Source organism: Curtobacterium caseinilyticum (assembly GCF_030363035.1).
Lineage (GTDB): Bacteria > Actinomycetota > Actinomycetes > Actinomycetales > Microbacteriaceae > Curtobacterium > Curtobacterium caseinilyticum.
In genome coordinates this window covers 1-57671 of the sequence record NZ_JAUCMN010000006.1, presented here as the reverse complement: position 1 = coordinate 57671, position 57671 = coordinate 1, and the positions used below count along the sequence as shown (strand labels likewise).

Here is a 57671-nt window from a genome sequence, read left to right as displayed (position 1 = left end):
GCGGTAGTCGAGCTCCTGGATGGCCCGGAGGACGGCTTCGCGGCGCTGGTCGCTGACCTTCGGCGAGCGCTGCAGCACGAGGGAGACGAGGGACTTCGAGACCCCGGCGCGCGCGGCGACGTCGTAGATGGTCGCGGGCTTGCCGTCTGCGGTGGCGGGCGTGCCGTCTCCCATGATCTCCTTCGACCTGTCGTGGTGTGCCTCGATCGTAGTCGCCCCGGCGTGCGCGGTTGTCAGGACATGGTGCCGTTGCCCGGCCGGCCGGTGCCCGTCGGTCCGTCGGCCTGGTCGGCCCGTCCGCCGACAGCTTGCCCGCCCGCCCGCCAGTCCGCTGGTGGAGCAGAAATCGTCGAGTACCCGCACGCCACCCGACGTTTCCTGCTCCACCAACGGCGCGGGGATCCCTGCACAAGCGGACCCGCGCGTGTGGGTGTCCACGGATCGGGCACGGAGCGACCGGGGTGGCGCGGGGATCCGCGACGCTCGGGAGGTGCGACCGAGACCACTGCCGAAGGACCTCCGCGTCCGGAGCTTCGACGTCCGTGCGGCCGATCGCGCGGGGGCACACCGTGAACGCCTCCGCCGACGAGACCTGGTCCGACCGACGCGGTCGATCCGCTGGCACCGACACCGACCGTTGACCGGGATCGACCGGATCCGTGCGTTCCGACCGGTGCTCGGGCCCGGACAGTTCGTGAGCCACCTGTCCGCAGCGGTGCTGTGGGGCCTCCCGCTGCCGCACGGCTGCCAGGGCGACGATCCGGTGCACGTGACGAGCCTCCGCCCCGCGGCACAGATGCGGCGGACGGGCGTGGTCGGCCACCGCACGACGGAGGACCGCGCCCGGGTCGTCCAGCGGTGGGGGATGCCGACGAGCACACCCGCGACCGCCTGGGTGGAGTGTGGGTCGGTGCTCGGGCTCGACGACCTCGTCGTCCTCGGTGACGCGGTGCTCGCCGGCCGGGCCCATCCGACCACGGTCCAGGACCTCGCGACCGCACTCGCCGCCCGGAGCCGCTGTCCGGGAGCGGGCACACTCCGTGCCGCGCTGGCGCTGGTGAGACCGGGGAGCGGCTCGCCGCAGGAGACCCGCGCACGTCTGGGCATCGTGCGCGGGGGCCTGCCCGAACCCGAGCTGCAGGTCGAGATCCGCGACGAGCACGGGCGGTTCATCGGCCGCGCCGACCTCGCCTACCGCCGGGAGCGCATCGTCATCGAGTACGAGGGTGACCAGCACCGCACCGACCGGGCGCAGTGGGAGTCCGACCTCCGGCGGTACCGTGCCTTCGGACGGCTCGGTTGGGCCGTGCTGCGCTGGAGCCGGAGCGACGTGACCACGCACAACCGAGAGGCGCTGGCGGAGCTGGCGTCGCTGCTGCGTCGACGGGGGTAGCCTCCGCGGCATGGCGACGCTGCTGCTGACGGGTGCTGCTGGTCGGATCGGGACGGCGTTGCGTCCGCGGCTCCGTTCGGCCGGGCACGACCTGGTGTTGTTCGACGAGCGGGAACCGGACGGACCGGTGGGTGACGGTGAGCGGCTCGTGACCGGCTCCGTTGCGGACCCGGACGCACTCGACGTCGCGCTCGCCGGGGTCGACACGGTGGTCCACCTCGCGGGCATCCCGACCGAGGACGCGTGGGACGACCTGGTGGCGGCGAACCTCACCGGCACGAAGAACGTGCTGGAGCGAGCGGCCGCAGCGAAGGTGACGCGTGTCCTCCTCGCGAGTTCGATCCACGCGGTCGGTCGTGTTCCGGAGCCGGAGGGCGCGGCCGGCTCGATCCCGGGTGACCGACTGCCACGTCCCGACACCTACTACGGCGTGACGAAGGCCGCCATGGAGCTGCTCGGCAGCCTGTTCGCGGACCGGTTCGACATGTCGATCGTCTCCGCACGGATCGGCGCCTTCGGGGAGCGGCCGTCGAGCCGTCGGGCGCTGCGGATGTGGACGTCGGCGGACGACCTCGCGCGGCTGGTCGAGGCGACGGTGGCGCTCCGTGATCCCGGTCACCACGTCGTCTGGGCACTGTCGCGCAACCAGGAGAGCCCGGCGGACCTCGGTGCCGGAGAGCGGATCGGATTCGTGCCGGTCGACGATGCGACGGCAGTGCTCGACGCCGATGCGCGCGCGGCGCTGCCCGACGAGGACATGCGCTGGCTCGGGGGAGCGCTCGCCGACGTCCCGCTCGGACGCCGGGCACCCTGACGCTGCCGCCTCCCGGTCGCGCCGGCCGCTGCTCGTTCCCGGGCTCACGCGCGTCAACTATGCGCTCGGAGGTCGCCCGCGCTCCGGTCGGTGGAGCAGAAATCGTCGAGTGCGGAGGCGCGACTCGACGATTCCTGCTCCACGAGCGGCGCGGTGGGTGCTCGTGCCCACGCAGGCGGCCCGTACCCCAGACGCCGGTGCCCGTCGGTGGAGCAGAAGACGTCGAGTGCGTGGGCGCGACTCGACGTCTTCTGCTCCATGAACGGCGACAAAGAGCACCCCGCCCCGCGCCGCGCTACCCGATCAAGCTCGGCCGCAGGTCGCGCAGCGTCCGCGAGCGGGTCTGCCGCGCGGTGACGACGTACGACACGAGCAGCGCGCCGAGCAACCAGCACGCGAGCACCCCCGCGTCCGACCACACCGCCGCGAACGACCCGCCGTACATCGTCTGCCGGATCGCATCGACCGAGTACGTCATCGGCAGTGCGAAGTGCAGCGCCGCCAACGGCCCCGGCAGCGTCTGCCACGGGAAGGTCCCGCCCGCGGTGACGAGCTGCACGAGCATGAGCACCAGGCCGAGGAACTGCCCGACCGACCCGAGCAGCACGTTGAGCGCCATGATGATCGCCGCGAAGGTCGCCGACGCGAGCACCATCACCGCCACCGTCGCCCCGGCGTGCACGACGTCGAGGTCGAGCGCGAACCGCACGATCAGGAACAGCGCCGCCATCTGCACGACCCCGAGCAGCGCCGGCGTGAGCCAGCCGCCGAGCACCACACGCAGCGGCTTCCGCACCGCGGTGATGGCCCGCTTCGAGATCGGCTTCAGGATGAGGAACAGCGCGTACATGCCGATCCAGGCCGCCAACGAGATGAAGAACGGCGCGAGGCCGGCCCCGTAGTTGGAGGCTGCGGCGATGTTGTCGTCGCCGACCTTCACGGGATCCGAGATCACGTCGGCCTGCGAGGACCGCTGCGAGGCGGTCGACGCCGGGATCTTCGTGCGGCCCTGGTCGAGCTTCGCCGCGAGCTCCTTCGAGCCGTCCTCGAGCTGGTCGACGCCGGAGGACAGCGACGCCGCGCCAGACGCGGCCGAGGCCGAACCGCTGGCGAGCGAGGCCGCTCCGGAGGACAGCGTCGGCGCCGCGTCCGCGAGCTTCGACGTGCCCGCGGCGACCTGCGACGACCCCGACGCGAGCTGCGATGCGCCCGACGACGCCGAGGCGATGCCGTCCGCGAGCGTGGGCGACGCCGACGCGAGCGCGGACGTGCCGGCGGCGACCTGCGCGGAGCCGTCGCGGAGCTGGTCGACGGCGGACTTCGTCGTGGCGTAGGTCTGCTTGGCCGACGCCCCAGCGGTGTTGACGTCGCTGACGGCCTTCGTGATGGCGTCCTGCTGCGCCTGGGTCAGCGTGACGCCCTCGGGCAGGTTCGCCTCGATCTGCTGGAGCACCGCCGTGGCGTCGACGGGCTGCAGCGCGTCGACGTCCCCGCTGACCGCGTCCACCCGCTTCGCCAACTCGGCGTTGCCCGCTGCCACGCGCTGCGCGCCGTCGTTCAGCTGCGCGGTCTGCGCGGGCAGCGCTGCGGTCTGCTGCTGCGCCGACCGCAGGCCGGATGCCAGCTCCGACGCTCCGGACGCCACCTGCTGCGCGCCGCTGTCCAGTTGCGCGGTCTGGGACGGCAGCGAGGCCGTCCCGTCCGCCAGCTCCGACGCCCCCGCGGACAGCTTCGCCGTGCCGGAGGCGAGGGAGGCCGCCCCGTCCGCTGCCGTGGTCGCCCCCGATGCCAGCCTGCCGGCACCGTCGACGGCGTCGCCGAGGCTGTCGCGCACGTCGGCGAGCCCGACGAGCAGCGTCTTCGCGGCCTGCTTGCCGACCCGCTCGGCGACGGCCGTGCGCATGGTCTTGCCCGCCTGCTCCGCGATGGTCGACGCCAGGTACGAGTTCGTGTCCGCGGTCGTCATCACGAGTTCGGCCCGCTTCGGGTCGTCGCTCTGCGCCGACACCAGGGACTCGGAGAAGTCGTGCGGGATCGTCACGACGAAGTCGTAGGTGCCGTTCCGCACGCCCGAGCGCGCGTCGGCCGCGGTCGTCTCGGTCCACTTGAAGTCGCCGCCGTCGATCGCCTCCTTCGCGACGTCCTCGCCGTAGTCGACGCGGTCGCCGTCGAGCGTCGCACCGGCGTCCTGGTCGACGATCGCGGCCGGGATCTGGTCGAGCTTGGCGTACGGGTCGCGGTTCGCCCAGAGGTACGCGCCGCCGTAGAGCAGCGGCACCACCATGAGGGCGATGAACGCCAGCCGTGCGAGCGGCGTGGCGGTGAGGCGCGCGAGTTCGGCGCGGATGAGCGAGGGGATGGTCACGCGGGTGCCTCCGTCGGGACGGTTGCTGGTGCCTCGGGGTCGAGGCGGTCGGAGGGGCCGGACGGGAGGCCCTGGTCGCCTCCGTCGGTCCGGGTCGCGTCGTCGGGACCCTCGGTGTGGATGGTGTCGAGCAGCTGCTGGACGGTGTCGGCCGCCGCCTTCGACGTCACGAGGACGACGGTGACGCCACGTCGTGCGACGTCGCGCACCACCGCGAACCAGTCGGCCACGGCGCCGCCGTGCCGCTCGGGCGAGGTGAGCACGATGCCCGTCACCCCGTCGCGCAGCAGTGCGAGCTCCACGAGCAGCCGGACCCGCACCTCGGTCGGGACCCGCTGCACGGGCGTGTCGGCGTAGCCCAGCATCCCGAGCTCGTCGAGCACGGTCGTGACGTGCCCGCGCGAGGGGCGCTGCCCGGCGAACGCGAGCTCCTCGCGCACGACCTGCCCGAGCGTCAGCACGGGGAACGGCTCGGCGACCCCGGGGGTGTCCACGAGTGCGAACGCCCGGCGCACGGCGGCGGCGTCCTCGTGCCCGTCGAGCAGCACCCGTCCCGTGTCGGGGCGCATGCGGCCACCGGCGACGAGGGACGCGAGCACCGGTGCCTGCTCGGTCTCGACGGCGATGACCCCGGGGCGGCCGGGGGCGGCGACGGCGGAGACGATCGGCAGCGCGGCACCGGGTTCCTCGCCGATGCCGACGTGGTCGAGTTCGAGCGTCATGCGTGGGACTCCACAGGGTCAGCAGCAGCGGGTTCGGACAGCAGGGCGGTGCGCCAGTCGATGCCGGCGGTGCCGAGGGCCGACAACACCACCATGCGCCGTCCGACCTCGTCGCTCGTGCCGGAACGGGTGGCCTCGTCGAGGACGGCGATGCACGCGGCCTCCACCAGGCGGGCGAGGGTGTCCGCGTCGACGTCGTCGCGCATCGAGCCCTCGTCGATGCCGAGCGCGCACGCCGTGCGGACCTGCGCCCGCAGCGGCGCGAACACCTCGGCGACGGACTCGGCGAACGGGCTGCGCAGGGCGACGCGGGCCATCGAGCGCACGTGCGAGACCTCGGCCCAGAGCGTCACCGCGATCGCGGCGAGCCGGGCAGCGGGCGGCAGGTCGGCGAGCTCGGACGACGACGGCATCGCGCCGGCGATCCGGGCGGCGCCGCCGGTCACGACCTCGCGCACGAGGTCGTCGCGGGAGGGGAAGTGTCCGTAGACCGCACGGCGCGACAGGCCGGCGGCGGACGCGATGGTCTCGAGCGAGGCGTCAGGGTCCTGCTGCAGGACGCTCCGCGCTGCCTCGATCAGGGCGGCCCGGTTCGCGGTCGCGTCCCGTCGGGGCGCGCGCCCGGGCTGGTCGGTGGTGGTCACGACGCCCATCGTAATAACGTGCACACACCTGTGCAACTTAGGAGGTGCTGTACCCCCGTCCGAGGGACAGTCCCCCGAAGTGCGGACTGTTCCGCCTGTGAACGAACGCATAACTTCACAGGAATTCCCACCACGGACAGAGCCCGAGGAGTGCGCCCTGTGACACGTGCAACACCGAACCGCGCCACACCCCAACAACCACCGGTCGAGAAGGGCGCTGCGCGTGGTCGCGTGTCGCGCATCCTGACCGCAGGCATCGCCGCCGTCGCCCTGACGTGCGGTGGTCTCGCCGTCGGCGGCACCGCGAGCGCCGCCCCGAGCGGCCTGTCGGCGGCCGACCTGAAGCTCGCGCAGCCGCTGCGCGACGCGAAGCCCCAGAAGAAGGTCGCCGCGTTCGTGCGCACGACCGGCCAGGGTGCCCTCGAGGTCGACGCGAAGGCCAAGGGCGGCGACCTGGCGGGGTCGCGCACCCAGTCGACCGAGGCCAAGCAGCGCGTGAAGGCGATCACCTCGACGGTCGACGCCGTCCGCGCCGCCGTGAAGCGCTCGGACGCGAAGGCCACCGAGCTGTACTCGACCGAGTACACCGTACCCGGCGTCGCCGTGGTCGCCGACGTCGATGCCCTCCGTGACATCGCGACGCGCTCCGACGTCGAGAGCATCATCCCGCTCACCCCGAAGAAGATCGTCGACCCGACCCCGGGCGACGCGTCGAAGGCCCCGAGCGGCGTCGACCCCGACCTGGTGGAGCCCGGCGCGGACGGCGTCAGCCCGAAGAACGCGGCCAGTGACGTCTACACGCGGGCGCTCGACGCCTGGCAGCAGACGGGCCGCACCGGCAAGGGCGTCAACGTCGCCGTCCTCGACACCGGCCTCGACTACACGCAGGCCGACTTCGGCGGCCCCGGCACCACGGCGGCGTACCAGCAGGCCCTGGCGAGCACGAGCGCGCCGGACCCGAGCTGGTTCGACGCGAAGAAGTACCTGGGTGGCTACGACTTCGCCGGCCCGACGTACAACGCCGACTCCTCGAGCGCGGGCTACGACCCGACCCCGAAGCCGGACGCGAACCCGATCGACGGCAAGGGCGGCGACCACGGCACGCACGTGTCCGGCACCGCAGCCGGCTACGGCCTGACCGCCGACAAGAAGACGTTCCGCGGTGACTACAAGAAGCTGACCAACCAGACCGTCCAGGACATGTGGATCGGTCCGGGCACCGCGCCCGAGGCCGGCCTCTACGCCCTCAAGGTCTTCGGTGACGAGGGCGGCTCGACCGACCTGACCGGCGCCGCGCTCGACTGGGTCGGCCAGGCGCTGACCGAGGGCAAGGACATCAACGTCCTCAACCTGTCGCTCGGCTCCGACTACGGCGCACCGGACGACCCCGACAACGCGAAGATCGACGCGCTCACCGCCCGCGGTGTCCTGCCCGTCATCGCCTCGGGCAACGCCGACGACTTCACCGACATCGGTGGCTCGCCGGGCAACGCCGAGGGCGCCCTGACCGTCGCCGCGAGCGCCACCGGGCAGTCGCTGTTCGACGGCGTCGAGGCCACCGCACCGTCCGACGTCGCCGGCACCTACCGCGCGCAGTACTCGCAGAACTACCAGGGCTCGCTGCCGGTCGAGGGTGACGTCGTGGTCCCGACCACGAACATCGACGGCTGCGCGGCGTTCAGCGCCGACGAGGCCGCGAAGGTCAAGGGCAAGGTCGTCTGGCTGAAGTGGACGGACGGTGCGCTCGAGTGCGGTTCCGGTGTGCGCTTCAACAACGTGCAGGCAGCCGGCGGTGTCGGCGTCCTGCTGGCCGGCACGGTCACCAGCTTCGACTCGGGCATCGCGGGGAACGCGACCATCCCGGGTGCGGAGCTGACCTCGGACAGTGCTGCGAGCCTCCAGGCCGCCGCGAAGGCCGGGACCCTGCACGTGCGGTTCGCCCAGGAGCTCAAGGGCTTCCAGCTCGCGACCGACCAGGCGAACGTCAACACGCTCGCGCCGTTCACCAGCCGTGGTGTGCACGGCTCGTTCGACGACATCGTCAAGCCGGACGTCGCCGGCCCCGGGGTCAACGTGATCTCCGCGGCCAACGGCACCGGTGACGGGCGCATGTCGATGAGCGGCACCTCGATGGCGACGCCGCACGTGGCGGGCATCGTCGCGCTGACCTTCCAGTCGCACCCGTCCTGGACGGCGCCGCAGGTGAAGGCCGCCGTGATGAACACCGCGACCCACGACGTCCGACAGGGTGACCGCAACGCCACGCTGCTCCGCCAGGGCACCGGCCGCGTCGACGCGCTGCAGGCGGTCACCGCCGGCACCACGGTGCGCAGCATCGAGAACGACCAGCTCGTCACCGCCTCGTACGGTGTCGTCGAGGTCAGCGGGAAGACCAGCGAGTCCCGCACCCTGCAGATCCAGAACACCGACGGCCGCCCGCACACGTACGACGTGGCGTACCAGGCCCAGGTCGACCAGCCGGGTGTCGCGTTCTCGCTGAGCACCAAGCGGGTCACCGCTCCGGCGCACGGCACCGCGACCGTCAAGCTGACGTACACGATCGCCGACCCGACGCAGCTGCGTCGCGTCATCGACCCCACGCAGGAGTCGGTGCAGTCCGGCTACCAGCGTGAGTTCGTCGCGGCCGAGTCGGGCGTGGTGTCCTTCACGCCGACCGACGCGAAGCTGAACCCGATGCGCCTCGGTGCGTACGTCGCGCCGAAGCCGGTCAGTGCCGTGCACGGCAGGGACATCGCGTTCTCAGGCTCGACCACGACCGCGGAGCTCGCGCTCACCGGCCGCTCGGTCGACCAGGGCGACGCCGTCACCGGGTACCACTCGGTCGTCGCACCGTTCGTGCTCGGCGGGACCGACCCGCAGGAGCCGCTGCCCGCCGGTTCGGCGAAGCAGTCCCTGCAGGCCGCGGACATCCGTGCCTACGGCGCGAACTACGACAAGGCGTCGGACACGCTCGCCTTCGGTGTCCAGACCGCCGGCGCGGACGCGAACCCCGGTGCCGTCACCAACGTCGAGGTCCTCATCGACACCGACCGCGACGGCACGCCGGACTACCTGGTGTACGACGCGAAGTCGGCCACGGTCGACGCCACGTTCGCCACCACGGTGGACCTGGCAACGGGGAAGACGGTCGACTCGCAGCCGCTGAACGGCGGCACCGCGGGTCAGGACGTCAACACGTTCGACAGTGCCGTCAAGGTGCTGACGGTCTCGGCGTCCACCATCGGGGCGACGAAGCCGTTCACCTACTCGGTCCTGACCGAGTCGGCGTACGCACCGGCCCTCGCGACGAGCGGCTCCTACGTGGTCGACGAGACCGCCGAGGCGACGTTCGACCCGACGAAGCCGGCGCTCTCCTTCGCCCAGGGCAGCACCACCGGCGTGCTGTTCGCCGACCAGGGCTCGCTCCAGGTCACGCGGCAGGCCGACGTCACGAACGCCCGCATCCTGCTGCTCCACCTCGGCAACGCGGTGGGCGACCAGGCGGACGTGCTCGCCTCGGCGCAGACCGCGCCGACGCTCGCGCTCCGCGAGGGCAGCGCCGTCACGATCTCGGGCACCCCGAAGGTCGGCAAGACCCTCAAGGCGCAGCCCGGCTCGTGGGACGGCAAGAAGGTGTCGTACTCGTACCAGTGGCTCCGTGACGGCGTCGCCGTCGAGGGTGCGACCGGCAAGCAGTACACGCTCGGCACGACCGACCAGGGGCACCGCTTCCAGGTGCGGGTGACCGCGTCCGCGAAGGGGTACCAGGACGGCACCGCGACGTCCGCTGCGACGGCACCGGTGGCTCCGCGCCGCTGACCTGCCGCTGAGCACGACCGTGCGCCCCGTCACCATCCGGTGACGGGGCGCACGGCGTGCAGTGGCTGCCGCACCCCTCGCTCTGGGGGAGTGCGGCAAAGGGACATGTAGTTAGGCGAACTAGGCAGTTCGTGCGAGGGTTGCAGCATGCGAACGCACACCTCCCTGACCCAGCTCCGGTCGAACCCGATGGAGTGGCGACGCCGCGGACTCACCCCGCCCGACGCGATCCAGGCCATGGTCGAGGCGCGCCTCGCCGAGCCGGGGCACGCCCAGCCGGTGGGCGACCCGTCCTACCAGGACTTCTTCCGCGTCTGATCGCGGACCGTCACCACACGACGGACGGGAGGCACGGTGCCAGCTGGCACCGTGCCTCCCGTCCGTCGTGTGGCGGCTAGTTGCCGATCTTGTCGTCGGCTGCCTGCTCGGCCTTGTCGATCTGGTCGCCGTGGCCGCCGCCGGTCGCCTTGTCGGCTGCGTCGCCGGCCTTGTCGAGACCGGCGTCCGTGGCCTTCTCGCCCTTGTCGCTGTCCGCGAAGTCCTTGGCCTTGTCACCGAGGTCACTCATGTGGTGCTCCCTTGCTCATCGGATCTGACACGTCCGACGGTGCGCCGTGCCAGCCGAGCGGCTTCCCAGACCCGGTGGCTCGTCGACGTGTTCTCCACAGGCAGGTGGCGCGGAGGTGACCACTCGATAGACTCGGGTGGACCACCGGCCCAGCCCGCCGGTGCGGTCCTCCGCCAACGTGAGGAGAACCTCCATGCCCGCAGCAGTCATCATCGGTGCCCAGTGGGGTGACGAGGGCAAGGGGAAGGCAACCGACCTCCTCGGGTCCCGCATCGACTACGTCGTGAAGTTCAACGGCGGCAACAACGCCGGTCACACCGTCGTCGTCGGCGGCGAGAAGTACGCCCTGCACCTGCTGCCGTCCGGCATCCTCACCCCGGGCGTGACCCCGATCATCGGCAACGGCGTCGTCGTCGACCTCGAGGTCCTGTTCCAGGAGCTCGACGCGCTCCGCGCCCGCGGCGTCGACGTCTCGAAGCTGCTGGTGTCCGCGAACGCACACGTCATCACGCACTACCACCGCACGATCGACAAGGTGACCGAGCGCTTCCTCGGCAAGCGCCAGATCGGCACCACCGGTCGCGGCATCGGCCCGACCTACGCCGACAAGATCAACCGCGTCGGCATCCGCATCCAGGACATCTTCGACGAGAACATCCTGCGGCAGAAGGTCGAAGCGGCCCTCGACCAGAAGAACCACCTGCTCGTCAAGGTTTTCAACCGCCGCGCGATCGACGCGGACGAGGTCGTCGAGTCGCTGCTTTCCTTCGCGGACCGCCTGCGTCCGATGGTCGCCGACACCGCGCTCGAGATCCACCGTGCGCTCGAGCGGGGCGACACCGTCCTGTTCGAGGCCGGCCAGGCCACCATGCTCGATGTCGACCACGGCACCTACCCGTTCGTGACCTCGTCGTCGGCGACCGCCGGTGGCGCCGCGACCGGTTCCGGCATCGGCCCGGGCAAGCTCGAGCGCATCATCGGCATCGTCAAGGCGTACACGACCCGCGTCGGCGCCGGCCCGTTCCCGACCGAGCTGTTCGACGAGTCGGGGGAGTTCCTCCGCGCCAACGGCTTCGAGTTCGGCACCACGACCGGTCGTCCGCGTCGCTGCGGCTGGTACGACGCCCCGATCGCCCGGTACACGGCGCGCATCAACGGTGTGACCGACTTCGTGCTCACCAAGCTCGACGTGCTCACCGGCCTCGAGACGATCCCCGTCTGCGTGGCGTACGAGGTCGACGGCGTCCGCGTGGACGAGGTCCCCGTGAACCAGTCGGACTTCCACCACGCGAAGCCGGTCTACGAGGAGTTCCCCGGCTGGACCGAGGACATCACGGGCGCCCGCTCGTTCGAGGACCTGCCGGCGAACGCGCAGGCGTACGTCCTGGCGATCGAGGCGATGTCCGGTGCGCGGATCTCCGCGATCGGCGTCGGCCCGGGCCGTGACGCGATCGTCGTCCGCCACGACCTGCTCGGCGCTGCCGAGCCGGTCGCCTGAGCATGCGGATCCTGTTCGTCTGCAGCGGCAACATCTGCCGCTCGCCCCTCGGCGCCCAGGTGCTGACGGCGCGGCTCGGCCCGGACGCTCCGGCGTTCACGGTCGAGTCGGCCGGCACCATCGCTGACGACGGCGCCGTCATGGACGAGGCAGCGGCCGCACAGTCCGCGCGCCTCGGTGGGGACCCGACGACGCACCGGTCGCGCTACCTGACCGAGCAGATCGCAGCCTCCGCTGACCTCGTCCTGACGGCCGAGCGCTCGCACCGTGCGGCAGTCGTGTCGCTCGCACCGCGGGCTGCGAAGCGGGCGTTCACGATCAAGCAGTTCGCGCGGGTGCTCGACGGGCTCGAGCCCGGCGACCTGGCCGGCATCGAGACGGCACAGGACCTGGTCGACCGCGTCGCGCGGCTGCGGGGGACCGTGCCGCCACCCGCCGACCCCGCTGACGACGACGTGGACGACCCGTACCGCCGGTCCGAGTCGACGCACGTGCGGGTCGCGGACGAGATCGACGCGGCGCTGGCCCCGATCGCGGACGCGCTGCGCGCCCTGCGCTGATCCCTCACCGATGACGCTGCGGCCACCTGCTGGTGGTCGCGGCGTCGTCGTGCGTCGTGCCTCTGGTCGGTGGTGCGTGCGCTTCCGTCACGCCTCGGGCAGGCGGTACGTCCCGATCGTGATGGTGTGCGCGCCCTGACCGGCGAGCTGCCGGACGACGGCGTCGGTGCGTGACCGGTTCGGCACCGCGTGCTTGCGCGCCAGGTCGGTGACGAGCCCACGCAGCTCGTTGTCGTTCGTCACCACGGCCGTCGTCGCCGAGCGCCCCGTCGGGGTCGTGCTCGTGCTGCGGTCCTCGGCGTTCACGTAGGCGGCGGCGTCGCCCGAGTAGAACACGCACGAATCCACCCACTGCGGGCCGTTGCCGTCCTCGTCGGCCAGGAACCGCTGCAGCCGGCGGGCCTGCTGCCGGACCTGGCGGGTCGGAGCGGTGCCACCGGCCTGCACGCGGACCTGCCACCAGTGCTCGATCTCGTCGGCGGAGTCGAGCACCCGACGGCTCCGCACCTGGATCGCGAACGACCCCGTCAGCGCCGATTCGTCCAGTAGGTTCCGGAACGCGTGGTGCACCGAGCTCGGCTTGCGCCCGTCGAAGACGATGCCGTTCCAGCGCTTGTTCTCGATGACGAGTACGTGTCCGGACTCGAACACGAGCACGTGGTCGAGCTGCGCCGCGTAGCTGCGGTCGCGGTCCCGCTCGCCCTGCGCCACCGGCACGAACACGACGTTGGTCAGCAGGGCGCCGTTGATGCCCGCAGCCTTGCAGACATCGAGGATGGTGCGCTGCGAGGCCTCCTCCCACCGCATGCCCGTGCGGGCGAGGGTGCGTGCGTGCTCGGCCTCCGTGACGGCCTGCTGCCGGGCGGCATCCGCGCCGGCGAGCTGGCGCGCGTGCTCGGCCTCGGTGGCGGCGGTGCGCTCGCGGTGCTCGCGCTCGAGGGTGCCGGTGCGGTGTCCGAGCCGGACCTCGGCATCGGCGAGGGCGGAACGGCTGGTGGACTGGGTCCGCCGCAGGACGATCACCAGGACGACCACGACGACCGCGAGCCCCCCGGCGACCAACCACGGCACGAGGTCGCTGGTCATGGGATCACCCCATCACAGGGCGACCCGGAGCCACCGCCACACCCCGGCGCGTCCCGAGGACCGGGTCGCGATGTGTCCCTCGGTACACGGACGGGCCGGAGGCCGAGGCTGCTGGAGGCATCCCGCTACGGTGTCCGGATGCACGGGGGAGAGCGCAGCAGCGCGCAGCAGGTCGTCGTCGGACTCGGGGTGGGGATCGGTTCGGCGGTCGTCGGCCTGCTGCCGTGGATCGTCACCGGCATGCGGCTACCGCTCCAGAACACCTGGGCGACACCGACCACCGACCCGTCGGACATGCCGATCGCCCTGCTGCCCTTCAGCCAGTACGCCGTGACGACGATCGCCGCGGTGCTGCTCGTCGGCGGAGCGGTCACCGGCATCGTCGTCCGGGTGCTGCGCGATCGGGGAGTCCTCGGACGGAGCGGGTCGCTCGCCGCGCTCGGCGGACTGGTCGGGCTGCAGGTCGTCGCCGTCGTCGAGACCGCGGTCGTCACGGGGGCCGGGATGCGGATGGACGGGACGCCCGGCACGGGTGGGGACATCAGCGCGTCGCAGCTGTACGTCGTGGCGCTCGCCGTCGGGTCGCTCGTGTGCGTCGCGGTCGCCGCGGTGCTGGCGGTGCTGATCGGCCGAGCCGCACCTGGCGGCGCGCTCGTCGCTCTCGCGCTCGCCGCCGTCGCACTCGGCGTCTGGGCCGATGCACTCGTCGTGCCGCCGGTGGAATCGGTCGGTGACGGCGCTGGTGCGGCGCTCGCGGTGCTGCGGTGGCTCCCCGCGGTGGCGGTCGGCGCCGCGATCGCATGGACCGGGCTCCGGACGATCGGTCAGGGGGTCGGCGCGGTGGTCGCGCTCGGGGTCCTCTGGACGGGGACCGCGCTCATCACCGCCGTGTCCTACGCACTGGGCTCGCGCGTCTACCTGCCGTACCCGGTCGAGATGGTCTCAGCCGGTGCCACGGTCTTCGTCATGGCGTTGGGTCCGGCAGGGGCGAGCCTGGTGCCCGTGGTGGTCGCTGCCGTGGTCGGGGTGCTCGGAGCGGTCGCCGTGCGGTGGTGGGCGAGGCGCCGGCACCGACCCGAGGCCGTCTGACCCGCCGGGTCCGTCTGGTCCGTCCGGCCGTGGGCTCCGCCCGGTCCGCCTGGTCCCGCTGGCCCGTGTGGTCCGTTCGGTCCCTCGATCTCAGCGTGGCCAGGTCGCGACGACCGCCACGGCGTTGAAGAGCACGTGCGCGACGATCGCGCCGCCGACCCGGTTCGTCATCGCGACCAGTGTGCCGGTCAGCAGCCCGAGCACGAACGTCGTCAGGAACACCTGGAAGCCGCCGAGCGTCGTCGTGGCAGCGCCGAGGAACAGGTGCGCCAGGGCGAACAGGAACGCCGTCACGAGCACGGCCAGCCAGCGGGTGCGCGGCGTGAGCTCGGCCGCGAGCAGACGCTGGAAGAGCCCGCGGAAGAACAGCTCCTCGAGCACGGGGCTCACGAGCACGATGCCGATCGCCGACACGAGCAGCAACCCGACGTCCGGGGTGCCGAGGGACGGCGGCGGCACCAGGCCGGTCGTGCCGGTGAAGGTCAGCGCGAGCACGGCGTCGAACACCCGGGTCAGGATGACGATCCCCAGCGCGAACACCACGTCGCCGATCTCGATGCGGAACCGGCCGAACAGGTCGCGGCCGGTCCGCCGGACGACCCAGATGATGCCGAACACCAGCGGCACCCAGACCGCGACGTCGCCGACGATCACCTGCAGCACGGGGCCGGGGACCGCTCCGCGGAGCGTCAGCGTGCTCACGATCCGGGCGAGCACGACCGCGAGGACGAGTGCCACCAGCAGGGCCACCAGGTCCCGCTGCCGGGCGGTCGAGGGCTCGGTGGTCGCCACTTCCGGCTCGGAGGTCATGGGGCGAGCGTAGAGGACCGCCGACGCAGATCGGGCAGAACAGGCGAGCGAGGCTCATCCGTGTGGCACTATTTGAATGCCGTCTGCTGGGACAACCCCCGCGGAACCTGTGTCGGGACCACAGGAACGGCGAGGATCGGGGAAGGCGGGCCGCGTGGAACTGCGCGACTACATCACTGTGCTCCGGAAGGGGTGGGTGCTCATCGTGGTGCTCGCCCTGGTGGGCGTCGCGGCGGCTGCAGGGTTCTCCCTGCTCAAGAAGCCCGTGTACTCCGCCTCGGCACAGGTGTTCGTGTCCACCGAGACGTCGGGTAGCGCGAGCGACCTGGCGCAGGGCAACACGTTCACGCAGCAGCGGGTCCTGACCTACTCGAACCTGGTGACGACGCCGATCGTGCTCCTGCCGGTCATCTCGTCGCTGCAGCTCGACATGAACGCCGACCAGCTCGCGACGATGGTGTCCGCGACCGCGCCGACGAGCACGACCCTCATCTCGATCAGCGTGAACGACACGAACCCGGTCCGAGCGACCGAGATCGCGAACGCGACCTCGCAGAGCCTGACGAACGTCGTCGAGAAGATCGAGGCGACCGACGCGGACGGCACGAGCACCGTCAAGCTCACCCGGGTGAAGCAGGCCGACGTGCCGCTGAAGCCTGTCAGCCCCAACGTCCCGGTCAACATCGCGCTCGGCTTGCTCGTCGGCCTGGCCCTCGGCGTCGGCATCGCCGTGCTGCGCGAGACGCTCGACAACCGCGTCCGCGTCGAGACCGACGTCGAGAAGATCAGCGACAAGCCGGTCGTCGGGGGCATCGCGTTCGACAGCAAGGCTTCCGAGCGGCCCCTGATCGTGCAGGTCGACCCGCGCAGCCCGCGCGCCGAGTCCTTCCGCACGCTCCGCACGAACCTGCAGTTCCTCGACCTGGGCACCGGCTCGCGGACGTTCGTGATGACGTCGTCGATGCAGTCCGAGGGCAAGAGCACCACGGTCGCGAACCTGGCGATCGCACTCGACAGCGCCGGATTCAAGGTCATCCTGATCGACGCCGACCTCCGCCGCCCCCGCGTGGGCGAGTACATGGAAGTCGACAGCGCTGCCGGGCTGACCGACGTTCTCATCGGTCGCGCCACGCTCGAGGACGTCGCCCAGCCCTGGGGCCGCGGCAACCTCGTCGTCCTGCCCGCCGGCCAGATCCCGCCGAACCCGTCCGAGCTCCTCGGCTCGAAAGCGATGCAGGACCTCATCACGACGCTCGAGCAGCAGTTCGACTACGTGCTGTTCGACGCACCGCCGCTGCTGCCCGTCACCGACGCGGCCATCCTGTCGAAGAAGGCCTCTGGCGCGATCCTCGCCGTGGCGTCGGGCAAGACCCACAAGGGCCAGCTCGCCGCCGCCGTCGCCTCGCTCGAGAACGTCGGCGCCCCGATCGCCGGCTTCGTCATCACGATGATGCCGCTCAAGGGCCCGGGTGCCTACGGCTACGGCCGCTACGGGTACGGCTACGGGTACGGGCTCGACGAAGCGGAGCCAGCACAGCGGCCCGCGCAGTCGACCGGCAAGTCCCGCGGCAAGCTCGGCGTCGTCCGTCGCGCGGACCGCTGACGGAGGCCGGGGGATGAGTGAGCGCCGGGGGGCCCGAGGCCTCGGCACCAGCCTGCCGCGCACCACGTTGATCGGCGTCGCCGTCATCGTCGTCGCGCTCGTCGTCATCGACGTCGTGCTCGTCGCCCTCGCGCTCGCACGCACCGCGCCGGAAGCCAGCGGTCAACCTCGTCCCATCCCCACGTTCGGCGTGCAGCAGAGCGGTCCGGCGACGCCGGCCGCGTCGCCGTCCGCGTCAGCGACCGCCGACTCCTCGGACGCCGGCGTCGCGTCGGCCGACCACCTGCTGTCTGCCATCGACGGCCTGGAGGCGTGGCGCGCCTCCAGTACGACGTGTGCCGACCCGAAGGCGGTGCTGGAGCACACGACGGACGGTGGCAAGGAGTGGCAGGCGGTCGACCTCGACGCTGACGTCCGGACGATCGCGGCGCTGCGCGCCACGTCGTCCGGTGTGTCCGTGCTCGTCGGGACCGGCGACACGTGCGCGACCGAGGTGCGGACGACCACCGACGACGGCGCGACCTGGGCCGACGGCGAGGCCGGAGCAGCCGGCGCCGGGATCACCGAGCAGGGGCTCGTCCTCGGCGGCGACGTCGTCGACCCGCCGTGCGAGGACCCCGCCGACGCGTTCCGCGGTGACAGCACGACGCTCGTCGCCTGCGACGAGCAGCTCGACTGGCGCACGGGTGCGGGTGCCTGGGTCGACGTGCCCGTCGACGGCGTGCGGGCGATCGCGGTGGACGGCGGCGAGTACACCCTCGCCCGCGCCGGCACCGCGAGCTGCGACGGACTGCAGATCGAGACGATGCCCGCCGCCGGCGTGACGAACGCGACGACGACCACGCCCATCGGCTGCAACCACGTGCCGACCGAGCGACCGGTCGCGCTCGACCGGTCCGGTGACGACGTGTGGATGTGGTCCGGCGACAGCGTCGCGGTGTCGAAGGACGGCGGGGCGACGTGGTGACGGTGACCGAGCGGACCTCCGTGCGGACCGATGGCTGGGAGTCCATGTACTCCCGGCGCCTCGTCATCACGGACGTGCTTGCGCTGGTCTGGGTCGTGTTCGGCGTGCAGATCGCTTGGTTCGGCTTCGACAGCCGCGAGGTTGCAGGAAGCCCAGCAGACCTCGCACTCGGCTACACCTTCGTTTCCGTTATCTTGGTCGTCGCCTGGCTGTTCGTGCTCGCCCTCTACGACACCCGCGACCCCCGCTACGTCGGTAGTGGCGCAGGAGAGTACCGACGGATCGTTGACTCCGCGATCCGCCTATTCGCTTTTGTCGCAATCGTCGCCTACGCCTTCAAGCTCGACATCGCACGGGGTTACATCTTCATCGCCTTCCCCGTCGGCGTGCTCTTGTTGCTGCTCACGCGATGGATGTGGCGGCAGTGGCTCAACGCCCAGCGTCGATCGGGTCGCTTCTCGGCGCAGGTGGTGCTGGTCGGTTCGACTCCCTCAGTTGAGCACATCGCACGGGAACTCATACGGCACCCCGAGGAGGGCTACCGCGTCGTCGGCGCATGTGTGCCTTCGGGGGAGATCGGTTCGACGCTCGGGATGACGGTCGTTCCGATCCTCGGCCGCATACCCGATGCAGTCACCGCGCTCCGGAGCATCGGAGCCGACACCGTCGCCGTCACCAGCTCGGACGACCTCGGCGCACAGGCGGTCAGAGAGCTGAGCTGGGAGCTGGAAGGCGGTCGCGAGCACCTGATCGTGGCACCGAGCCTCACTGAGGTGAACGGACCGCGCATCCACACCCGGCCCGTCGCGGGTTTGCCACTGATCCACGTCGAGATGCCGCGGTACGACGGATCGGCGCTGTTCCTGAAGCGCGCGTTCGACATCGTGGGCTCCGCGGCGCTCATCGTCGCCCTCTCACCGCTGCTGATCGTCCTCGCCATCGTGGTGAAAATGACGAGCGCCGGACCGGTGCTCTACCGGCAGGAGCGCATCGGACTGAACGGCGTGCCCTTCGACATGCTCAAGTTCCGGTCGATGCGAGTGAACGCCGACGCCGAGCTGTCGGCGCTGCTCGCAGCTCAGGGGAAGGGGGACACCCCGCTCTTCAAGCTCGACAACGACCCGCGCATCACCCCGATCGGCCACTTCCTCCGGAAGCACTCGCTTGACGAGTTCCCGCAGCTGTTCAACGTGTTCTTCGGCACGATGAGCCTCGTCGGCCCGCGACCTCAGCGAGAGGGCGAGGTCGCGCTGTACGACGCCGCTGCCTCGCGTCGACTCCTGCTCAAACCGGGAATGAGCGGGCTCTGGCAAGTCGGAGGACGGTCGTCGCTCGGTTGGGAGGATGCGATCCGATTGGATCTGTACTACGTGGAGAACTGGTCGATCACGGGTGACCTGGTGATCCTGTGGCGCACGGTCCGCGCGGTGCTTGCGCCGGGAAGCGATGCGCACTGATGACGCGGTTAGGACAGTCCTCGGAACTCCCCGACACTCGCCGACTGGTCTGGCATTTCGTTACCGTAACGTTCAACAGCGCCCGGGACCTTCGCCGCCACTGGCCTGCCGTAAACCTTCCCCCGCACAGTCGTTGGACCGTCGTAGACAACGCCTCGACTGACGATTCCGTGGAGATCGCGAGACAGCTGGGGGCCACGGTCATTTCACTTCCTGCGAACGTCGGGTTCGGCGCTGCGAACAACATCGGGGCTCGGTCTGTTCAGAGTCAATTCATCGCTTTCGTGAACCCAGACATCGAGGTCGTCGGATCGGCACTCGACGAGCTCGCTCAGAACTTTGAAATTGATCCCGGGGCTGTCGTTGCGCCTCAACTCCTCAACGTGGACCGCACCCCTCAGCCTTCGGGACGCAACCTCCCGACGCTCTCGTCGAAAATCTTCAATCGTCTACCCGGCGCAGAGTCGCGTGACTACCAGATCACCGCGAACCCAGGGGAACGCCGGTACATCTCCTGGGCGATCGGGGCTGCGATTGCGATGACGGCCGAGACTTTCGACGAGATCCCTTGGGATGACCGCTTCTTCGTCTACTACGAGGATTCCGACTTGGGCCTCCGGGCCTGGCGCTCGGGCCACGCAGTCGTGCTCGATGGTCGTGTCCGATGGGTCCACGGGTGGGCGCGCGAAACGTTCCGCTTCAACCTTGCGGCCTGGCGGCTCGAGGTCGCGAGCATGACGAAGTTTTACCTCCGGTACCCGCATCTCCTGCTGCCAGTTGTCTTCGCTCGTCTCTTCCACCCGGAGCGGGCGCGAATCGGGCGTGTTGTTGCGAGCGAGGAGGCGCAGGCGTGACCGACCGACGCGAGCCCTCTTTGACGATCGTCTCGGTGCTCTACGGCGGAGCTGCGGTGCTCGAGTCGACGCTTCCCACTTGGCGTGACGCCGTCGAGGCATCGGTCGAGGTCGTGTTCGTCGACCACAGCCCAGAACCGCTGAAGGCCCACCTCGACCTCGAATCCTGGGCGCGTTACGTCTGGAATCCAGATAATCCCGGGTTCGCGGCTGGTGTGAACAACGGAGTAGCACTTGCAGAGAGCGAGCGCATCTTCCTGCTGAATCCCGACGTCTACTTGACTCGCTCTGCTGTCGAGTCAGTCATGTCGCTGCCTGATTCGGGCCCGTACTCGGTCGCACTCCGGACAGACGGGATCGATCACCTCGGCGTCGAGTACTCATGGTGGGGGTTCTGCCGTGACAGGGTGGACTCGGAGCGCTTCTTGATCGGCCCAAGCGGGGGCGCGGCGGTGTTCTCCACATCGCTCGTCCGCGACGAGGTGCCGTTCCCCGAGCACCTCTTCGCCTGGGGTGAAGACGCAGAATGGGGTCTTCTCCTGCAATCCCGAGGCATTGAGACGAGGGCTCTCGAGGAGATCACGCTCGACCACATCGGAGGTCACTCAGTGGCGAATCCGGCTGGACAGCGTCTCAAGGCACGCTTACTCGTGAGGAATCGAATCGCAACATTCCGCCGCATGCTCTCCGCTCCCGCAAAGTGCTTCATCGCCTTGCCGTTCTTCGCAGCGGTCGCGGCAAACGGCCTCCGGAAGGTGAGGCAGGGTACGTCCGCTGCGTACTTCCGCGGGGTGATGCAGGGGCTCAGCATGGAAGTGCCAGCGCCGGCAACCGACCGAATCAGCGTCCGCCAATGGCGCAGGATCACCGGGCGTCGGGTGAAGTGACGTTGAGGATCGTTGATGTTCAGCCAGTTCGAAGAGTCCGGATCACGAACATGAACCGCCAAGTCATCGTCCTGATCGCTTCGCGCGGCGTCGCGGCCGTTCTCCAATCGATCTCGTTTATGCTCCTCAGCCGCGTGGTAGACGTGCGGACGTTCGGCGCAATCGGTGTGCTGACGGCGCTGGCCGGCTTCGCGCTCCTCGTGACCGACCTCGGCATCACGGCTACTCTCTCGCGTGCCCGTGCACGAGCGGACCAGGGGATGGTCGCAGGAGCTCTTCGCCTCAATGACGTCGTGACCGTGGTGACTGCTGTGACGTTCGCGGTCATCGCCGGTTTCACGGCTTCGCCTCATCTTGCTCTCGGGCTGCTCGCGCTCTCGCTGACACTCGAACGGAACACCGAGACTCACCTCAGCGTCTTCTTCGCTGATGGCTCAAGGGCAGTGCCGGCCGCATCGATCCTCGGACGGAGGCTGCTCATGCTCGGGGCGTTCGGCGGGTTGCTCCTCGTACGCTTGGATGGCGCGATTGCTTTCGCCCTGGCTCAACTCGTTGGCGTCATCTTCAGTCAGCTCCTGCAACGACTCACGGTCATGAGGGTGCGCGGAGATGTCCGCGCCATAGGTCTTAGAGGGGTGCTCGCAGGGTCGTGGCGGTTCTGGGCCAGTTCTGTCCTCAACCAAGTTCGTATCCTCGATTCCGCGGTTGTAGGCGCGTTCGCCTCGGTGGCGAGCGCGGGCCTCTACTCAGCGGCGCAGAAGCTGGTCAACCCGATGCTTCTCTTACCGGCGTCCTTGTCCCAGGTCATTCTTCCGGCTGTCGCCAAGAGCGGAAGCGACGCTGTTCGGATTACGCGCAACGTCTGCCTCCTGCTGCTCTCTTCCTACGTCGTCCTCATCCCAGTCTGTTTCTTCGCGAGCGATCTGCTGAGGTTGTTGTTCGGTTCGCCGTACGCCGAGGCAGCGCCGATCCTGGTCTGGGCACTCATCGGATTCCCGATGCTCGCCTTGTCCGGCCCGCTCGCAGCGATCCTGCAGGGGCGTCACGATGAAGGCTTTGTCGCGGCGAATGGCGCCGCCTTCGCGGCCGTCGCCCTCGTGGGGATGGTGCTCGGCGCGATCTGGGAAGGTCCTGTCGGTGTTGCAGCGGCAATGACCATTTGTTATACGCTCCGCGCCCCCGTGCTCGTGCTGCGTATCGTTCGTAAGCACGGAGGGGCGGGGGCAGGACAATGACCACTGGGAACCCCGCTGATCGACGGTCCGCACAGGTCGCGATCATTGTCGTTCGGTTTAAGAAGCCGCTTCATGAAATCAGCCTGTTGCGGGCGCTTCCGATGATCGACCTGAGCGCCGTGCCCGAGGTCATCATTGTCGACAACTCGCCTGAACCCGCCCCGGCCGATGAGATCGCCACGCTCCCAAGCGTCATCAAGTACCGGTGGCTCGGGGGAAATGTCGGTCTTGCAAGGGCCTACAATTCGGCGGTCGAACAGCTCCAGTCGAGTTGGACGCACGTGGTGTTCCTCGATCAAGACACAGCGGGCTTACCTCGCCTCTTTGATCGACTCGCTGAGGGACTCGGCGCAGAAGTGACGCTCCCTGCTGTTCGAGCTGGCAATGCAATCATCTCACCGTGCCGACGGATAGGACCGTGGTATCTACCCCTCAGGAGGGTGGGAGAGGTTCCTGCGAACATCAGCTGGATCAACAGCGGTATGACTGTCGCGCGCGGCACTGTATCTTCGAATCCCTTCGACGAGGAACTCTTCCTCGACTACGTCGATCATCAGTTCGCTCGGTCGAGTCTTGCGGGTGGCGCGCATGTCGAGGTGTGCTGGGACGTCATGCTCGACCAGGACTACTCACGGGACACGGACAACGAGCAGCAGGCCCTGGCTCGTTTCCGCACCTTCAACAGGGATGTGAGGCAGTTTTACCGGGGGACGTTAGTAGGACAGCTTTGGGGCTGGGCCCTCACGCTCCGGCGAGCTCTCGGGGCGACAGTGCACTACCGAACGTCAGCTTTCATCTTCAGTTGGCTGCGCACAGGAAGGACGTCTCATGGCTGACGCAGGTCGCGGTCCTATTTGGAAGGCCGCTCGGCGGATCCTCCAACGCGCGAAACTCGCGCGGCACCGGTGGCTGTGGGACAAGCAGAACAGTCACAACGAGACGAGCGCCGTCAACCAGTTCGATCGAGCCAAGGTCGCGGTCGGTCGGTACAGCTACGGGCCGCTGCGTGTCATCGACGGTGCCAACACGAGCCGCCTCAAGATCGGTATGTTCTGCTCCATCGCCGAGGACGTGACGTTCATCCTGAACGGCGATCATCCAATCGATCGAGTGACAACCTTCCCGCTTCGCGCATTCGTCCTTCGGGAAGGCGAACAGGTCGGTTCTCGCGGCGACATCACGGTGGCGGATGACGTGTGGATTGGCCATGGGGCGATAGTCATGTCCGGTGTGACGCTTGGCCGCGGAAGTATCGTGGCCGCCGGAGCAATCGTGACTCGCGACGTCGCACCGTTCTCGGTCGTTGCCGGGGCCCCGGCCCGTCACCTGCGCAAGCGAGTCTCAGCAGAGGTGGAAAGGGTTCTTCGCTCGTTCAACTTAGAGGACCTTGACCCGCAGACCGTTCGCGCCCACCTCGAGCTACTGGAGTCGCCACTCGGTCCATCACGACTCGATGAGCTGTCGTCCTTTGCCCGGAGTAGCCCCGAGAAGGGTCATCGAGGCGCGTGACACGAACGAAGGGTAAGACGCGACGAACTCGCGGGGAGGCTCGAGCATGCGGGTGATAACCAACTACCACTTCTGGTACGCCGTGACCTGGCTTTGTTGCCTTTTGGTGTACAGCTGGGGCTGGTCCGAGCTCAACGCGCCGCTCCGTGCAGACCTGATCGCGTTCTTGCTCATCACCGCGATGACGTCAATCGTCATCCTCGTGCTCCAGGCCGCGAGAGGTACCGCGGCGACCGATCGATGGAGTCCAGCCCGCGAGGAGCCGGCGTCCGGCGGACGAAAGATGACTGCGTTTTTCATCCTGGGGTTCGCTGCAGACTTCGCCTACCAGGGTGGAGTGCCGTTCTTCCGAGGCGAGTACTCCGGGTTCGACATCACTGCGCAGCTGCAGTCGACAGTCGGGATCCCGATCATTCACGTGATCCTCATCGCTGGCGTTATTTTCTATGCGCTCGAGCGGGTGGATCGCCTCATTGTCACTCGATCAAAAACCTACGCCGTGCAGTTCGCGTTACTGATGCTTCTCCTGCTTCTCAATAATAGTCGTGGCTACATGACGTTCGTCCTGATCGGAAGCTTGCTCCTCCTTGTTGCACGGCGCTTCTCTAGCGGCGGCAAGATCCGTCCCGGCGTGCTGATTTCCGTCGCCATTGCGGGAATCGCGGTCCTCTATGGTGTGGGGGTCTTCGGCAACATTAGGTCCGGCTCGCCATGGTGGGACTCAAGTTACATCTCGCACCTAGGGCGGTACCAGGATCGCTATCCGGACTGGCTAAGTGAACAATTCCAGTGGGCCTATACCTACTTCACGAGCCCGCTCGGTAATCTCAACCTGAACCTCTCAGCGCCCGTTTCCGGGCACTGGTACCAGGTACTGCTGATGTTCGTTCCAGACACAGTCGGCAAATACCTGTTGTTGGGAAAGGTCAACGTTCTTTACCAGGTCTCGTACCTGAACGCGCCGACCGGCTATGTCGTGCCTTACTTCTTGGGTGGCGGGTTGAGTGGCCTCTACTTTGCCTATGCTGCCCAGGTCGCCCTTCTCGAGACTGGCGGAGTGATCGCGCGTCGGCTCGGCGGCGCTGTCGTGCTCTACCGCGTCTGCGCTTGCGTCGTCGTCATCGTCTTCGTGTTCTTCAATTCGTTCGCCGATGTCGCCACTTGCTTCCTGCTGCCGCTCGCGTTGATTCTTGGTGCGGTACGACGCCGTAGCATCCGCAAGCAGGAGTGCTCGCCGGGTCGCGCTCAGCTGCACTCGTTCAATGTGGGTTCGTCGCGCGACGCAGGGAGTAGAGATGTCCGCCGCTGAAAGATGTCCACGCTTGAGCGTCGTCATTCCGGCATTCAACTCGGAATTGACCATCGCAGGCACGGTCCGGTCGGTCCTTGAGCAAGCTAGCGGGGAGGTCGAAGTGCTTGTGGTCGATGACGGCAGTGAGATAGATCCGTCTACAGTCCTCGCTCAGCCAATCAGCAGCGGCCTTTGCCGAGTGCTTCGGCAGGAGAACCTCGGCGCTTCGGTGGCACGCAATCGCGGCTTCCATGCCGCCAAGGCGGCGCTGGTCATGTTCGTGGACGCCGATGACGAACTCGTTACTGGTGCTCTTGTTCCTTTCCTTCGGGCCGCGCATGAGTCCCAGGCGGACGTCACCATCTCAGACTTCTTTCTAAGCGACGGCGACTCGATGCAGTTGGTGCCCGCGGTCAATTCCAAGGAGACGGACTTTGACGAGTCTGCGCGCACGGTGTTGCAGCAACTGACTCTCGCTCGGGTCGGATTCGGTGGTAAAGCTAACATCGGACTGCTTGGCGCTCCGTGGGCTAAGATTTATCGAAAAGAATTCCTCGTTCGCGCCTTCGGCCGAGACGAAATATTCGCTCCTGGAGTGTTGCGCGGACAGGACGTGTTGTTCAACACCGAGGTGTTCGGTAAAGCACAAGCGGTGCACTATTTCCATCAGCCTTCGTACGTCTACTCAGTGAACTCCGACTCCGCGTCGCATCGGGTAGCCGTCGACTTTATTCCGCGCGTCATCACGCTGACGCTGGCGGTCGAATCGCTCATTCAGCGTCATGGGTGGGCGCCATTGACACCTGCGCTGGCGAAGATGACTGTCACGCTTCTGGAGGAGGCCATGCAGCGCCACGGGAAAACGCTCCGGATGAACGACGTCCGCGAACTGCTCGGCTGCGATATCTTGAGCCGTGCTGTGCGGCGCAGCCGCTTTCGGGACTTCAGCGTGCCGGGTCGCGTGAAGCTCGTTGCCTACCGGGCGGGCAGCGTCCCCACTTTCGCCCTCATGAAATCGCTCGGTTTTGTTCGACGGGCCGGGCGCTAGGTTGGTCCCAAATCTTCCTCAGGCTCTGCGCGGGGCGCTCGACCAGCCACCAACTCGCGGTCGCAGCGAGGACTGTGAGGGCGACGCCGCTGACCGCAAGTGGAGCGGTCAGGGGCTGCGGGCCGAGCCAAAGCACTATCGGCCAGTTCCAAAGGTATGCGGCGTAGGAAATTTTCCCAAGCCACTTTGATGGAGCGAGCCATATTCGCGGGAGTGACCTCCATTCGGCCGCCACTACAATAAGTGGAATGCTGGCCACCGACACTGACGGGCCCACCACGAGATAAAGGAGGGGTGAATCCTTCATTTCGGGTAGGAAAGAAACGACAAGTAGCAGCGCGAGCGCGATCGAGGCAATCCAGGTGGTTCTACGTGCTCCGACGGGCATCGCGCGGTTCAGCTTGCCTTTTGCATAGAACGCGGCGGCGCCGATGAGCATCGCCACGCACCAAGAGGTAGGCAAGCTGTAGATTCCCGTTACCCCCGGATAGGTCAGAGCAATAGTGCACACGAGAGCGGCGACGACCACGATGACGGAGGCGGTCAGCGCTGCCCGCTCTTTTCGAAAGCGAACGGCCAGCGCGAGGACTATTGGCCAGACGATGTAAAATTGTTCCTCGGTGGCCAACGTCCACAGGTGCTCGACAGTGGCGCTTCCATGGTCGAAGGGCAGGTTCGCCGTGTAAGTGATCCCGACGACGAGTGCGCGCACCAACCCGCTGCGATCATCGAGTGGGTTCCAAACGACAGTGACCACCGTGACGCCGACGAGTAAGAGCAGTAAAGCGGGAATGAGTCGAAGCGCACGATTTCGGTAGAAGCGCCCGTACCGGACGCGTCCAAAGCTGCGGACGTCGCGATCGAGAAGGCTCGTGATGAGATAACCGCTGAGCGTGAAGAAAATGACGACGCCGACCACGCCGCCGGTCCCGGCGACCTGCGGCCAAGAGTGCCTGAGTAAGACGAGCGCGATCGCGAGCCCGCGGAGCGCGTCGAGGCCATCTATCCTGAGCGACGTTCCCCCGCTTCGCATACGTAGGAGACTAAACTACAGAAGTCTGTCGGCCCCGCGAAGTTCATGATGTGCCGGCATCTTGCTCGTCGGCACGGGCGGGGAGTCGGTAGAGCCGTAGACTCTTCCTCATGTCCGATCAGCCCGAGTCGCGACGCGCCGCTGTACGCCGGGGGATCAGGGCCCGGACCGTGCTGTGGATCGTCCTCGCCGTCGTCCTTCTGCTGATCCTCGCCGTGGTGTGGGTCGGTGCCCGTGCCGCGCTCGCGAAGGGGCACCTGGAACGCGCGGTGTCCGACGTGAGCACCCTGCGGTCGCAGGTCGGGGACGGGGACACGAAGGCCGCCCAGGAGACGGCGAGGCAGCTCGAGGACGAAGCCTCTGCGGCGCGCTCGCTGACCGGTGATCCGGTGTGGGGCGCGGCGCAGTACGTCCCGTTCTTCGGGACCAACCTCCGCGCGGTGCGCGAGGTCTCGGTCGTCGTGGACGACGTGGCGACGGGAGCGGTCAGCCCGGTGGCCGACGTCATCGGTGGACTGAGCACCGACTCGTTTGCCCCGAAGGGCGGCAAGGTCGATCTCGAAGCGCTGGTGAAGGCGCAGCCGGCTGTCGAACGGGCCACAGCGACGCTGACGAAGGCTGACCGTGACGCGAGCGCCATCGACACGAGCGACACGCTGTCCCCGGTCACGTCCGCGGTGAACCAGCTGCGGAACGCGCTGCGCTCGGCGTCCGACCAGGTGGCCACCGCGAACCGCGTCGTGCAGCTCGCCCCCGCGATGCTGGGCAACGACGGGGAGCGGAACTACGTCCTGCTCTTCCAGAACAACGCCGAACTGCGCGCCGGTGGGGGCATTCCGGGCGCCGTGGCGCTGCTCAAGGTGCAGGACGGTGCGATCTCGCTCGGCGATCAGACGGCAGGGTCGTCGTTCGGGCCGTATCCCGAGTCGGTCCTGCCGCTCGAACCCGGCACCCGCAGCCTTTACGGCTCGATCACCGGGCGGTACATGCAGGACGTCACCCTCACGCCGCGCTTCGACGTGTCGGCGGAGCTGGCCCGCGAGATGTGGAAGCAGAAGTTCGGACAGCAGGTCGACGGTGTCCTCGCGATCGATCCGGTCACGCTGAGCTACATCCTGCGCGCGACCGGTCCGGTGCAGCTGCCGACGGGCGACACGCTCACGTCGGACAATGCGGTGCAGCTGCTCCTCAGCGACGTGTACGCCAAGTACCCGGACCCGGCAGTGCAGGACCTCTTCTTCGCCTCCGCCGCGAGCGCGGTGTTCGACAGGGTGTCGAGCGGCTCGTTCGACGCGAAGCAGTTCATCAGCGCGCTGACGCAGGGGACGCAGGAAGGGCGCCTCCGCCTGTGGAGTGCGACGAAGGCGGAACAGCAGCGTCTCGAGGGCACGCCGCTCGCGGGCGAGCTGCCCACCGTGACGAAGGCCACCCGTCAGTTCGGCGTCTACCTCAACGATGGCACCGCGTCGAAGATGGACTACTACCTCGAGAAGACCGTGTCCGTCGGCGCATCGGTCTGCCGCCCGGACGGCCGTCCGACCTCTGCGGTCGAGGTCACCATCAAGAACACCGCCCCCGCCGACGCGGCGACGAGCCTGCCCGAGTACGTGACCGGCGGCGGAGCATTCGGGACCGAGCCGGGCAAGATCAAGACGCTCGTGGCGGTGTACGCGCCGGAGAACGCGATCTACCTCGGGTCCTCGCAGGACGGCAAGCAGGTCGGCGTGCAGACGGTGATGGACGGGGATCACCCGGCCGTCCAACTCCAGACGCTGCTCGCGCCTGGGCAGAGCACGACCTTCCGCGTCGCGTTCCTCGGGGACACGAAGTACGCCAAGGCAGCCGTCGACGTCCTGTCGACCCCCGGTGTGCGGCAGAGCAAGGTCCTGCCGCTGCGGTTCGACTGCTCGGACCCGACGGCGGCGCGCTGAGCAGAGCGAACCATAGGGCGGCCTCCCTCGTCGGGACCGGAAGCTGAGGCGTGTTCATCCGCAGAGCGCAACGCCGAGTATCCCTACAACGGGGGTGCCACGACTTTCTGTACGCCGTGCTCATGTGGGCCTGCAGCTCGAACAGGACTCGCAGTTGGCAGCCCTGCGGCGCCGAGGGCTGCTCTGATCGGGGATTTGTCCCGGCGGAACCACCGCTGCCGCAAGGTGGCAGAGTGTTGCCGGCCCCGGTCAGGGGCGACCGCCAACGTGTCGTTCCGGAAAACTTTCGACCCAGGTGGCAACATCCTGAGGATCCCCGGTAGATTGAGGGAACTTCGCCATAGCGACCGCTTGCTCCTTCGCGGCACGTTCCAGGGGGAAGTGCCAACGGGCTCTGGGTGTCAGGGTCTGCAGGATCAGATCTTTAGGGGAAACACTTCATGAAGAAGCTCATCGCCGCTGCGCTCATCGCGGGCGCAGCCTTCGTTGCGGTCCCGACCGCCGCCAACGCAGCGACCTCCGGCTACGCGCCGGAGACCGCCGGCACCGTCTCGGGCAACTACGTTGCCGGTGGCACCGCCGTCGTCAACTTCAACGACAACGTCTTCGCGGCTGGCGAGACCGTCAACGTGCAGGTCACCGGTGCCGGTGCCGTCACGCTCGGCGCCCTGCCGACCACGACCGTCTCGAAGACCTACACGGCTGACGCCAACGGTGGTCTCACCATCCGCGTCACCTTCCCGGCCGGTGGCTCGGGCACCTACAACCTGACCGCGACCGGCGCCACCTCGGGCACCGTCGGCACGGCGTTCTTCAGCATCGCGCCGGCAGCCGGTGGCACCGGCACCACGGTCGGCTCGACCGGTGGCACCGGCACCCCCGGTGAGCTCGCCTTCACCGGTGGCACCATCTCCACCCTCGGCCTCTGGGCTGCCGGTGGCGCGCTCGTCCTCGGCGGTGGCCTCCTGGTCGTCCGCAAGTCGGTCCGTCGCCAGCGCGACGCCGCCTGAGTGCAGCTGAACTGAACCGAACGGAACCCCCGGCACCTCGGTGTCGGGGGTTCCGTCGTGTCCGGGGCTCCGTCACAAGCGGAGGCGGCGAGGTCCGCCCGGCGGGTCAGGTGACGACGAGGGCGATCGCGACGACGGCCACGACCGCGAGCGGCGCGGCGATCCAGAGCCACCACGGGAACATCGAGGGCGGACGGTAGCGGCGGCGTTCGGGTCGGGCCATGCGCTCGACCGTACGGGGGTGCGCTGTGCGGAGTCGGTCGAGTGCGGATCGAGTCCGTTCAGGAGCGCCGCGCGCGCCCCAGCACCACGATCCCCACCAGCATCCCGAGCACCGCCCCCGAGGTGTTCGCCAGCACGTCGTCCACGGACGCGAACCGCGCCGGCAGGAACAGCGCCTGGACCGTCTCGATCGCGCAGCTCACCACGAAGCCGCCGAGCATGCCTGCCCACCACGCCCGAGCGCCGAAGAGCAGCAGCACGAAGAACCCGAACGGCACGAAGAAGACCACGTTCGCCGTGAACTCCACCGCGTCGTACCCGAGCCAGCCCGGTGCGCCGAGGCGCTGCCCCGCCGCGATGGCCCGCACGAGGTGCGGGTACACCGCGCCGTCGACGGGGGAGCCCGCGGTCGCCACCAGGACCACCACGAGCCCGTAGGCAGCCGCCAGCGTCCACGCCACGCGCTGCGTCCGCCCGGATGCGTGCGCCGCTCGCTCCCGCGCGTGCCACGCCGCGTCGAGCAGCGAACCGAGGGCGACACCGACGAGTCCGGCCAGTGCCACGGAGCGGAACCGTTCGCCGGGCGCAGCTGCCTGGCTCGCGACGACGCCCGCGAGCACCAGCACGACACCGCCGCTGACGAGTGCACGGTGTCGCACGCCCTCCGAGAGTGGCCGGGAAGCCCTGGTCGCCCCCGCCAGCAGCACCGGCAACGGCATGGTCACCAGGGTCACGAGCATCGCCAGCACGAAGCCGTCACCGACCGCGAGCGTGCCGTGTCCGAGCGCGCGCAGCGCGCTCACGCCGGACACGAGACCCGACCGCAGCCGGTCCGGGGTGCCGGGCACGAGCACCAGGGCGACCACGAGCACGACCGCAGCGCACAGCACGCTCCGCACGATCGTGGTCCTCGTCGCGGTCCCCATGGGAACCGACGCTAGTGGGCCGAGCCTCCCGGCCGGGCCGGACGGGAGAGCGCCCGAACGAGCGCCGCAAGCAGTTCATCCACGAAACGAGTACCCCGATCCTGGTGCTGTACCCCTTTCCTGCGTGCCCCATCCCCGGAAATCCGGGGTTGTACCCCGATCGGAATGGACGGAAACCGTGAAAGGGCGGGCATCGCTGGCGGATCCGGGGGACGTTCTCGTACGGTTGTCACGTCAGCAGATGTACCCCGGATCGCGAAGGAGAGCGACATGAGCACCACGGTCACCACCGACACCCGCGAGGTCACCCTCGACACCGACACGGTCGACGTCATCGCGATCCTCGAGGCAGAGGCCGAGCACTCCGGCCGCGCCGCACGCGCCAAGACCACCTGGACGCAGGAGGACGACGGCGAGTGGATCGCCAACTACGGCGGCTACTTCGGCGGCAGCGTCGACAAGCGCGACGGCCGCTACGTCGCCTCGGACACCTTCGGCCTCGTGGTCGGCGACTTCGCCACCCTCGAAGAGGCCCAGGCCAAGCTCGCGGACCAGCTGCACGTGATGCTGCCGTCCGTCATCCGCCCGGTCGCCTGAGTGCCCGACGACCATCCCGGCCGAACGGCCACCAGCACCACCAGCACACTCCGCACGATCAGCAGGATCTGCACCACCAGCACCAGAGCAGCACGAGGAGTCACCATGAGCACCAGCGTCACCAGCAGCCACCAGGCCGAGGTGACCGTGGACACGGCGACCATCGAGGTCATCACCGGCATCGCTGCCGGTGTCGTGTCCCCCGACGCACCAGCCCGGGCGCACGTCGTCTGGTCGGAGGCCGACGCGGGGCTCTGGGCCGCGAACTACGGCGGCTACTACGGCGGCGTGATCGACCAGCAGGGCACGCACTTCTTCGTGTCCGACACCTACGGCCAGTACGTCGGCGACTTCCGCTCGCTGGACGAGGCGCAGGACCGCCTCGCCGAGCGCCTGCACGACCTGCTGCCGGACGTGCGTCGCACGCTCGACTGACACAGGGACATCCTGACGGGAGGCCCGGATCACCTCCGCCACGCGGCGGACGTGATCCGGGCCTCCCGTCTGTGCGGGGGTGGCAGCCCGGAGCCGCGTCCTGCGCCGTACCCCCAGAACGAGGAGGTCCCCCCTACTGGGGACCAGGAGTGACCCCCGGCGGGCTCAGGGTCCTGCCAGGATCGAGACGACGCCAGCGACCGTCCTTCTGCACGGACCGTCACCAGGCTCGGCGTCGGCATCGTCTCGACCCGAAAGTGACTCATGCTGCCTGTGCACCAGGGCACCGCTGTGCCCGGTGACGACCATGCAGGTCGTCGTCCCCTGTCCGCCCGCCGACCCGGCAGGCGGCTCGTCGCCATGCTCGGCACGGCGCTGCTCGTCGGCGCCGGCGTCTCGGCCACGACCGCGGTCGTCGCCGCCGAGCCTGCAGCCGCCGTCACGGCGCTGAGCAACGGGCGCCTCGTCTGCGACCAGAACACGCTCTACGCCGTGAACGGCGCGGGCAAGGTCGTCGCGGTCGACATCACGCAGGGCTCGACTGCCGGTCAGAACGTCCCGGTCACCGACCTCGGCACCGAGGGCAACAACGGCCTCGGCATCTCACGCGAGGGCGTCTCGATGTTCGCCGCGTCGAACGGCACCAGTGCGACCATCAAGCAGTACGACCCGAAGACCGGACAGGTGCTCGCCGCCATCCCGACGGACGCCACGCACTCCGTCATCCGCGGTGCCGTGAACCCGGTGACGGGCATCTACTACTACGGGGACGCCACCAGGATCTGGGCGTACGACCCGGCGAGCGGGAAGACGCTCGGTCAGGTCGGCACCCTCACGGGCATGACGACGACGAACTCCAACGGTGGCACGAGCGTCAACGGCGACTTCGCGTTCAGCTCCCGCGGCCTGATGTTCGTCGTCGCGGCGCACAAGGTGTACCGCGTCGACGCGACCGAGCTCCCCACGACGACGATGCCGGCCGGTGGTCGCAACCTCAGCACCACCGAGATCGGCACGCTGCCGAACGGCACGAACAGCCCGGGCATCGCGTTCTCGTCCGACGGCTACCTCTACGTCTCGTCGTCCGCGACCGCCAACAACGTCGCGACGACCACCGTCTACCAGCTCGACCCGACCTCGGGCGCCGAGCAGCGTCGCTTCACGATCTCCGGCGACTTCGGCGCGACCGACCTCGCCACCTGCAACTACGCCGACACCGTGACCGGTCAAGCGTCGATCGACGACCGCTGGAAGGACACCGACCAGTTCACGCTCGCCATCGCCGGCGACGGCATCAAGGCGACGTCCCCGGGCGCATCAGGCACGACCACCGGCAACGCCCCGGGCGTCCAGACGAAGACCGCGGGCGCGCTCCTGACGACGCCCGACAAGGACTACACCGTCACGCAGACGCCGGCCGGCACCACCGATCCGGCGAACTACGAGACCACGTGGCGAGCAGTCGACCTGTCGACGTCGCGCACGGTCGCGAACGGCACCGGCGGCACCGCGGCCTTCCGCTTCCCGCAGGCCGCCACGGCCGACGGCACCGACGTGGTCGTGACGTTCACGAACACGCTCAAGCTCGCGCACGTGACCACCAGGCCCGACGCCTACCGCACCCCGGTCGGCACGGCCCTCACGGTGCCGGCTGCCGACGGTCTGCTCGGCAACGACACGGGCACGGGCCTGACGGTGCAGTCCGCGGGGAGCCCCGCCCACGGCACGGTCACGACGTCTCCCGACGGCAGCTTCACCTACACGCCGGCGAAGGGCTTCTCCGGCACCGACCAGTTCACGTACACCGCAGCGGACGGCTCCGGCCGGACGTCGACGAGCACCGTCACGGTGACCGTCTCGCCGACCGGCGCCGACGACGCGTTCTCGGTGCACGCCGGCGCGACCGCGAAGGCGGACGCAGCCACGGGCCTCCTGGCCAACGACGGCGGCAGCGACCTGACCATCACCGGCCACACCGACCCGGCCCACGGCACCCTCGTGCTCGGGAAGGACGGCTCCTACAGCTACACCCCGGCCAAGGGCTTCTCGGGCACGGACTCCTTCACCTACACGGCGACGGACGGCACCGGCGCGACCACGAAGGCGACCGTCACCGTGACGGTCCTGCCCACGGCCGGCGCCGACACGGTCACCGTGACGGCGGGAAGCCCGACCACGGGCGCCGCTCCGGGGCTCCTCGGCAACGACCAGGGCACCGGTCTCACGGTCACCGGCTCGACCCAGCCCGCGCACGGCACGGTGAGCGTCGGCACGGACGGCTCGTACACGTACACGCCGGCCGGCGGGTTCTCGGGCAACGACGCGTTCGACTACACGGTCACCGACGGCAACGGGAAGACCGACACCGTCACCGTGACCGTCCTCGTGCGCCCGGCGGCCGTCGACGACACGATCACGCTGCCCGCAGGCGGAACCGCCACGGCGACGACCCGCGCGGACGGCGTCCTCGGCAACGACCGCGGCACCGACCTGACGATCCGCTCGAACACCCTGCCGGCCCACGGCGCCCTGGCGCTGAACCCCGACGGCACGTACACCTACATGCCCTCCGTCGGGTTCTCCGGCACCGACACCTTCACCTACCAGGCGACCGACAGCACCGGCACGGTCGTCAGCGGCACCGTCACCCTGGTGGTCGTGCCGAAGGCAGCGGCGGACGACGCCGCCACCACGGCGAACGAGCCCGTCGCGATCGACGCGGCGGCGAACGACAAGGGCACCGACCTCACCACGAAGGTCGTCACGGCGCCGGCCCACGGCACCGCGGTGGTGAACGGCGACGGCACCGTCGAGTACACGCCGACCCGTGACTGGTCCGGCACCGACACCTTCACGTACACCGTCACCGACGCTGCCGGGCGCACCTCGGAGCCGGCGACCGTCACGGTCGCGGTCTCGCCGCTCGCCCGTCCGGACACCACCTCGACGACGGCCGGCACCCCGGTCACCGTCGCGGCGACGACCATGACGAGCAACGACTCCGGCACCGGGCTGACCGTGACCGGCGTCGGCCGGGCCTCGAACGGCACCGTCGTGCTCGGCACCGACGGCAACGCCGTGTTCACCCCCGCCGACGGCTTCTCGGGCACCGGCTCGTTCTGGTACGACGTCCGCGACGCCTCGGGCCGCACCGACTCCACCTGGGTCGTCGTCGTGGTCGGACCGCAGGCCACCGCCGACACCGCGACCGTCCCGGCGTCCACCACGCTGACCGTCCCGGTGGCGGAGGGCGTGCTCGCGAACGACCACGGCACCGGGCTGACCGCGACGCTCGACGAGCAGCCGCTGCACGGCACGGTCGACCTGGCGGCCGACGGCTCGTACACGTACACGCCGACCGCCGACTGGTCCGGCTCCGACCGCTTCACCTACACGGCGAAGGACTCGTCCGACTCGAAGCAGACGAGCACCGGGCTCGTGACCATCACCGTCACGCCCCGCACCGAGGACGACCGCGTCCGCACGGCTGCGGGCCAGCCCGTCACCGTCACCTCGGGTGACCTGACCCGCAACGACCACGGCAGCGGCCTGACCGTCACGTCGGTCGGACAGTCGAGCGCCGGCGCCGTCGTCCTGAACGCGGACGGCACCGTCACGTACACCCCGGCACCCGGCACCTCGGGCACGGCGACCTTCACGTACGGCGTCACCGGTGCGAACGGCAACACGGCCACCGGCACCGTCACCGTGACGATCACGCCGGTGGTGGCCGCGACCGACTCGGACGCCACCGCCGACGGCACCCTCGTGGTCCCCGCCGACCAGGGCGTGCTCGAGGGCGCGACCGGCACCGACCTGACCGTCACCGGCAACACGACGCCGGGCCACGGCACGGTCGAGGTCGGCAAGGACGGCTCGTACACCTACACGCCCGAGGCCGGGTACTCCGGCAAGGACACCTTCGAGGTGACGATCACCGACGGCTCGGGCAACACCACCACCGGCACCGTGACGATCACCGTCGCACCGAAGGCCGTCGACGACACCGCGTCGACCACGGCGGGCACCCCGGTCGACGTCGCCGTGACCACGAACGACAAGGGCAGCGCGCTCCGGGTGACCGGGGTCGGCGCAGCCGCGGACGGCACCGCCCGGGTCACCGACGCCGGCGTCACCTACACGCCGCGTCCGGGCTTCTCGGGCACCGACGCCTTCACCTACACGGTGACGGACGGCTCGGGCGCCACGGCCACCGCGACCGTGCGCGTCACGGTCGCACCGACCGCTGCCGACGACGTCCTGCAGACCGCCGCGGGCACCCCACTCGCGATCGCCGCGGGCACGCTCACGGGCAACGACGCGGGCGCCGCCCTCACCGTCACGGGCACGACCAAGCCCCGCCACGGCACCGTGACGAAGGCCGCCGACGGTTCCCTCGTCTACACGCCGACCGCGGGCTGGTCGGGCACCGACACCTTCACGTACACGGTGACCGACGCCTCCGGGCAGACCGCGACCGCCACGGTCACGGTGCTGGTCGGCACGGTGGCGCGGGCCGACCGTGCCACCACCACGACGGACGGCACCCTGCGCGTGTCCGCCGCCTCGGGCGTCCTGACCGACGACTCCGGCGCGGGCCTCTGGGCGAAGGTCGACCGGAAGCCGCAGCACGGCACCGTCGAGCTCCGCAAGGACGGGTCGTACGTGTACACGCCGGCGAAGGGCTTCTCCGGCACCGACACCTTCACGTACACCGCGGTGGACGCCGAGGGGCAGACGGCGACCGGGCTCGTGACCATCACGGTCACCCCGACCGCTGGTGCCGACGCCACCCGCACGACCGCCGGCACGCCGGTCACCGTGCGCGGCCCGGGCGTGCTCGGCAACGACCACGGCTCCGCGCTCCGCGTCGCCTCGGTCGGACGTGCCCAGCACGGCACCGTGCGCATCGCCGCCGACGGCACGTTCGTCTACACGCCGGCCGCCGGGTTCTCCGGGGTGGACACCGTCACCTACGACGTCGTCGACGCCGAAGGGCAGCGCGCCGAGGCACTCGTCACGATCACGGTCGGGATCGAGGCCGCCGACGACAGCGCTCGCACCGTCGCCGGCACCGCGGTCGCCCGCGACGCCCGGCACGGCCTGCTCGGCAACGACCGGGGGACCGGCCTGACCGCCGCCCTCGACCGGAAGCCCGCGCACGGCACGGTCTCGGTGCAGCGTGACGGTTCGTACGTCTACACGCCCGCCGCCGGCTTCACCGGCACCGACCGGTTCACCTACACGGTGACCGACGCCTCCGGCCAGACCACGACGGCCACCGCCACCATGACGGTCGTCGCCGCCGCCACCGCCGCGGACGACTCGGCCACCGGCGCCGTGGACCACGCCGTCACCATCCGCCCGACCGACAACGACCACGCCAGCGGCGGTGCGCACTTCGTCGCCTCGACGCTGCACCTGGTCGACCCCGCCACCGGCGCTCCGACCGACCGGGTCGTCGTCGACGGCATGGGCACGTGGCAGGTCGAGCGTGGCCAGGTCGTGTTCACCCCCGAGCACGGCTGGGCGGCACGCACGTCGATCGACTACACGGTCGCCGACAGCGCGGCGCAGGCGGTCCGGGCGACCCTCGAGGTCTACTACCCGACCGGGATCGCGGCGGTCACCCACATCGCCAAGCTCGCCTTCACCGGCACCACCGGGCTCGTCGGACTCGGCCTGGCCGCGGTCGCGATGGTCCTGGCAGGGGTCTTCCTGGTGACGCGCCGCCGGTTCGGTGCCGGCTCCGCCGTCACGACGACCGAGGGGCGCAGGCGCACGGGGGCCTGACCCCGCGGGAGCCGACAGGCGGGTCGTGACCCGCAGCACCGGACGGAAGGCCCGGACCACGTCAGCCGACAGGCGCACGTGATCCGGGCCTCCCGTCTGTCGTCGGTGGCGGCGAGCCGCCGTCGGCCGCAGCCCGGTGGGTGGTGCGGGCCCGCGAGATCGCGTTGCCGACGTCGGCCGCAGCCTGGTGGGTGGTGCCGGCCCGCGAGGATGCGCGCCGCCGACGTCGGCCGCGGCCTGGTGGGTGGTGCCGGCCCGTTGGGATGCGTGCCGCCGACGTCGGCCGCGACCCGGTGGGTGGTGCCGGCCCGCGAGGATGCGCGCCGCCGACGTCGGCCGCGGACCGCTGGTGGTGCGGGCCTGCGAGGCTGCGTGCCGCCGTCGGCCGTGCCCGGTGGCGCGTGAGCCGGCGGGAGCGGGGCGTCGCGGTCAGGCGACCGGCCCGTGGCGCGCCGCGCTCACCCGACGGGCGCGATGAGCTGCGGGCCGTCGTTGCGCACGCTGTTCACCGCGCGCGAGACCTCGTACTGCTCGAGCCCCGCCGCCACCGCGAGCGACTCGTGGTCGAGCAGCGCGAGCAGGTCGTCGCTGCCGAGGCCGCCGTCGAGCCAGTCGTCGTAGCCCTCCGGGGTGAGGAACGCCGGCATCCGGTCGTGCACCTCGCCCGGGGCCACGTGGGCGTCCCGGGTGATGATCGCGAGCGACAGTCGCCACTTGTCCGGGTCGTCCTCGGGCTTGGTCGGGTCCGGCCACGCACTCACCACGCCCGCCATCGCCAGGGCGCCGCCGGGTTCGTGCACGAAGTGGGGTTCCTTGCCGTCCTCGCGGACGACCCACTCGTAGTAGCCGAGCGCGGGCACGATGCAGCGGTTCGTGGCGAAGGCCCGCCCGAACATGCCGCTCGTCGCGACCGTCTCGATGCGGGCGTTGATCGGCTTCGGGCGCTGCTTCCGGAAGTCCTTCGCCCAGCTCGGCACGAAGCCCCAGCTGATCTGCGGGAGCTCGCGCTGCCCGTGGCGCTGCCGCACCGCGTACACGGGGTCGGTCGGAGCGACGTTCCAGCTCGGGGCGAGGCCGGCGTGCACCTCGCCGGTGTCCTCGTCGACGTGCTCGGTGCGCGCGGCGAGCTCACCCACGAGCTCGGGCAGCAGATCGGCCGTGGTGTCGGAGACGACGAACCTTCCACACATGCGCCCAGTGTGCCCGGTGCGGCCGACAGCCGTGCGGGTGCGGGCGCGCCACGTCGCCCTGCACCGTACCTCGTTCATGGAGCAGAAGACGTCGGGTGGTGGCGCGCGACCCGACGTCTTCTGCTCCACCGATCGGCGGACGTCGGCGGACGAGGGCGGACGACGGCGGACGAGGGCGGACGAGGGCGGAAGCGGGGCGAGCGGCGCCGAGCGACCGCGCGCACCTCAGTCGCCGGGCAGGCCGAGCTTCGAGCCGCGTGGGTGTCGGCGCCACGGCGGCCGGTGCTTCGGTACCGGCGGCTCCGTCTCCAGCGCTGCGAGCCGGGCACGTTCCGCCCGCCCGAGCCGGACCACCATGTCGGGCAGCGTGAACAGGTACACGAACGGCCAGAGCACGACGAAGACCTCGACCTGGCCGGAGACGAGCGCCGCGAGCCCGCCGGACGCCGCACCCACGAGCAACGGTCCGAGTCGTGAGAGCCGTCGCACCAGTCCGCGCTGCAGCAGCGGCACGTCGTTGAGCACGTCCTCGCGGTCCTCCGGCGCCACCGGACGCGGCCGCCGCTCGAGGTACGGCTGCACCGACCACCGCACCGACAGCTGCCAGTCCGGTCGCACCTGACGCCCGTTGATCCGCAGCTCCGGGCCGACCACGCGAGCGGTCGGGAAGCACGAGTACGTCACCGCCCACACGCCGAGTGTGGAGAACGCGATCGCGGCGACTGACCGGAGGGCACCGGGGCCAGCCCAGCCCGACGCCAGCTCGGTCGCGACGAACACGACGAGGGTGACCGCTGCGACGGCTCCCGCGATCCAGACCGCACGACGGGCCCGCGCCGGGTCGACGACCTCCCCGAGGCGCCCGCGCAACACCTGCCAGCCGAGCCGGAACACGATCCTCTTCTACCCGGTGCGGCTGCGAGGATCGCCGCTGCTACCGTGCCGGGGTGGTCCCCGACGACGAACAGCGCTGCCCCTGCCTGAGCGGCAACCCCTACGGCGAGTGCTGCGGCCCCCTGCACGCCGGCGCCGCAGCCCCCACCGCCGAGCGGCTCATGCGCTCCCGGTTCAGCGCGTTCGCCCTCGGGCTGCCCGAGTACCTGCTGCTGACCTGGCACCCGCGCACCCGCCCGGACGAGCTGACGCTCGACCCGTCACAGCGCTGGACCCGGCTGGACATCGTGTCCACCCGGTCGGGAGGCCCGTTCGACTCCGCAGGGCAGGTCGCCTTCCGCGCGTGGTGGCGGACCGACGACGAGCGCGGCACGCTCGAGGAGACCAGCGAGTTCGTGCGGGAGCAGGGCCGGTGGTACTACGTCGACGGCGCCGTCGCCTGACGTCGGTCCACCGTCGACGGCGTCGTCGCCTGACGCTGGTCCACCGTCGACGGCGTCGTCGCCTGACGCTGGTCCACCATCGACGGCGTCATCGCGTGACGTCGGTCCACCGTCGACGGCATCGTCGCCTGAGCGGCGGCGTCAGGCCGTGATGGTCTCCGGCAGCCCGACCGCGCGGCGCATCGCCCGGCGCACCGCGGCCTCGTCCGGCAGCAGCTCGCCGTCGTCGCCCGTCAGGAAGAACCGGATCTGCCCGATCGCCTGCTCGGTCAGCATGTCGAGCCCGTTGAGCACCCGACCCCCGGCTGCCGCCCACCGGTTCGCCGCGACGGTCGGCCACGGCTCGTAGGCGACGTCGAAGAGCACCGCGTCGGGCCCCGACGGCAGCAGCTCGAGCGAGTCGGCCGCACCCCCGGGCAACGTCGACACGAGGAACCCGTGCCGGGTGCCGGGCAGTGAGTCGATCGGCAGCACCTCGAGCGTGACCCCGAGCCGCACGGCCAGCTCGACCAGCGGACCGGCCTTCGCGGTGTCGCGGAGGAACAGGCGCACGTCGACCGCCCCGAGCCGGACCGCCGCCGCGAGGGCGCTCGCCGCGGTCGCACCGCCGCCCAGGATCGTGGCCTCGCCCGGCAGGTGTCCGAGCGCCTCGACGGGCCGCATGATCCCCTCGACGTCGGTGTTCGCGCCGGCGGTGACGACCCGGGAGCCCTCCTGCCGGAACGCGACGGTGTTCGCGACGCCGAGCTCGTCGACGAGCGGCGTGGACCGGTCGAGCATCGGCAGCACGTCGCGCTTGAGCGGCATCGTCAAGCTGAGCCCGCGCCACTCCGGACCCAGCCCCGCGACGAACGCGTCGAGCCCGCCGGACGCGACCTCGTGCCTCCCGTACGTGAAGGGGACCCCGAGCACGTCGTAGGCCGCCGTGTGCAGCGTGGGGGAGAGCGAGTGTGCGATCGGGGAGCCGAGCACGGCCAGGTGTGTTCGGGCGGGATCGGAGTACTCCACGTCCGGAGCCTAGCCGCTCCCCGTCGGGCGAAGGGGCATTTAGGGTAGCCTTACCTGTGTGATCCGAACCTCCCCCTCTGCGCGCCGCGTCCGCCGCGTGCTCGCGGCCGCCGGTGCCGTCGTCGCCGCGTCCCTCGTCCTCGCCGGCTGCACCTCCGGCTCGTCCTCGCCCGCCGCGTCCGACGACGCCTCCGGCTCGGGCGGCGCGTTCCCCGTCTCGATCCAGACCGCGCTCGGCACGACCGAGATCCCCTCGCAGCCGAAGCGCGTCGTCGCCCTCGGCTGGGGTGACGCGGAGACGGCGCTCGAGCTCGGCGTGCAGCCCGTCGGTGCGAGCGACTGGCTCGCCTTCGGGGGCGACGGTGTCGGGCCCTGGCTGAAGGACGCGTACACGAAGAAGCCGACGATCATCCAGACGCTCGAGCCGAGCTACGAGCAGATCCTGAAGCTCAAGCCCGACCTGATCCTCGACACGAAGAGCTCGGGAGACAAGGACCGCTACGCCAAGCTCTCGGCCATCGCCCCGACCGTGGCGATCCCGAAGGGCGGCGAGAACTACCTCACCACCACCGAGCAGCAGGTCGACCTCGTGTCGAAGGCGCTCGGAAAGGAGTCCGAGGGCAAGAAGCTGCTGAGCGACCTCGACGACGCGTACGCCGCGGCTCGCAAGGCGCACCCGGAGTTCGACGGCAAGACCGCCGTCGTCGGTGCCTACACGGCGGACGGCTTCGGCGCGTACGCCTCGAAGGACAGCCGCTCGACCTTCATGCAGCAGCTCGGCTTCACGATCCCGAAGGACATCGACCAGCAGGCCGGTGACGCCTTCTCGGTCAGCCTGTCGAACGAGAACCTCGACCTGCTCGATGCCGACCTGACGGTCATCCTGCCGATCTACGTCGACGCGTCTAAGGCCGAGTCCGACCCGCTCTTCCAGAAGGTGCCGTCCGTGCAGGCGGGGCACTCGATCGTCGTCGACGACCCGGACGTCTCGGCGGCGTTCTCGCTCGGGACGACCGCTGCGATCGAGTGGGCGCTGGACCGTCTGCCCGCGGAGTTCGCGAAGAAGGTCGGCTGAGCCGAGCCTGCCGGTCCTCGCCGGTTCTGGCCGGTCCTCGCCGGTCCTGGGGGATCGATGGAGCAGAAGACGTCGGGTCACGGGTCGTGACCCGACGTCTTCTGCTCCACGGACGTGTGGCGCGAGGGCGAGCCGACGCGGTGACGCGGGTGCGTAGAGTGCGGTGACCGGCTGTCGGACGGGAGGCGCGGTGCGGGGTGGCACCGGGCCTCCCGTCCGGCACGTGGCGCGGGGTGATGCCGCCCGTCACGTCCGGTGCGTTGTTCGCGGGCGCGCGTCGCGCCTTGCGCGGTGCGCGTGTGTGCGTGTGCGTGTGTGTGCGGGCGCGGTGCGCGCCTGCGCGTGTGCGGGGGCGCGGTGCGCGTGTGCGCGACGCGGGTACGCGGGCGCTCACCTGAGCGCGGTGCGCGGGCGGCTCGCCGCTACGCGGTGGTGAAGGTGGAGCCGATGAAGGCGAACAGCAGGGCGATCAGGGGGAGGGAGCCCTGCACGAACGCGGAGTTGAGGTAGCGGCGGCCCGTGCCGGCGAGGACGACCGCGGCACCGAGCATGCTCGCCGTCGAGAACACCACGAGGGTCCAGCCGGTGGCCCCGTTGCCGGCGAGCACGAGGACGACACCGAGGATCGCGCCGACGGCGAGGAACAGGTTGTAGAAGCCCTGGTTGAACGCGAGGGAGCGCGTCGCCAGTGCCTCGGACTCCGAGGCGATGCCGAACACGCGGCGCACGCGGGGACTCGTCCAGGCGACGGACTCGAGGAAGAAGATGTACACGTGCACGAGGCCAGCGAGGACCGCGCACACACCCGAGATCACGAGCAGGACAGACATGGTCTCCATTCTCGCAGCCCCTGGGTGGTGCTCAGGTTCCGCACAGGGAGCGCCTCGTCGTCCGATCGTCACGGAACGCTTCTCCGGGCGGGGTCGCGGATAGGCTCGGGACATGAGCGCCGACGAGTCCACGCCCGTCCACGACGAAGCCGTCGCCGAGCTGGCGAGCATCCGGCAGAGCATCGACAACATCGACGCCGCCGTGATCCACATGCTCGCCGAGCGCTTCAAGTACACCCAGCGCGTCGGGTACCTGAAGGCCGCCGCGGGGATGCCGGCGGCGGACCCCGGGCGCGAGCAGGTGCAGGTCGCTCGGCTCCGGCAGCTCGCGGCGGAGTCGCACCTCGACCCGGCGTTCGCGGAGAAGTTCCTGAACTTCATCGTCGCCGAGGTCATCCACCACCACGAGCGCATCGCCGGTGGTGAGCGGTGAGCGCCGGCACTCCGTCCGGGGCCGCTGCTCCGGTCGGGCTCGACGACCTGCACCTGCTCGTCGGGTCCTACACGGCGACCGGGGGTGGTTCGGCGACGGGCATCTCGATCGTGCACGGCACCACCGCGAGCACCGCTGCCGTGATGGACGACCCGTCGTTCCTGGCGCTGTCGGGCGACCGGGTCTACGCGGTGTCCGAGGTCGCGGACGGCAGCGTCTCGGCCTTCCGCTACGCCGGCGGTGCCCTCGAGCACCTCTGGGGCGCCGACGCCGGTGGTGACGCCCCGTGCCACGTGCGGGTCGACCCGTCGGGTGCACTCGTCGTCGCGAACTACGTCTCCGGCACCGTGACCGCGGTCTCGCTCGAGGCTGCCGAGTCGCACGCGGCCTCGGTCGCGGCGAGCGACGGCCTGGTCGGCGCCCACGGCAGTACCGACCGCGTCACCGTCCCGGAGGCGGCGATCGTCACCGGAGTGCTGCCCGACGTCGAGGGGCCCGTCGAGGACCGGCAGGAGGGGCCGCACGCCCACCAGTCCGTCGCGACCCCGGACGGCACCGTGCTCGTCGCGGACCTCGGCGGTGATGCGCTGCACGAGTTCCGCGTGACCGGTGCGCCGTCGATCGACCTGGTCCGCGTGCACCACCTGGCGCCAGGCGTCGGTCCGCGGCACATGGCGTGGCTCGGCGACGAGCCGGGTGCGGACCTGATCGTCGCGGGCGAGCTGGACGGCCGCGTGCACCGACTGCGGCGGGACGACGCCGGCACGCTCCGTGTGATCGAATCGGCGCCGGCGTTCGAGGGACCGGTGGGGGAGTCGCTCCTCAGCCACGTGGAGCTCGACGCCGCAGGCCGTGTGCTGGTCACCGTGCGGGGGCGGGACCTGGTCGTGGTGCTCGACCCCGCCGAGGACGGGCTGACCGTCGTGGGGTCGGCGTCGAGCGGCGGGACCTGGCCGCGGCACTTCGCGCAGGTGCCCGGGTACCTGCTCGTCGCCAACCAGATGTCCGACGCGATCGCGGTGCTGCCCGTCGGGGACGACGGCGTGCCGGGTGAGTCCGTCGCGCAGATCGCCGTCGGGTCGCCGACGTGCATCGTGCCGGTGGCTGCTGCCGGGGCCGGGGCCGGGGCCGGGGCCGGGGCCGGGGCCGGATCCGGAGCTGCCCGCTCGTGACGGGTCCGGCCGAGGTGCCGCTGCACGACGGGTACCGGCTCGTCGTCGGACCGCCGCCGCTCGACGACTACCTGCGGCTCCGGCGCGACTCCGGTCTGTCACCGAAGTCGCCGGCGCAGGGCAGCGGGGCGATCACCGGCAGCTGGTCGGCGTGCCACGTGGTCGACGCCGAGGGCGTTCCCGTCGCGATGGGGCGCACGATCGGGGACGGCGGGTGGTACTTCCACATCGCGGACATCGCCACCGACCCGGCACACCAGCGACGAGGGCTCGGACGGATCGTCGTCGAGTGGCTGGTGGCGGACGTGCGCGAGCGGGCTCCCGGGGGCGCGTACATCACCCTGGTCGGCGACCCGCCCGGGCAGCGGTTGTACCGGTCGCTCGGGTTCGAGGACGTCGCGCCGAGCCTGGGGATGGCACTGCCGCCGGCCTGACGGCCCCGGTCGGCGCAGCCACCTGCAGGCCCGTCGTCGGCACCAGGCATGCTGTCGCGTCAGGCGTCAGGCGTCAGGCGTCAGGCGTCAGGCGTCAGGCGTCAGGCGTCAGGCGTCGGGCGTCAGGCGTGGACGACGTTCTCGAACGGGCGTCCCTCGGCCAACGCCGTCACCTGCCGACGCATCAGCTCCAGCGTCCGCGGCACACTGAGGTCCGTGTTCCCGCCCACGTGCGGCGTCAGCACCGTGTTCGGGGTCGCCCACAGCGGGTGCCCCGCGGAGAGCGGCTCGGGCTCGGTCACGTCGAGCGCCGCGGACAGCCGACCCCGCTGCAGTTCGGCGACCAGGGCGTCGGTGTCGACGACCCGGCCACGAGCGACGTTCACGACGAGGGCGCCGTCGGGCAGTGCGGCGAGCAGGTCCGCATCGACGAGGCGCTCGGTCTCGTCGGTCAGCGGCGTGATCAGCACCAGGACGTCCGTGCTCGCAGCGAGCGTCGGCAGCTCGCCGAACGCGTGGACCTGTCGGCCGTCCTGCTCCCGCGCGGTCCGCGCCACCACGGTGACGTCGCACCGCATCGCCTCGAACCGGGTCGCGATGGCCGCTCCGATCGCCCCGTACCCGACGACCGTGACCCGGCGGTCGGCGAGCGATCGCGTGACCCGGGCATCCCAGACGCCGGCCGCGCGGTCGGTTTGGAACGCCGCGATCTCGCGGAGCGACGTCAGCGCCAGGCCGACCGCGAGCTCTGCGGTCTCGTCGTCGTGGATGCCGCGGCCGTTCGCGACCTGGGCGTGCCCTGGCGCGTGCGGCAGCGCGTGCTCGTACCCGGCGCTCGGCAGCTGCAGGAGCTGCAGTTCCGGCAGGTCGTGCACGTACTGCCAGCGGTGCCGGCCCGCGAAGTAGAACGGCAGCAGCGTGACCGCTACCTCGTCGGGACGGGCGTGCGGGGCCTCGACGTCCCAGACGTCGAGCTCGACGCCGTCCGGCACGGGGCCGAAACGATCGACGAGCTCGACGAAGGGCAGGGTGACGATCGGCATGCGGTCGGTGCCTTCCGTGGGTGCCGGCGCTCGGTGGGTGGTCGGCGTCAGCTGTCGGTGCGCGGCGAGAACGAGCCGTGGTCGTCGAGCGGCCCACGCCCGACGTAGCCCTCGGTGACGTCCTCGACGATGACGTCGCCGAAGCGCGCCGGGAGCGTGGCGGCGTGTGTGCCGCGCAGCTCGACGAGCGTCGCCTCGAACGCGCCCTGCACCTCGAGCGTGCCGGACGAGGCGTCGGTCACGCCGATGCGCAGCACCGGGAACCCACGGCCGTCGCACAGGCCCTGGAAGCGCACGTCGTCCTCGCGGCGGACGGTCACGATGACGCGGCCGGTCGACTCGGAGAACAGCGCGGTCGCCGTGTCGACGCCGTCGCGCTCCTCGAGCTCGTCGAGGACGACCCGGGCACCGATGCCGAAGCGCAGCACCGACTCGGCGAGGGACTGGCCGAGGCCGCCGTCCGCCAGGTCGTGGGCGCTCGTGAGCAGCTGCTCGCTCGACGCTGCGTGCAGCAGGTCGGCGAGGGCCTTCTCCTGCGCGAGGTCCACCGCCGGCGGACGCCCGCCGAGGTGTCCGTGCACGGTGCCCGCCCACGCGGAGCCGTCGAGCTCGAGGCTCGTCGTGCCGAGCAGGTAGACGTTGTGCCCGTCGTCCTGCCAGCCCGAGGGCACGCGCAGGGCGACGTCGTCGATGATGCCGAGCACGCCGACCACGGGGGTCGGGTGGATCGGGGTGGTGCCGGTCTGGTTGTAGAACGACACGTTGCCACCGGTGACCGGGATGCCGAGCTCCATGCAGCCGTCCGCCAGGCCCTCGACGGCCTCGGAGAACTGCCACATGACCTCGGGGTTCTCGGGCGAGCCGAAGTTCAGGCAGTCGGTGACCGCCGCGGGCACGGCCCCGGTGACGGCGACGTTGCGGTACGCCTCGGCCAACGCCAGGCGCGCGCCCTGCTTCGGGTCGAGCTGGCAGTAGCGGCCGTTCGCGTCGGTCGCGACGGTGACGCCGAGGCCGGTCTCCTCGTCGACGCGGATCATGCCGCCGTCGTCGGGGAACGACAGGGCCGTGTTGCCGAGCACGTAGGTGTCGTACTGGTTCGTGACCCAGTTCTTCGACGCGAGGTTCGGCGATCCGAGCAGCTGCAGGAACTGCGCCTTGAGCGCGGGGCCGTCGGCCGGGCGGTCGAGCGAGGCGGCGGTGTCAGCCTGCAGCGCGTCGATCCAGGTCGGGTACGCGACCGGGCGGTCGTAGACCGGGCCGTCGACGGCGACGGTGCGCGGGTCGACGTTGACGATCTCCTGGCCCTGCCAGTCGATGACCAGGCGGCCCGTGCCGGTGACCTCGCCGAGGACGCTCGTCTCGACCTCCCACTTGCCGACGACCGCGAGGAACTCGTCGAGCTTCTCGGGGCGGACGACCGCCATCATGCGCTCCTGGCTCTCCGACATGAGGATCTCCTCTGCCGTGAGCGTGGGGTCGCGCAGCAGGACGTCGTCGAGCGAGATGTGCATGCCGCCGTCGCCGTTGCTCGCGAGCTCGCTCGTCGCGCAGGAGATGCCCGCCGCACCGAGGTCCTGGATGCCCTCGACGAGCTCCTTCTGGAAGAGCTCGAGGCAGCACTCGATCAGGACCTTCTCGGCGAACGGGTCGCCCACCTGCACGGCGGGACGCTTGGTCGGGCCGCCCTCGGTGAAGGTGTCGGACGCCAGGATCGACGCGCCGCCGATGCCGTCGCCACCCGTGCGGGCGCCGAAGAGCACGACCTTGTTGCCGGCGCCGGACGCGTTCGCCAGGTGCAGGTCCTCGTGCCGGAGGACACCGACCGCGAGGGCGTTGACGAGCGGGTTCCCCTGGTACACCGGGTCGAAGTAGGTCTCGCCGCCGATGTTCGGCAGGCCGAGGCAGTTGCCGTAGAACGAGATGCCGCCGACGACGCCGTGCACGACGCGCTGCGTGTCCTCGTGGTCGATCGCCCCGAAGCGGAGCTGGTCCATCACGGCGACCGGACGGGCACCCATCGAGATGATGTCGCGGACGATGCCGCCGACGCCGGTCGCAGCGCCCTGGTACGGCTCGACGTAGGACGGGTGGTTGTGCGACTCGACCTTGAAGGTCACCGCCCAGCCGTTGCCCACGTCGACGACACCGGCGTTCTCGCCCATGCCGACCATCAGGTTCTTCGTCATCTCCGGCGTGACCTTCTTGCCGAACTGCCGGAGGTAGTTCTTCGACGACTTGTACGAGCAGTGCTCGGACCACATCACGGAGTACATGGCGAGCTCGCCCGAGGTGGGGCGGCGACCGAGGATCTCGCGGATCTTCGCGTACTCGTCCGCCTTGAGCCCGAGGGCCTCGTACGGCTGCTCCTTGTCGGGAGTGGCTGCGGCGTCCTGGACGGTGTCGGGCTTCGGGCGAACGCTGTTCGTCACGGTGGTGTCGTTCCCTGTCGCTTGAGTTGTCGGCGCTGGAGTCGGCTGGCGCGTCACTTGACGAGCGTCGACTCGATCACGGAGGTGAAGAAGGTGAGGCCGTCCGTGCCGGAGGCCATCGCTGCGGGGGTGTCCGGACCGAAGCCGGGCTCCGTCGCGTGCTCGGGGTGCGGCATCAGGCCGACCACGTTGCCGCGCTCGTTCGAGACGCCCGCGATGTCGTCGATCGACCCGTTCGGGTTCACGCCGACGTAGCGGAACACGACCTGGCCGTTGTCCTCGATGCGCTTGATCTCGTCGGCGTCCGCGACGAACCGGCCGTCGGCGTTCTTCAGCGGGATCGTGATCTCCTGCTGCGCAGCGAAGCCGGACGTCCACGCGGTGCCGGCGTTCTCGACGCGCAGCTTCTGGTCGCGCCGGATGAACTGCTGGTGCGCGTTCCGGGTGTGGGCGCCGGGGACCAGGCGGGCCTCGGCCAGCATCTGGAACCCGTTGCAGATGCCGAGCACGGGCATGCCCTTGCCGGCGGCGTCGATGACCTCGGCCATGATCGGGGCCTTCGCCGCGATGGCGCCGGCACGCAGGTAGTCGCCGTACGAGAACCCGCCGGGGAGCACGATCGCGTCGACCCCCTGCAGGTCGTGGTCGCCGTGCCAGAGCGCGACGGGGTCGGCTCCTGCGAGGCGGACCGCACGCTGGGCGTCGCGGTCGTCGAGCGAGCCCGGGAACGTGATGACGCCGATGCGCATCCGCGTCACGCGTCCTGCACGGTGACCGAGACGACGTCCTCGATCACGGCGTTCGAGAAGACGTCGGCCGCGATGTCGCGGACCTCAGCCAGCTTCGCGTCGTCGACGGGGCCGTCGACCGCGATCTCGAACCGCTTGCCGATGCGGACGTCGGTCAGGTCGGCCTTGCCGAGACGGGCGAGCGCGTTGCCCACCGCCTTGCCCTGGGGATCGAGGATCTCTGCCTTGGGCATGACCTCGACGACGATGGTTGGCACGTGTTCACTCCAGCGCTTGGGTGGGTTGGGTGGGACGGCACCAGTCTACGGGGCGGTCGCGGCGCGTCGAGACGTTGTGGACAACTCCTCGAAGGCGTATATTCCAAGTCGAATAGTTGCTTGCGAACACCGGACGGGAGGCACGGGTGGCGTCGCTCACACCCCTCGCGTTCGCCGCGCTCGGCCTGCTCGCCGAGTCGCCGATGCACCCCTACGAGATGTTCCAGACGATGCTCCAGCGTCGCGAGGACCAGAACGTCAAGGTGCGGCCCGGCACGCTCTACCACCAGATCGGGCGGCTCGTGGACCTCGGCTTCGCCGAGGCCCTGGGCACCGCGCGCGAGGGCAACCGGCCCGAACGCACCACGTATGCGATCACCGACCACGGACGCTCCGAGCTCGAGGCCGGTCTCCGTCGGATGATCGCGGAACCGGCGGACGAGTACCCCGAGTTCCAGCTCGCGGTGTCCCACGTCGACAACCTGCCCGCCGCCGACGCGGTGACCGCCATGCGGGCACGTGCCGACGCACTGCGTGCCCAGCGTGCCGGGTACGACGAAGCGGCCACGGGCCTCCAGGCCAAGCAGCTGGCCGAGCGCTACTGGCTCGACGTGTCGTACGTGCGTGGCATGCTCACCGCGCAGATCGAGTGGCTCACCGCCACCGCTGACCGCATCGCGAGCGGCGACATCACCTGGGACGGCCCCGCCGTCCCCGACAACAGCTCCCACGAGGACAAGGACCCCACTCGATGACCACTGCCTCCGCAGCAGCCGACCTGGAACACGGCAAGAAGCCGTGGCCCGCCCTCTGGGCGCTCGTCGTCGGCTTCTTCATGATCCTGGTCGACTCGACCATCGTCTCGGTCGCGACCCCGACCATCGCGCAGGCCCTCGACGCCGACATCAACGCCGTCATCTGGGTCACGAGCGCGTACCTGCTCGCCTACGCCGTGCCGCTGCTCATCACCGGACGACTCGGTGACCGCTTCGGCCCGAAGGTGCTGTACCAGGCCGGGCTCGTCGTCTTCACGCTCGCGAGCCTGTGGTGCGGGCTCGCCGGCTCCATCGAGGTGCTCATCGTCGCCCGCGTCGTGCAGGGCCTCGGCGCCGCGATGATGACGCCGCAGACGATGGCGGTCATCACGCGCATCTTCCCGCCGCAGAACCGCGGTGCGGCGATGGGTCTCTGGGGTGCGGTCGCCGGTGTCGCGTCGCTCATCGGGCCGATCGTGGGCGGCCTGCTCGTCGACGGCTTCGGCTGGGAGTGGATCTTCTTCGTGAACGTGCCCGTCGGCGTCGTCGCGTTCGTGCTCGCGCAGCGCTTCGTCCCGACGTTCGCCCGGAACGGGCACCGCTTCGACTACCTCGGCATCGTGCTGAGCGCGGTCGGCATGTTCCTGCTCGTCTTCGGCATCCAGGAGGGCGAGACCTACGACTGGGGCACCATCACGGGCCCGATCTCGGTCTGGTCGCTGATCATCGCCGGCATCGTCGTGCTCGCCGCGTTCGTGGTGTGGCAGGGCGTGCAGAAGGGCGAGCCGCTGCTGCCGCTCGGTCTGTTCAAGGACCGCAACTTCACCCTCGCGAACATCGCCATCACGGCGGTCGGCGTCGCGATCTCGTCGTTCGCGCTCCCGATCATGCTCTGGGCGCAGGACGTCCTGCGCTTCTCGCCCACCCAGGCCGCGCTGCTGCTCGTGCCCCAGGCCGTCCTGTCCGCGGCGCTCGCACCGCTCGTCGGCAAGAACCTGAACAAGTGGAACCCGCGGTGGGTCGGGTCGTTCGGCCTCGCCTGCTTCTCCGGTGGCCTGTTCTGGTTCGGCGCGCTGCTCTGGTCGGGCGCCGGCTGGGGCTGGACGCTGCTGCCGAGCGCGCTCCTCGGGCTCGCGAACGCCTGCATGTGGGGCCCGCTCTCGGTGTCGGCGACGCGCAACCTGCCGCCGGCGCTCGCGGGTGCCGGGTCCGGCGTCTACAACACCACGCGGCAGATCGGCGCGGTGCTCGGTTCGGCCGGCATCGCTGCGCTGATCGAGGCCCGGATCACGGCGAACTTCCCCTCGGGTGCCGGCACGGGCTCGGGCGGCGGAGCAGAGCAGCAGGTCGGGGCGCTGCCCGCGTTCCTGCAGCAGCCGTTCGCCACCGCGATGGGGCAGTCGCTCGTGCTGCCGGCCGTGGTGCTCGTCGCGGCGATCGTCGCGGCGCTGTTCCTGGCCAAGCCGAAGCAGACCGCGGCGTGGGGCCAGGGTGCGCCCGCGGCGGCGCAGCCCGGTGCGGCGGCGCGGTCCGGTGCTGCGGAGCCCGAGGCCGCGACGCGCTGACGCTGCGGCGCGGTCGTCGTCACACAGTGGACCCCGGTCCCGCTCGAGCGAGCGGCGCCGGGGTTCTCTCGTGGGGCGCCCGGTCGGTCGTCCGCGCGGGGTGGCCCGAACCGCGACGTTCCGCGCGTCGTTCGACAGGTGCAATGTCGCACGATGCGCACGTACCGGATGCGGGTGCATCGAGCGACATCGCACTCGTCGATCGACGTGCGTCATGTCGCACGACCACGCCGCTGACCCACCACGCTCAGCACGCCGCCGATCCACCCGCCGCCGGCCCGCCCCCGGGTCCCGCTCAGCCCCGGCGCTGCAGGTGCGCCCGGGTGAGCTCGGCCATCTCCTCGTCGGACAGGGCGTCGACGGAGCGGGCCTCGCGCCGGTCCGTCCGCTGCCACCGCACGAACAGCATGACGAGCACGGGGACGTCGGCGATCTCGGCGATGAACCACAGCAGGTCGCCCGCCAGGTGCTGGTCGCGCAGGGGCGACGGGAACCACGGCTGGCTGACGGCGTGCACGAGGGCCCCGGCGTGCGCGAGGGACCCGTCGAGCACGTGGTTCGTCACGCGCAGCACGATGCCGGGCACCGCGTCGAGCAGCAGCTCCACGAAGGCGAGCAGGAACTCGACCGTCACGAACGTCGAGCTCCGCAGCACGCCGGGTTCGGACAGCGGTGCCAGCAGCGTGAACCCGAGGACCGGGACGAGCACGGTGATCGCGGACGCCCACACCCCCGACTCGCGCATGGTCGCGGACAGCGGGGTGAGCAGCACGGCGAAGAGCACCAGGCCGACGACGGGGGCGACGATCGCGTTGCCGAGCACGCGCACGGGCCGCGAGCCCATCACGCGGTCGGCGACCTCCGACCACCGCACGGGGCCGCCCGCCCGCAGCAGGGACACCGGGGCTGCCAGGGCGGCGAACGTCGGCACGGCGAAGAACAGCAGCGCGAGTCGGAGCGTGAAGGCCCAGCGGAGCTCCTGGTCGTACTGCCCGACGATCCCGAACTGCAGCACGGTGAACAGCGCGAGCGCGAGGACGAAGGACAGCGTGCGCCAGCCGGACCACCGTGCCCGACGCCGCCGTGCGCCGACGAGCCACGAGCCGTACGTGCCCGCGGCGACGACGAGCAGCACCGCGGCCAGGGGGTCGACGTGCCAGGTGCTCCAGAACTCGGCGGGCTCGGGCGTGGGGTGCCTCCTGCGGGACGGTCGCGGTGTGCGCCCGCGCGGGTGCGACACGGGGCGGACACCGTCATCATCCGTCCGGGACGCTCATCCGGAGCCGAGCCGGCGGCCCTGACCGGTGAGGATCGGCTCAGGCCTGCGCCTGCGCCTGCGCCTGCGCCCGCGCCCAGGCCCGCGCCCGCGTCCGCGTCCGCGTCTACGCCCGCGCCCCCGTCTGCGCCTGCGTCCGCGTCTACGCCCCCGGCTGCGGCTGCGGCTGCGGCTGCGGCTGCGTCTGCGTCTGCGCCCGCGTCCGCCCGAGCAACCACACCCCGACCGGCACCGCGACGGCACCGAGGAGCGCGACCCCGAACGACAGGTGCCACTGCATCACGACGAACGCCGGGCCGATCGTGCACAGCGCCGCGAGCACGACGACCGGCCACCCCGGACGGTCCGTACCGGGCTCGAGCCGGGGGAGCGGGCGGTCGGAGCGGCGCAGTGCACGAGCCACCCCGAGCGCTGCGGCGAGCACGACCACGAGTGCGATCGGTCGCGTCGCCCACCAGGTCGCCGAGCCCGGGTCAGGGAACGGCACCGCGAGCAGGAGCGCGGCCCCGTTGAGTGCGATGTACAGCGGCAGGTGCCAGAGGTAGATCGTCATGCCGTCCCGCCCGAGCACGAACACCGTCGCCTGCGCCGCCCGCGTGTGCATGAACCGGGTCAGGGGTCCGTGGACGAGCTGCACCAGGCAGACCTGCGACACGGCCAGGACCGCGAGCGGCAGCATCGGCGGGTTGAGGTCCTGCAGCATGTCCGGTGCCCAGAGCCCGACCGAGGTCATCGGCACGAGCACCGCGTAGCCGACGAGTGCGACGACGGCGAGGCCGACCCGCGAGCGGCGGGCGAACCAGCCGTCCGCCCAGAGGAAGCCGAGCTGCTGGGCGAACAGCCACACCGGTCCGAGGTTGAGGAGCCCGACCTCGGCGGTCCCGGTGGCGAAGCGGAGCGCGTCGACCGCGGTCGCGAGCAGCAGCAGGACCCCGAGCGTGCGCCAGGGCGCCCGCTCGTGCAGTCGCGCCATGACCGGCACGCAGCACTGGGTGATGCCGTACGCCGCCAGGAACCAGAGCGGCGAGCCGATGCCGAACGCGACCTCGGCGAGCAGGTCCGTGGGTGTGCCCAGTGCGGTCGCGATCCCGAGCCCGAGCGCGAGGACGACGAAGAGCGGGACCGCCGGGCGGTACAGCCGGACGAGCCGCGTCGCGACGAAGTCACGGGCACCGCCGCCGCGGGCGCGCGTGCTGCGCCACCCGGTCGCGCTCGCGAAGCCCCCGACCACGAAGAACAGCGGCATCACCTGTCCGACCCAGGTCGCGGGCACGTACCACGACGACTCCTGCAACGGGCTGGTGACGCCGATGCCGTCGGGCGCGACGGCGACGCCGACCATCGTGACGTGCACGACGACGACGAGGACGACGCACGCCGTCCGGATGAGGTCGACGACCAGGTCCCGCTGCGCGATGATCCCCCGGACGTCCTGAGCGCTGCGGGCCGTCGTCGGCCCCTGCTTCGTGGACATGGCGGGACGCTAGCGCGCGATCGCTCGGTCCCAGCGGCGTCCCAGGCGATCGCGACCGGATCGTGACGGGTCGTGTCACACGAGGCGCACGGCTCGTCGACACGCCTGACCTCGCGCTGCTCGTCGACACGCGCGACCTCGCGCTGCGCTCCCGGTCGACGCCCGGACCGTGTACGGTGGAGCTTGTCTTGACCGATGCAAGAGAAGGGTGGGGGATGGACGTCGACGCCGACCTGCTCCGGTCCTCCGGTCTCCGGGTGACCGCGCCGCGTCTCGCGGTCCTGCGGGCGTCGGGCCGGATGCCGCACGCGACCGCCGACGACATCCTGACCGCGGTCGCCGCCGAGCTGCCCACCACGAGCCACCAGGCGGTCTACGGCGTGCTCAACGCGCTGACGGGCGCCGGACTCGTGCGCCGCATCGAGCCCGCGGGCAGCCCCGCCCGGTACGAACGTCGGACCGGCGACAACCACCACCACATCGTCTGCACGATGTGCGGCGCGGTCGAGGACGTCGACTGCGCCGTCGGCCACGCCCCCTGCCTCACCCCGTCGGAGACCCACGGCTTCGCCGTGACGACGGCCGAGGTGACGTACTGGGGCATCTGCGAGACGTGCGCGGCAGCAGAACGCGACGACGCGCGAACGGGCGACCCCGTCCCCATCGCACCGTGACCGCCGGGCGTGCCCCGCGCCTCCCGGCTGCACCGATCCGCAGGCACCGCAGTGCCGGTGTCCAGCCGGCGCCCCGGCTCGCCCGGTACCCCGGAGGCAGCGTGCGGTACTCCACAGACCAACCCGAGCACCCCTGACCGAACCACCCGTTCCACCTGAGGAGGAACCGTGTCCGACCAGAACACGACCGGCCCCGCCGGCACCCCCACCACCACGACCAACAGCGGGGCCCCGGTCTCCAGCGACCAGCACTCGATGGGTGTCGGCGCCGACGGCCCCCTCGCCCTCCACGACCACTACCTGGTCGAGAAGCTCGCGCAGTTCAACCGCGAGCGCGTCCCGGAGCGCGTCGTCCACGCCAAGGGTGGCGGCGCCTTCGGCACGTTCACCGTGACGAACGACGTGAGCGGCTACACCCGCGCCGCGTTCCTGCAGCCGGGCAAGCAGACCGAGATGCTCGCGCGCTTCTCGTCCGTCGCCGGCGAGCAGGGCTCCCCGGACACCTGGCGCGACCCCCGCGGCTTCGCGCTGAAGTTCTACACCGAAGAGGGCAACTACGACCTCGTCGGCAACAACACCCCGGTGTTCTTCATCCGCGACGGCATCAAGTTCCCGGACTTCATCCGCTCGCAGAAGCGCCTGCCGGGCAGCCACCTCCGCAACCACGACATGCAGTGGGACTTCTGGACGCTCTCCCCGGAGTCGGCACACCAGGTGACCTGGCTCATGGGTGACCGTGGCCTGCCGTCGAGCTGGCGGCACATGGACGGCTTCAGCTCGCACACCTACCAGTGGATCAACGCCGAGGGCGAGCGCTTCTGGGTGAAGTACCACTTCGAGACGCAGCAGGGGCACAAGACCCTGACGCAGGAGGACGCCGACCGCATCGCCGGTGAGGACGCCGACTTCCACATCCGTGACCTCTACGAGGCGATCGAGCGCCGTGACTTCCCGAAGTGGGTCCTCAAGGTGCAGGTCATGCCGTACGCGGACGCCGAGAGCTACCGCTTCAACCCGTTCGACCTGACGAAGGTGTGGCCGCACGCGGACTACCCGCTCATCGAGGTCGGCACGATGGAACTCAACCGCAACCCGGAGAACTACTTCGCGCAGATCGAGCAGGCCGCGTTCGCGCCGTCGAACTTCGTGCCCGGCATCGCGGCGAGCCCCGACAAGATGCTCCTCGCGCGCATCTTCAGCTACGCGGACGCCCAGCGCTACCGCGTCGGCACGAACCACGCGCAGCTGCCGGTGAACGCCCCGAAGAACGAGGTCCACTCGTACTCGAAGGACGGCGCCATGCGCTTCGACTTCCAGAAGGCCGAGGTGCCGGTGTACGCGCCGAACACCCAGGGCGGCGCGCACGCCGACCCGAACGCCACGGACGACGTGCCGGGCTGGGAGTCCGACGGTGCGCTGCAGCGCTCCGCCGCGACGCTCCACCCCGAGGACGACGACTTCGGGCAGGCCGGCACGCTCTACCGCGAGGTCCTCGACGACGCCGCCCGTGAGCGTCTGGTCGGCAACATCGCCGGGCACGTCTCGAAGGTGACGCGCGACGACCTGCGCGAGCGTGTGTTCGCGTACTGGACGAACGTCGACGCCGACCTGGGTGCGCGCGTGCGCGCCGCGGTCGCGCCGAGCGCGCCGGGATCGAACGAGGACCCGGAGAAGGTCGCGGTCGAGGCGTAGTCGTCACCACCTGACGGACGGGAGGCGCGGGGGCCGCGGGGGCCCCGCCCCCCCCCCCCCCCGGGGGGGGGGGGCGCAGGTGTACCCCGTGTCGGGACCCGCGGAGCCCCCC

Annotated in this window: 50 protein-coding genes (1 of these 50 running past the window's edge); 31 read left to right on the top strand and 19 right to left on the bottom strand. The window is 70.4% G+C overall.

Features of this window, described 5'->3' with window-relative positions; all coding sequences use genetic code 11:
• Positions 1 to 174, bottom strand: partial view of a LacI family DNA-binding transcriptional regulator gene (locus QUG93_RS09805; protein ID WP_289473721.1) — the 5' portion only. It extends 846 nt beyond the left edge of the window; 174 of the gene's 1020 nt are visible here — the first part of the coding sequence; it begins with the start codon at positions 172 to 174; the stop codon falls past the left edge of the window.
• A gap of 463 nt (positions 175 to 637) precedes the next feature.
• On the opposite strand from QUG93_RS09805, the gene QUG93_RS09800 reads away from it, so the two are divergent.
• A complete protein-coding gene (locus QUG93_RS09800; RefSeq protein ID WP_289473720.1) occupies positions 638 to 1393 on the top strand; it encodes an endonuclease domain-containing protein in 756 nt (251 codons plus the stop codon).
• Positions 1394 to 1403: 10 nt separating this feature from the next.
• Positions 1404 to 2207, top strand: coding sequence for an NAD-dependent epimerase/dehydratase family protein (locus QUG93_RS09795; RefSeq protein ID WP_289473719.1), 804 nt, complete (start codon positions 1404 to 1406; stop codon positions 2205 to 2207).
• A 295-nt stretch (positions 2208 to 2502) separates the two neighbouring features.
• Here the strand turns inward: QUG93_RS09795 and QUG93_RS09790 are convergent, their stop codons facing one another.
• The 3 genes from QUG93_RS09790 to QUG93_RS09780 are packed head-to-tail and all read right to left on the bottom strand — an operon-like array spanning position 2503 to position 5938.
• Positions 2503 to 4572 (bottom strand): YhgE/Pip domain-containing protein, encoded by a 2070-nt coding sequence (locus tag QUG93_RS09790; RefSeq protein WP_289473718.1) that lies wholly within the window; start codon positions 4570 to 4572, stop codon positions 2503 to 2505.
• Positions 4569 to 5294 carry a P-loop NTPase family protein gene (locus tag QUG93_RS09785; protein ID WP_289473717.1) on the bottom strand — a complete coding sequence of 242 codons (726 nt, stop codon included), beginning with the start codon at positions 5292 to 5294 and terminating at the stop codon, positions 4569 to 4571. Before QUG93_RS09785 ends, QUG93_RS09790 begins: the two co-directional genes overlap by 4 nt.
• Positions 5291 to 5938 (bottom strand): TetR/AcrR family transcriptional regulator, encoded by a 648-nt coding sequence (locus QUG93_RS09780; protein ID WP_289473716.1) that lies wholly within the window; start codon positions 5936 to 5938, stop codon positions 5291 to 5293. Before QUG93_RS09780 ends, QUG93_RS09785 begins: the two co-directional genes overlap by 4 nt.
• A gap of 231 nt (positions 5939 to 6169) precedes the next feature.
• Here QUG93_RS09780 and QUG93_RS09775 point away from each other — a divergent pair, with 231 nt between their 5' ends.
• Together QUG93_RS09775 and QUG93_RS09770 are read left to right on the top strand one after the other, a co-directional pair.
• On the top strand, positions 6170 to 9757 hold the full coding sequence (locus QUG93_RS09775) for a S8 family peptidase (RefSeq protein ID WP_289473715.1): 3588 nt from the start codon (positions 6170 to 6172) through the stop codon (positions 9755 to 9757).
• Between the two features lie 147 nt (positions 9758 to 9904).
• Entirely contained in the window at positions 9905 to 10075 is a 171-nt protein-coding gene (locus QUG93_RS09770; RefSeq protein ID WP_289473714.1) for a hypothetical protein, read from the top strand.
• A gap of 76 nt (positions 10076 to 10151) precedes the next feature.
• Here QUG93_RS09770 and QUG93_RS09765 read toward each other — a convergent pair whose 3' ends face one another.
• The gene (locus tag QUG93_RS09765; protein WP_289473713.1) at positions 10152 to 10325 is read right to left on the bottom strand and encodes an antitoxin; all 174 of its coding nucleotides are present in this window, start codon (positions 10323 to 10325) and stop codon (positions 10152 to 10154) included.
• A gap of 193 nt (positions 10326 to 10518) precedes the next feature.
• On the opposite strand from QUG93_RS09765, the gene QUG93_RS09760 reads away from it, so the two are divergent.
• Complete coding sequence (locus QUG93_RS09760; RefSeq protein ID WP_289473712.1) at positions 10519 to 11823, top strand: adenylosuccinate synthase; 1305 nt, start codon at positions 10519 to 10521, stop codon at positions 11821 to 11823.
• A 2-nt stretch (positions 11824 to 11825) separates the two neighbouring features.
• Positions 11826 to 12383 carry an arsenate reductase/protein-tyrosine-phosphatase family protein gene (locus tag QUG93_RS09755; protein WP_289473711.1) on the top strand — a complete coding sequence of 186 codons (558 nt, stop codon included), beginning with the start codon at positions 11826 to 11828 and terminating at the stop codon, positions 12381 to 12383.
• Positions 12384 to 12470: 87 nt separating this feature from the next.
• Here QUG93_RS09755 and QUG93_RS09750 read toward each other — a convergent pair whose 3' ends face one another.
• Positions 12471 to 13469, bottom strand: a complete 999-nt coding sequence (locus QUG93_RS09750; RefSeq protein ID WP_289473710.1) for a nuclease-related domain-containing protein — start codon at positions 13467 to 13469, stop codon at positions 12471 to 12473.
• Positions 13470 to 13607: 138 nt separating this feature from the next.
• Here QUG93_RS09750 and QUG93_RS09745 point away from each other — a divergent pair, with 138 nt between their 5' ends.
• A complete protein-coding gene (locus QUG93_RS09745; protein ID WP_289473709.1) occupies positions 13608 to 14558 on the top strand; it encodes a hypothetical protein in 951 nt (316 codons plus the stop codon).
• A 90-nt stretch (positions 14559 to 14648) separates the two neighbouring features.
• Here QUG93_RS09745 and QUG93_RS09740 read toward each other — a convergent pair whose 3' ends face one another.
• A complete protein-coding gene (locus QUG93_RS09740) occupies positions 14649 to 15368 on the bottom strand; it encodes a CPBP family intramembrane glutamic endopeptidase (RefSeq protein WP_289473708.1) in 720 nt (239 codons plus the stop codon).
• A gap of 154 nt (positions 15369 to 15522) precedes the next feature.
• Here QUG93_RS09740 and QUG93_RS09735 point away from each other — a divergent pair, with 154 nt between their 5' ends.
• Genes QUG93_RS09735 through QUG93_RS09690 form a run of 10 tightly spaced genes read left to right on the top strand, consistent with a single transcriptional unit; the run spans position 15523 to position 26219 of the window.
• Positions 15523 to 16971 (top strand): tyrosine-protein kinase domain-containing protein, encoded by a 1449-nt coding sequence (locus tag QUG93_RS09735; protein ID WP_289473707.1) that lies wholly within the window; start codon positions 15523 to 15525, stop codon positions 16969 to 16971.
• A gap of 13 nt (positions 16972 to 16984) precedes the next feature.
• Positions 16985 to 17938, top strand: coding sequence for a beta propeller repeat protein (locus QUG93_RS09730; protein ID WP_289473706.1), 954 nt, complete (start codon positions 16985 to 16987; stop codon positions 17936 to 17938).
• A gap of 2 nt (positions 17939 to 17940) precedes the next feature.
• The gene (locus QUG93_RS09725; protein WP_289473705.1) at positions 17941 to 19395 is read left to right on the top strand and encodes a sugar transferase; all 1455 of its coding nucleotides are present in this window, start codon (positions 17941 to 17943) and stop codon (positions 19393 to 19395) included.
• Positions 19395 to 20249, top strand: a complete 855-nt coding sequence (locus QUG93_RS09720; RefSeq protein WP_289473704.1) for a glycosyltransferase — start codon at positions 19395 to 19397, stop codon at positions 20247 to 20249. The genes QUG93_RS09725 and QUG93_RS09720 overlap by 1 nt, the downstream gene beginning before the upstream one ends.
• Positions 20246 to 21136 carry a glycosyltransferase family 2 protein gene (locus QUG93_RS09715; RefSeq protein WP_289473703.1) on the top strand — a complete coding sequence of 297 codons (891 nt, stop codon included), beginning with the start codon at positions 20246 to 20248 and terminating at the stop codon, positions 21134 to 21136. The genes QUG93_RS09720 and QUG93_RS09715 overlap by 4 nt, the downstream gene beginning before the upstream one ends.
• Positions 21103 to 22371, top strand: coding sequence for a lipopolysaccharide biosynthesis protein (locus QUG93_RS09710; protein ID WP_289473702.1), 1269 nt, complete (start codon positions 21103 to 21105; stop codon positions 22369 to 22371). Before QUG93_RS09715 ends, QUG93_RS09710 begins: the two co-directional genes overlap by 34 nt.
• Positions 22368 to 23207, top strand: a complete 840-nt coding sequence (locus tag QUG93_RS09705) for a glycosyltransferase (protein ID WP_289473701.1) — start codon at positions 22368 to 22370, stop codon at positions 23205 to 23207. The genes QUG93_RS09710 and QUG93_RS09705 overlap by 4 nt, the downstream gene beginning before the upstream one ends.
• Complete coding sequence (locus QUG93_RS09700; RefSeq protein WP_289473700.1) at positions 23200 to 23880, top strand: CatB-related O-acetyltransferase; 681 nt, start codon at positions 23200 to 23202, stop codon at positions 23878 to 23880. The genes QUG93_RS09705 and QUG93_RS09700 overlap by 8 nt, the downstream gene beginning before the upstream one ends.
• 52 nt (positions 23881 to 23932) lie before the next feature.
• Entirely contained in the window at positions 23933 to 25189 is a 1257-nt protein-coding gene (locus tag QUG93_RS09695; RefSeq protein ID WP_289473699.1) for a hypothetical protein, read from the top strand.
• 13 nt (positions 25190 to 25202) lie between these two features.
• Positions 25203 to 26219, top strand: a complete 1017-nt coding sequence (locus QUG93_RS09690; protein WP_289473698.1) for a glycosyltransferase family 2 protein — start codon at positions 25203 to 25205, stop codon at positions 26217 to 26219.
• On the opposite strand, the gene QUG93_RS09685 is transcribed toward QUG93_RS09690, so the two are convergent.
• Positions 26179 to 27252, bottom strand: coding sequence for an acyltransferase family protein (locus QUG93_RS09685; protein ID WP_289473697.1), 1074 nt, complete (start codon positions 27250 to 27252; stop codon positions 26179 to 26181). The two genes, QUG93_RS09690 and QUG93_RS09685, sit on opposite strands and share 41 nt — an antisense overlap.
• A gap of 110 nt (positions 27253 to 27362) precedes the next feature.
• Between QUG93_RS09685 and QUG93_RS09680 the strand changes: the two genes are divergently transcribed.
• Both QUG93_RS09680 and QUG93_RS09675 read left to right on the top strand, forming a co-directional pair.
• The gene (locus QUG93_RS09680; RefSeq protein ID WP_289473696.1) at positions 27363 to 29183 is read left to right on the top strand and encodes a DUF4012 domain-containing protein; all 1821 of its coding nucleotides are present in this window, start codon (positions 27363 to 27365) and stop codon (positions 29181 to 29183) included.
• A gap of 440 nt (positions 29184 to 29623) precedes the next feature.
• Positions 29624 to 30193: a sortase gene (locus QUG93_RS09675; protein ID WP_289473695.1), complete on the top strand. Its 570-nt coding sequence runs from the start codon at positions 29624 to 29626 to the stop codon at positions 30191 to 30193.
• A 281-nt stretch (positions 30194 to 30474) separates the two neighbouring features.
• Here QUG93_RS09675 and QUG93_RS09670 read toward each other — a convergent pair whose 3' ends face one another.
• Positions 30475 to 31341 carry a VanZ family protein gene (locus tag QUG93_RS09670; RefSeq protein WP_289473694.1) on the bottom strand — a complete coding sequence of 289 codons (867 nt, stop codon included), beginning with the start codon at positions 31339 to 31341 and terminating at the stop codon, positions 30475 to 30477.
• A gap of 270 nt (positions 31342 to 31611) precedes the next feature.
• On the opposite strand from QUG93_RS09670, the gene QUG93_RS09665 reads away from it, so the two are divergent.
• The 3 genes from QUG93_RS09665 (at position 31612) to QUG93_RS09655 (ending at position 38166) form a co-directional block, all read left to right on the top strand.
• Positions 31612 to 31938 carry a hypothetical protein gene (locus QUG93_RS09665; RefSeq protein ID WP_289473693.1) on the top strand — a complete coding sequence of 109 codons (327 nt, stop codon included), beginning with the start codon at positions 31612 to 31614 and terminating at the stop codon, positions 31936 to 31938.
• 105 nt (positions 31939 to 32043) lie between these two features.
• The gene (locus tag QUG93_RS09660; protein WP_289473692.1) at positions 32044 to 32373 is read left to right on the top strand and encodes a hypothetical protein; all 330 of its coding nucleotides are present in this window, start codon (positions 32044 to 32046) and stop codon (positions 32371 to 32373) included.
• Between the two features lie 264 nt (positions 32374 to 32637).
• Complete coding sequence (locus QUG93_RS09655) at positions 32638 to 38166, top strand: Ig-like domain-containing protein (RefSeq protein WP_289473691.1); 5529 nt, start codon at positions 32638 to 32640, stop codon at positions 38164 to 38166.
• A gap of 458 nt (positions 38167 to 38624) precedes the next feature.
• Here QUG93_RS09655 and QUG93_RS09650 read toward each other — a convergent pair whose 3' ends face one another.
• Complete coding sequence (locus tag QUG93_RS09650) at positions 38625 to 39356, bottom strand: SOS response-associated peptidase (RefSeq protein WP_289473690.1); 732 nt, start codon at positions 39354 to 39356, stop codon at positions 38625 to 38627.
• 225 nt (positions 39357 to 39581) lie between these two features.
• A complete protein-coding gene (locus QUG93_RS09645) occupies positions 39582 to 40250 on the bottom strand; it encodes a hypothetical protein (RefSeq protein WP_289473689.1) in 669 nt (222 codons plus the stop codon).
• A gap of 53 nt (positions 40251 to 40303) precedes the next feature.
• Here QUG93_RS09645 and QUG93_RS09640 point away from each other — a divergent pair, with 53 nt between their 5' ends.
• Complete coding sequence (locus tag QUG93_RS09640; RefSeq protein ID WP_289473688.1) at positions 40304 to 40693, top strand: YchJ family protein; 390 nt, start codon at positions 40304 to 40306, stop codon at positions 40691 to 40693.
• 141 nt (positions 40694 to 40834) lie between these two features.
• On the opposite strand, the gene QUG93_RS09635 is transcribed toward QUG93_RS09640, so the two are convergent.
• Entirely contained in the window at positions 40835 to 41701 is an 867-nt protein-coding gene (locus QUG93_RS09635) for a shikimate dehydrogenase family protein (RefSeq protein ID WP_289473687.1), read from the bottom strand.
• Positions 41702 to 41759: 58 nt separating this feature from the next.
• On the opposite strand from QUG93_RS09635, the gene QUG93_RS09630 reads away from it, so the two are divergent.
• Complete coding sequence (locus QUG93_RS09630) at positions 41760 to 42776, top strand: iron-siderophore ABC transporter substrate-binding protein (RefSeq protein WP_289473686.1); 1017 nt, start codon at positions 41760 to 41762, stop codon at positions 42774 to 42776.
• A 422-nt stretch (positions 42777 to 43198) separates the two neighbouring features.
• Here the strand turns inward: QUG93_RS09630 and QUG93_RS09625 are convergent, their stop codons facing one another.
• Positions 43199 to 43606, bottom strand: a complete 408-nt coding sequence (locus QUG93_RS09625; protein ID WP_289473685.1) for a DUF1304 domain-containing protein — start codon at positions 43604 to 43606, stop codon at positions 43199 to 43201.
• A 112-nt stretch (positions 43607 to 43718) separates the two neighbouring features.
• Here QUG93_RS09625 and QUG93_RS09620 point away from each other — a divergent pair, with 112 nt between their 5' ends.
• Genes QUG93_RS09620 through QUG93_RS09610 form a run of 3 tightly spaced genes read left to right on the top strand, consistent with a single transcriptional unit; the run spans position 43719 to position 45645 of the window.
• Positions 43719 to 44039: a chorismate mutase gene (locus QUG93_RS09620; RefSeq protein ID WP_289473684.1), complete on the top strand. Its 321-nt coding sequence runs from the start codon at positions 43719 to 43721 to the stop codon at positions 44037 to 44039.
• On the top strand, positions 44036 to 45211 hold the full coding sequence (locus tag QUG93_RS09615) for a lactonase family protein (protein WP_289473683.1): 1176 nt from the start codon (positions 44036 to 44038) through the stop codon (positions 45209 to 45211). The genes QUG93_RS09620 and QUG93_RS09615 overlap by 4 nt, the downstream gene beginning before the upstream one ends.
• Positions 45208 to 45645, top strand: coding sequence for a GNAT family N-acetyltransferase (locus QUG93_RS09610; protein WP_289473682.1), 438 nt, complete (start codon positions 45208 to 45210; stop codon positions 45643 to 45645). Before QUG93_RS09615 ends, QUG93_RS09610 begins: the two co-directional genes overlap by 4 nt.
• Before the next feature lie 122 nt (positions 45646 to 45767).
• Here QUG93_RS09610 and QUG93_RS09605 read toward each other — a convergent pair whose 3' ends face one another.
• The 4 genes from QUG93_RS09605 to purS are packed head-to-tail and all read right to left on the bottom strand — an operon-like array spanning position 45768 to position 50123.
• A complete protein-coding gene (locus QUG93_RS09605) occupies positions 45768 to 46688 on the bottom strand; it encodes an NAD(P)-dependent oxidoreductase (RefSeq protein ID WP_289473681.1) in 921 nt (306 codons plus the stop codon).
• Between the two features lie 47 nt (positions 46689 to 46735).
• The gene (gene purL, locus QUG93_RS09600) at positions 46736 to 49117 is read right to left on the bottom strand and encodes a phosphoribosylformylglycinamidine synthase subunit PurL (RefSeq protein ID WP_289473680.1); all 2382 of its coding nucleotides are present in this window, start codon (positions 49115 to 49117) and stop codon (positions 46736 to 46738) included.
• A 53-nt stretch (positions 49118 to 49170) separates the two neighbouring features.
• Entirely contained in the window at positions 49171 to 49866 is a 696-nt protein-coding gene (gene purQ, locus QUG93_RS09595; protein ID WP_289473882.1) for a phosphoribosylformylglycinamidine synthase subunit PurQ, read from the bottom strand.
• 5 nt (positions 49867 to 49871) lie between these two features.
• Positions 49872 to 50123, bottom strand: coding sequence for a phosphoribosylformylglycinamidine synthase subunit PurS (gene purS, locus QUG93_RS09590; RefSeq protein ID WP_066652126.1), 252 nt, complete (start codon positions 50121 to 50123; stop codon positions 49872 to 49874).
• Positions 50124 to 50269: 146 nt separating this feature from the next.
• Here purS and QUG93_RS09585 point away from each other — a divergent pair, with 146 nt between their 5' ends.
• Together QUG93_RS09585 and QUG93_RS09580 are read left to right on the top strand one after the other, a co-directional pair.
• Positions 50270 to 50878, top strand: a complete 609-nt coding sequence (locus tag QUG93_RS09585; protein WP_289473679.1) for a PadR family transcriptional regulator — start codon at positions 50270 to 50272, stop codon at positions 50876 to 50878.
• On the top strand, positions 50875 to 52443 hold the full coding sequence (locus QUG93_RS09580; protein ID WP_289473678.1) for a DHA2 family efflux MFS transporter permease subunit: 1569 nt from the start codon (positions 50875 to 50877) through the stop codon (positions 52441 to 52443). The genes QUG93_RS09585 and QUG93_RS09580 overlap by 4 nt, the downstream gene beginning before the upstream one ends.
• A 295-nt stretch (positions 52444 to 52738) precedes the next feature.
• Here the strand turns inward: QUG93_RS09580 and QUG93_RS09575 are convergent, their stop codons facing one another.
• A complete protein-coding gene (locus QUG93_RS09575; protein ID WP_289473677.1) occupies positions 52739 to 53683 on the bottom strand; it encodes a cytochrome c oxidase assembly protein in 945 nt (314 codons plus the stop codon).
• A 178-nt stretch (positions 53684 to 53861) separates the two neighbouring features.
• Positions 53862 to 55193 carry an acyltransferase family protein gene (locus QUG93_RS09570; RefSeq protein WP_289473676.1) on the bottom strand — a complete coding sequence of 444 codons (1332 nt, stop codon included), beginning with the start codon at positions 55191 to 55193 and terminating at the stop codon, positions 53862 to 53864.
• A 215-nt stretch (positions 55194 to 55408) separates the two neighbouring features.
• Here QUG93_RS09570 and QUG93_RS09565 point away from each other — a divergent pair, with 215 nt between their 5' ends.
• Both QUG93_RS09565 and QUG93_RS09560 read left to right on the top strand, forming a co-directional pair.
• Positions 55409 to 55867, top strand: a complete 459-nt coding sequence (locus QUG93_RS09565) for a Fur family transcriptional regulator (RefSeq protein ID WP_289473675.1) — start codon at positions 55409 to 55411, stop codon at positions 55865 to 55867.
• A gap of 168 nt (positions 55868 to 56035) precedes the next feature.
• Positions 56036 to 57559, top strand: a complete 1524-nt coding sequence (locus QUG93_RS09560) for a catalase (protein WP_289473674.1) — start codon at positions 56036 to 56038, stop codon at positions 57557 to 57559.
• The last annotated feature ends 112 nt before the right edge of the window (positions 57560 to 57671 follow it).

Excerpts from the sequence above, each read along its gene's own strand:
- QUG93_RS09680 (WP_289473696.1), top strand. The coding sequence starts at position 27,363 with ATGTCCGATCAGCCCGAGTCGCGACGCGCCGCTGTACGCCGGGGGATC.
- QUG93_RS09670 (WP_289473694.1), bottom strand. The coding sequence starts at position 31,341 with ATGGGGACCGCGACGAGGACCACGATCGTGCGGAGCGTGCTGTGCGCT.
- QUG93_RS09685 (WP_289473697.1), bottom strand. The coding sequence starts at position 27,252 with ATGCGAAGCGGGGGAACGTCGCTCAGGATAGATGGCCTCGACGCGCTC.
- QUG93_RS09785 (WP_289473717.1), bottom strand. The coding sequence starts at position 5,294 with ATGACGCTCGAACTCGACCACGTCGGCATCGGCGAGGAACCCGGTGCC.
- QUG93_RS09665 (WP_289473693.1), top strand. The coding sequence starts at position 31,612 with ATGAGCACCACGGTCACCACCGACACCCGCGAGGTCACCCTCGACACC.
- QUG93_RS09650 (WP_289473690.1), bottom strand. The coding sequence starts at position 39,356 with ATGTGTGGAAGGTTCGTCGTCTCCGACACCACGGCCGATCTGCTGCCC.
- QUG93_RS09795 (WP_289473719.1), top strand. The coding sequence starts at position 1,404 with ATGGCGACGCTGCTGCTGACGGGTGCTGCTGGTCGGATCGGGACGGCG.
- QUG93_RS09760 (WP_289473712.1), top strand. The coding sequence starts at position 10,519 with ATGCCCGCAGCAGTCATCATCGGTGCCCAGTGGGGTGACGAGGGCAAG.
- QUG93_RS09660 (WP_289473692.1), top strand. The coding sequence starts at position 32,044 with ATGAGCACCAGCGTCACCAGCAGCCACCAGGCCGAGGTGACCGTGGAC.
- QUG93_RS09625 (WP_289473685.1), bottom strand. The coding sequence starts at position 43,606 with ATGTCTGTCCTGCTCGTGATCTCGGGTGTGTGCGCGGTCCTCGCTGGC.
- QUG93_RS09745 (WP_289473709.1), top strand. The coding sequence starts at position 13,608 with ATGCACGGGGGAGAGCGCAGCAGCGCGCAGCAGGTCGTCGTCGGACTC.
- QUG93_RS09565 (WP_289473675.1), top strand. The coding sequence starts at position 55,409 with ATGGACGTCGACGCCGACCTGCTCCGGTCCTCCGGTCTCCGGGTGACC.
- QUG93_RS09655 (WP_289473691.1), top strand. The coding sequence starts at position 32,638 with ATGCTGCCTGTGCACCAGGGCACCGCTGTGCCCGGTGACGACCATGCA.
- QUG93_RS09740 (WP_289473708.1), bottom strand. The coding sequence starts at position 15,368 with ATGACCTCCGAGCCGGAAGTGGCGACCACCGAGCCCTCGACCGCCCGG.
- QUG93_RS09720 (WP_289473704.1), top strand. The coding sequence starts at position 19,395 with ATGACGCGGTTAGGACAGTCCTCGGAACTCCCCGACACTCGCCGACTG.
- QUG93_RS09580 (WP_289473678.1), top strand. The coding sequence starts at position 50,875 with ATGACCACTGCCTCCGCAGCAGCCGACCTGGAACACGGCAAGAAGCCG.
- QUG93_RS09605 (WP_289473681.1), bottom strand. The coding sequence starts at position 46,688 with ATGCCGATCGTCACCCTGCCCTTCGTCGAGCTCGTCGATCGTTTCGGC.
- QUG93_RS09700 (WP_289473700.1), top strand. The coding sequence starts at position 23,200 with ATGGCTGACGCAGGTCGCGGTCCTATTTGGAAGGCCGCTCGGCGGATC.
- QUG93_RS09765 (WP_289473713.1), bottom strand. The coding sequence starts at position 10,325 with ATGAGTGACCTCGGTGACAAGGCCAAGGACTTCGCGGACAGCGACAAG.
- QUG93_RS09675 (WP_289473695.1), top strand. The coding sequence starts at position 29,624 with ATGAAGAAGCTCATCGCCGCTGCGCTCATCGCGGGCGCAGCCTTCGTT.
- QUG93_RS09705 (WP_289473701.1), top strand. The coding sequence starts at position 22,368 with ATGACCACTGGGAACCCCGCTGATCGACGGTCCGCACAGGTCGCGATC.
- QUG93_RS09730 (WP_289473706.1), top strand. The coding sequence starts at position 16,985 with ATGAGTGAGCGCCGGGGGGCCCGAGGCCTCGGCACCAGCCTGCCGCGC.
- QUG93_RS09750 (WP_289473710.1), bottom strand. The coding sequence starts at position 13,469 with ATGACCAGCGACCTCGTGCCGTGGTTGGTCGCCGGGGGGCTCGCGGTC.
- QUG93_RS09710 (WP_289473702.1), top strand. The coding sequence starts at position 21,103 with ATGGCGCAGGATCACCGGGCGTCGGGTGAAGTGACGTTGAGGATCGTT.
- QUG93_RS09770 (WP_289473714.1), top strand. The coding sequence starts at position 9,905 with ATGCGAACGCACACCTCCCTGACCCAGCTCCGGTCGAACCCGATGGAG.
- QUG93_RS09620 (WP_289473684.1), top strand. The coding sequence starts at position 43,719 with ATGAGCGCCGACGAGTCCACGCCCGTCCACGACGAAGCCGTCGCCGAG.
- QUG93_RS09755 (WP_289473711.1), top strand. The coding sequence starts at position 11,826 with ATGCGGATCCTGTTCGTCTGCAGCGGCAACATCTGCCGCTCGCCCCTC.
- QUG93_RS09570 (WP_289473676.1), bottom strand. The coding sequence starts at position 55,193 with ATGTCCACGAAGCAGGGGCCGACGACGGCCCGCAGCGCTCAGGACGTC.
- purQ (WP_289473882.1), bottom strand. The coding sequence starts at position 49,866 with ATGCGCATCGGCGTCATCACGTTCCCGGGCTCGCTCGACGACCGCGAC.